The following is a 56,955-nucleotide window of genomic DNA, read 5'->3' as shown; positions in this document are numbered from 1 at the left end:
CGCGGAAGCGGCGCAGCGCGGATACCACTTCGACACCACGCGGATCGCCGAGGCCACCGCGGCCACGCGTCTGGCGGTGACCGCAGGCCAGATGCAGTGCGAATGGCGACATCTGCTGAACAAGCTGGAACAACGCGATCCGCCCCGCCGCGAACGGTTGATCGCCGTCGCGGCTCCGCTCCCGCATCCGCTGTTTGACGTCGTCCCGGGGGATGTGGAACCTTGGGAGAAAGCCTCTCCTCCCGCCACCATCGTTCGCCGCACGGCGAAGAAATCTTCCGGAAATTCGCCATGACGATCGCTCCGTTCAAAGCCTTCCGCATCCACAACGACAACGGCGCGCATCGTGCCGGCGTCGAGGAGATGCGCGCCGACGAACTTTCGCCGGGCGAAGTCCTGATCAAGGTCGCCTACTCGTCGGTCAACTACAAGGACGCGCTGGCCGGCAGCGGCAAGGGCAAGATCCTGCGCCAGTACCCGCTCAACGGCGGCATCGACGTGGCCGGTTACGTCGCCGCGTCGACCGATCCGACATTCAAGGAAGGCGACCAGGTGCTGTGCACCGGCTGCGGCCTGTCGGAAACGCGCGACGGCGGCTACGCGGAGTACGCGCGGCTGGAATCGAAGTGGACGATTCCGCTGCCGACCGGCCTGACCCTGCGCGAGTCGATGGCGCTCGGCACGGCCGGCTTCACCGCCGCGCTGGCGCTGTTCCAGATGGTGCGCAACGGCCAGACGCCGGCGATGGGGCCGATCGTCGTGACCGGCGCCACCGGCGGCGTCGGATCACTGGCGATCGACGTCCTGACCCAGGCCGGCTTCGAGGCGCACGCGATCACCGGCAAGGTCGAGCAGTTCGACTATCTGATCGGCCTCGGCGCCAAGCAGTGCGTCGCGCGCAAGGAACTCTACTGGGGCCAGCGTCCGCTGGAGAGCGCGCATTGGGCCGGCGCGATCGACAACGTCGGCGGCGACCTGCTGGCCGGATTGACCCGCGTGATGAAGCCGTACGGCAACATCGCCATTTGCGGCAACGCCGGCGGCATCGAACTCGCCACGACCGTGATGCCGTTCATCATCCGCGGGCTCAGCGTGCTCGGTGTCGCCTCGGCCGGCACGGCGCGCGCGATCCGCGATCAGGTGTGGGCGCATCTGGCTTCCGACTGGAAGCCGGCGCATCTCGCCGAGATCGCCAACCGCGAAGTCGAACTCACTGATCTGCCGGTCGTTTTCGATACCATGCTGGCCGGCGGCTCGCTCGGCCGCAGCATCGTCCGCGTCGGCTGATCGTCTCTCTGGCGACACCGCCGAGGTCTGTCTAGAATGCCGCCCTTACCCAGGGGAACCTTGCACATGTCCAGAGTGCTGATCGTCGACGATTCGCCTTCTCAGCTGGTCGGTATGAAGCGCACGGTGGAGAAACTCGGCCACCAGGTCATCACCGCCGAAGACGGCGCCGCCGGCGTCGAAGCGGCCAAACGCGAATTGCCGGACCTGATCCTGATGGACGTGGTCATGCCGAACCTCAACGGCTTCCAGGCGACGCGCACGATCGCGAAGGATCCGAAGACCAGCCACATCCCGATCATCCTGGTGACCACCAAGGACCAGGACACCGATCGCGTCTGGGGCCTGCGCCAGGGCGCCAAAGCGTACGTGACCAAGCCGATCGACGACGCCGAGCTGACGCGGGTGATCAAGGATTACCTGCCGGCGGCGTGACCGCCTGCGGCCGCGGCGCGTGGAATGCGCGCACGACCGGTCGTAGGTTCAAATCCCACTCCCGCTACCCGCGTCGGAATCGAGAAGACGTGCTGTCGCGCCCTCGGATGCCTGGCGCGACGGCGCGGATGCGTCCTTCGATCTCCGTCGGCTACGTCCATTCGGGCGCTTGCGCGATCTCTCGCGCAAGACGACCGTAGAGTGGCTCGTCTCCGCGGGCGTGATGCGATGCGGCCACATCGAAACCGCCGAAGACTCGGCGCAACGCGCCCTCCCGCTCACGCGCGCGGGTCGTACTCGAAATACGCCTTCGCCAGAGACTCGTACAACTCGCGCTGCTCGGCGGTTTCCGCCTTCGGCGCGCGCACGCGCAGCGTGACGATCTGGTCGCCCGGTGTCTTGCCCGGCCAGCCGCGCCCGCGCAGGCGCATCTTGCGACCGCCGTCCGAGCCCGCCGGCACGCGCAACTCGACGTTGCCGGCCAGCGTCGGCACGGTCACGGTCGCGCCGAGCGCGGCCTCCCAGGGTGCGATCGGCAAATCGACGAGCACGTCGCGGCCATCGAGCTGGAAACGCGGGTCCGAGCGCAAGCCGACTTCGAGGATCAGGTCGCCTGCCTTGCCGCCGTGCATGCCGGGATAGCCCTGCCCGGCCAGGCGGATCTGCTGGCCCGGCGCGATGCCGGCCGGAATCTTCACTTCCAGCGTGCGCTCGCCGCCGCCGTCGCGCAGCGTGATGCGTTCGCGCCCGCCGTGGTAGGCGGTGCCGAGGTCGACCGCGATCTGCGCATGCAGATCGCGCCCTGAGCGCGGGCCCGCACGCCCGGCTCCGCCGCGACCGCCGAACAGGGACTCGAAGAAGTCGCTGAAGCTCTCCTGGTCGAAATTGCCGTCGCCACCACCGCCGAAATCGGTCTCGCGCTGCCAGTTCGGCGGCGGACCGCGGAACGGATCGCCGCCGCGATAGCCGCCGGCGCGCAACTGGTCGTAGGCCTTGCGTCGCGACGGGTCGCGCAGCGCCTCGTAGGCCTCGTTGACCGCCTTGAACTTGTCCTCGGCGTCGGCTTCCTTGCTGACGTCCGGATGGTATTTGCGCGCGAGCCGCCGATACGCCGATTTGATCTCGGCATCGGTCGCGTCGGATTTCACGCCGAGCGTTTCGTAGTAGTCCTTGAACTCCATCCTCACCCCGATATTTGTGCGATCGTCCGTGATCGCTGCTTCGTCAGTGCTTCGATCCCCAGCGGGTCGACGACTTCGGCAAATCCAGAGCGGCCATCCGTGGCCGCACTTTTCATCGAGAGCAACGACGCTTCAACAACGGCGACGCCCGCGGTATCGCTACCGCGGGCGTGGCGTCCTTCGAAAGGGTACGCCGGCTGAGTGCCAGCGTACCAAAGCTGCCGCGGTTCTTCGCGTCGGGCGCCTCAGGCGTTGATCGCGATGCGACGCGGGGCCGATTCGGGCTTCTTCGGGATCGAGATCTCGAGCACGCCGTTCTTGCCGGCGGCGCTGATGCCTTCCGCGTCCGCGCTCTCGGGCAAGGTGAAGCGGCGCTCGAAGCTGCCGTAGCGACGCTCGACGCGGGTGAACTTCGCACCGCCTTCCTTCGCCTCGGACTTGCGTTCGCCCTTCAGCGTCAGCACGTTCTTGTCCATCTGGATCTCGATCTGGGCCGGGTCGATGCCGGGCAGGTCGGCCAGGATCACGAAGCGCGAAGCTTCCTCGCGCACGTCGACGCGCGGCGCCCAGGCAGCCGTCTCGTCGCCGAAGAAACGCTCCAGCGCCGGCTTCGCCTGCAGGTTGCCGCGAACCAGCCAGGGGGAATAGTGGTTGACCAACATGTGTGTCTCTCCGCATTAGGTGTACGGCGAGCCTCGCCGCGATGCGAGGAAAATGGCGCCCCCTTTTCGGCTTTCAAGAGCCGATTTGCGCAGCTGCGGTGCGCCGTATGATCCGCCCTCCCTTACCGAGGATCCCAGCATGGCCATCCAACCCGGCGAACGCATCCCGAGCGCGACGCTCAACATCCTCAACGACGGCGTGAAGGAGATCTCCACCGACGAGATCTTCGCCGGCAAGAAAGTCGTGCTGTTCTCGGTGCCCGGCGCGTTCACGCCGACCTGCTCGGCCAAGCATCTGCCCGGCTACGTCGAACACTACGAGGAATTCCGCCGCCGCGGCGTCGACGTCGCCTGCATCGCGGTCAACGACGCCTACGTGATGAGCGCCTGGGCGAAATCGCAGAGCGTGCCGGAAGGCCTGTCGATGCTCGCCGACGGCAACGGCGCGTTCACGCGCGCGCTGGGGCTGGAGATGGACGCGACGCGCTTCGGCATGGGCCTGCGCGGCAAGCGCTTCGCGCTGTACGCCGAGGACGGCGTGGTGAAGAAACTCAACGTCGAGGCGCCGGGCGAGTTCAAGGTGTCGAACGCCGAAACGATGCTGACGGAGATCGACTGATCGATCCGCGGTTGGACGACCGAAAATCGCCCGACGGAAACATGCACGGAAAAGCGCCGGGGCCGCTGTTACGCGGCCCCGGCGCGGGTTCTACTCCTGCGTCGGTTCTGGCGGCGCCTCGGCGGCCGGCACGTCGCCGCCGTCCTCTTCGTTGAGCGCGTCCACCTTGACGACGCCGACCAACGCCTCGTCGGCCGGCAGGCGGATCAGCGTGACGCCCTGAGCGATGCGGCCGACGCGCGCGATCTCGCTGGCGCGCGTGCGCACCAAGGTGCCCTGATTGGAGATCAGCATGACTTCGTGCGAATCGTCCAGCTCCACGGCGCCGACGAGTTTTCCGTTGCGCTCGGAGCACTGGATGCCGATCACGCCCTGGATGCCGCGGCTCTTGCGCGGATACTTCGACAGCGGCGTGCGCTTGCCGTAGCCGCGTTCGGTGGCGGTGAGCACGCAGGTCTCCGACGACGCGGACTCGTCGGTCAGCACCTCGCCTTCGGCCGCCTCGTTCGATTCGTCCTCGTCGCCGCTCTGCTCGAACGCGTGCTCGACGACCAGCAGCGAAACCACCTGCGCACCGGCGGCGAGCCGGATGCCGCGTACGCCGCTCGCGCCGCGCCCCATCGGTCGCACGTCGCCCTCGGCGAAGCGTACCGCCCTGCCGTTCGAGGCGAACAGCATCACGTCGCGGCTGCCGTCGGTGAGCTGTACGTCGACCAGCGCATCGTCCTCGTCGAGGCCGATCGCGATCTTGCCGCGCTGCAGCTGGAACTCGAACTCGGTGAGCGGCGTCTTCTTCACCGTGCCGTTGCGCGTCGCGAAGAACACGAAGCGATCCTCGGCGTACTCGCGCACCGGCAGGATCGCCTGCACCTTCTCGCTCGCTTCCAGCGGCAGCAGGTTCACGATCGGCTTGCCGCGCGCGTTCGGGCCGGCGTCCGGCAGCTTGTAGACCTTGAGCCAGAACACGCGGCCGGCGCTGGTGAACACCAGCAAGGTGTCGTGCGTGTTCGCGATCCACAGCCGCTCGACGAAATCCTCTTCCTTCATGTTCGTCGCCGAGCGCCCCTTGCCGCCGCGGCGCTGCGCACGGTAGAGGCTGACCGGCTGGCGCTTGGCGTAGCCGGTGTGCGACAGCGTGACGACGACGTCCTCGGGCTCGATCAGGTCGAGCACGTCGAGGTCTTCCTGGCTGGCCTGGATCACCGTGCGGCGGGGATCGCCGTACTGCTCCTTCAGCGCGACGAACTCGTCGCGGATCACCTTGAGCAGCACGTCGGGGTTCTCGAGGATCTCGATCAGGCCGGCGATCGTGCGCAGCAGCTCCTTGTACTCGTCGGTGAGCTTTTCCTGCTCCAGGCCGGTCAGGCGCGAGAGGCGCATCTCGAGAATCTGCTGCGCCTGCACTTCGGAGAGCTGGTAACCCGCGTCGGCGAGACCGACCTGCAGATCGAGCCCCTCCGGCCGCGACGCATCCGCGCCGGCGGCGGCGAGCAGCGCGCGCACCAGGCCCGGCTCCCAGCGCCGCGCGAGCATGCGCTGCTTCGCCTCGTCCGGCGACGGCGAGGTCTTGATCAGCTCGACCATCTCGTCGATGTTCGCCAGCGCGACGGTCAGGCCTTCCAGGATGTGCGCTCGATCGCGCGCCTTGCGCAGGTCGAAGATCGTGCGCCGCGTGACCACTTCACGGCGATGACGGATGAAGGCGTCGAGGATCTCGCGCAGGCCGAGCGTGCGCGGCTGCCCGTCGAGCAGCGCGACCATGTTGATGCCGAACGTGACCTGCAGCTGCGTCTGCTGGAACAGATTGTTGAGCAGCACGTCGGCGGACGTGTCGCGGCGCACCTCGATGACGATGCGCAGGCCGTCCTTGTCCGATTCGTCGCGCAGCTCGGAGATGCCCTCGATGCGCTTTTCCTTAACCAGCTCGGCGATCTTCTCGATCAGCCGCGCCTTGTTCACCTGGAACGGGATCTCGGTGACGATGATCGTCTCGCGGCCGTTGTCCTCGCTCTCGATCTCGCACTTGGCGCGCACCAGGATGCGGCCGCGCCCGGTCCTATACGCCTCGACGATGCCGGCGGCGCCGTTGATGATGCCGGCCGTCGGAAAGTCCGGCCCAGGCACCAGGCGCATCAGCTCGTCGAAGCCGAGCTCGGGGTCGTCGATCAACCCGATGCACGCCGACAGCACCTCGCCGAGATTGTGCGGCGGCACGTTGGTCGCCATGCCGACCGCGATGCCGGCAGAGCCGTTGACCAACAGGTTCGGGATGCGCGTCGGCAGGACGGTCGGCTCGAGTTCCTTCTCGTCGTAGTTCGGCTGGTAGTCGACGGTTTCCTTGTCGATGTCGGCCAGCAGCTCCGACGACAACCGGTCCAGGCGGCACTCGGTGTAGCGCATCGCCGCGGCTTCGTCGCCGTCGACCGAACCGAAGTTGCCCTGGCCGTCGATGAGCGTGTAGCGCATCGAGAAGTCCTGCGCCATGCGCACCAGCGCGTCGTAGATCGAAGAGTCGCCGTGCGGGTGGTACTTACCCATCACGTCGCCGACCACGCGCGCGCACTTCACGTACGGGCGGTTCCACACCGTGTTCGATTCGTGCATCGCGTACAGCGTGCGTCGGTGCACCGGCTTCAGGCCGTCGCGCACGTCGGGCAGCGCGCGCCCGACGATCACGCTCATCGCGTAGTCGAGATAGCTCTTGCGGACTTCGTCTTCGATGTTGACGCGAATGACTTCTTTGGCCAGTTCAGCCATCAGCAAACCTCTGCAAACCGATGAATTCGCACGCTTCGCACGACACCCGGCGCATACGCACACAGGCGTTCGCGCGGGCTCGGAAGCAACATGAAATCATAGCACAGACAGGCCCCTGAATTGGGCGTTTTTCCCTGGCCGCTGAGGCACTTGGCGAGGGGTCTCAGCTGCGTGCGCGGCGCGGCGTGACGGCGTCTGCGGCGTCGCGGAAGATCCAGTACTTCGAGCTCAGGAAATTCACCACCGCCCCGGCCGCCGAGCCGACCGCGACACCGATCGCCGGCCATTCGTGCACCAGCGGCCACAACGCGAGACACATCGCATAGGCGCCGTAGTTCAAGGCGAAACCGCAGGCCATCGCGATCAGGTAGCGCAGCAGCTGGCGCCGCTTGCTGCCGTTGCTGCGGCCCGAGAAAGTGTAGCGGCGATTGAAGGCCCAGGTGGTCGTCGCCGCGGCGAGAAACGAGATCACGCGCGCGCCGTAAGGATTGAGCGCGAATTCGCGCACCAGCAACTGCACGACGCCGGCGTCGACGACGAAGCCGATCACGCCGCTGATCGCGAACAGCCCGAGCTCCTTGCGCAGCGCCATGCGTGCGGGACCGGCGGCGCTCAGCGCGCGCGGCGGAACAGTTCGGCCATGCGAGCCGCGTCGGGACGTTCGACCACGCCGCGCTCGGTCACGATCGCGTCGATCAAAGCCGCCGGCGTCACGTCGAACACCGGGTTCCAGGCCTGCGCGCCGGCGACGACCGTGCGCTGCCCGGCGTAGCCGAGCAGCTCGTCCGGCGTGCGCAGCTCGATCTCGATGTCCGAACCGCTCGCCGTCGCCATGTCCACCGTCGACGACGGCGCAACGACCATGAACTTGACCCCGTGATGACGCGCGGTGATCGCGAGCTGATAGGTGCCGATCTTGTTCGCGGTGTCGCCGTTGGCGGCGATGCGGTCGGCGCCGACGACGACCCACTGCACGGCGCCGGATCTCATCAGGTGCGCCGCCGCCGAATCGGCGATGAGGGTGGCCGGGATGCCGTCGCGCAGCAGTTCCCAGATCGTCAGGCGCGCGCCCTGCAGCCACGGCCGCGTTTCGCCCGCGTACACGCGCGCGATACAGCCAGCGGCGAAGCCTGCGCGGATCACGCCGAGCGCGGTGCCGTAGCCGGCAGTCGCCAGCGAACCGGTGTTGCAGTGGGTCAGCACGCCGACGCCGTCCCCGAGCAACGCCGCGCCGAGCTCGCCCATGCGCCGGTTGGCGGCGAGATCCTCGTCCTGGATCGCCTGCGCCTCGCGCGCCAGCGCGGCCGCATCGGCACCGACGCGCTTCATGCGATCCAGCGCCCACATCAGATTCACCGCGGTCGGACGCGCCGAACGCAGCTGCGCGAGCGCCGCGTCCAACCGCTCAGGCTCGTTCTGCGCGGCCAGCACGACGCCCCAGGCCGCGGCGATGCCGATCGCCGGCGCGCCGCGCACGGTCAGATCGTGGATCGCCGTGGCCACCTCGGCAGCGCTGCGGCAATCGACGTAGGTTTCCTCGGCCGGCAGCCGCCGTTGATCGAGCAGGCGCAGATGATCGCCCTGCCAGAGAACGGCGCGGATCGAATCGTGACTGGAAGCGGCGGATGCGTTCATGCGAATGCTCGTCGGCGCGAGTGCGCGGCCAGCGGCGCGCGTTCGGGGGCGCGCAGCGTAGCAGCGCGCCGGTGCGCGGGCCAGCGCGCACGATTGATCGCGAGAATGGTGGGCGGTGCAGGGATCGAACCTGCGACCCTTGCCGTGTGAAGGCAATGCTCTACCGCTGAGCTAACCGCCCTGGGGCCGTCCGAACGCTCGGCGCGATCGCCGCTCGGACGATCTTGCTTCGCGAGACGGGGCGGTGACGCTGTCGCGTCACCGCCCCACCCGGACTATGGTGCCGGAGAAGGGAATCGAACCCCCGACCTACGCATTACGAATGCGCCGCTCTACCAGCTGAGCTACTCCGGCGAGGGGCGCGGAGTATAGACAACGCGTGCCCTTGGGTACAAGCCAAACCGTCAGAACCTGTTCAACAGGCAGCCCGAAGGTGCCTACCAGCAATTCCCGTTCGTCGGCGGCTTCGCCCCGGACCAATCCTTGGCTCCAGTATTGGAAAGCAGAAGGTTGGCGCACTGGTCGTTGGCCTGAGCGTTCTGCGGCGTCGCCGTGAGAACGTAGGTCTGGTCGCCGTTCGCCAGAGCCACCTCGACGGTGTAGTACCCCTTCTCGGAGGTGGTGCTGAGTCCCAAGTCCCCCATCGACGCGTAGCGATTCAGATTGGTGTAATACCGCTCTTGGGCCGCAGCGATACGCATCAGAAATTCCTTTCCGTCGGCACGCCGAGTACGCAGAACGTAGTTCGTATAGTTCGGATAGGAGATCGCCGCGAGGATCGCGACGATCGCCACGACGATCATCAACTCGATGAGCGTGAATCCCCTGCTCTTTGGACTGGCCATTTTTCCCTCACGTGCATGAGCGCGGCCGTTGCAGCGCATGTGATTGTCGTCACCAGCCGAGCAGTTCGCGCCAAGCACCGCGGTGCCAAGGCGGAACGGCTTTGTCCATAGCCTTGCGCACGTCTTCGGTCAGTTGCGGCGTGAGCCCGGGAATGATCAATTTGCCGCCCCCCCGCGCGACCATCGCGTCGGACGGCGGTGAAGGCAAGTTCGCCACCGTGCCGATGATGCCCTGCCCGTTGCCATTGCCACCCGACGTCGTGATCGCCGCTCCCGTTCCACCGTCGACGGCCATGATCGAATAGCGCGCGCCTGGATCGCAAGGATCGTCACTCTTCGGGATCAAGCCGTACAGCAGTGCAATGTTGCCGGTAGCAAACGGCAGTGCACGGCGCTGCGCGCGCTCGCCCTTTTCGGTGTCGACGTCCAGACGAATGCGCCATCCATGCGCCATTACGGAAATGATCGTCGGCGCCTGCGTATCGGGGTCGACACCGGCCAGACGCATCGGCGGAACATCGCTCACCACCTCGGTCGGCTTCTCGAAACCTGTGATGCGGCGCGTATTCGTCGCATCCTGCGTCATGTTCTGAGTGACGAGCTGGCTCACCTTGATGGGATAGGCAGGCGATTCCGGTCCGTAGTCTCGGATGCCATAGAACGCCTGCTCCGGAATCGAAGAAGTACGGTCGTCGCTTCCAAGGTACTTACCCGTACCGATGACCAGTATCGGCCGCCGGGTTGCCGGGTCGCGCAGCGCAGTCGGGTTGAACACGAATGGCTGGTCGCCGACAGTTTCGGCGCCTCCATTCCCATAGGAGGTGAACATCAGATCCACCTTCCAATCGTCGAGCTGATCCGAGGAAAGATCGAAGCGCCAGAGGTTTCCGGCGAGGTCACCAGCGTAGACGATGTCGTCCACTTCGTCCGAGCCGAGGTCGTAAACCATCGGCGTGGAAAGGCCGAAGGTCTTGAATCCGGCCGGCCGGCTCTGCGGCGCACCGCTGGTCGGGATCTCGCGTATCAGCTTGCCTGTTTCGAGGTCGATGACGAGCAGCGAAGTGCGCTTGGCGGCGGCTTCGGTGCGGTCGCCGGGCGCCGCAGCCGCGTCCGCATTGGATGGGAAATAGCCGCTCGACACTACTGCGACCCATTTGTTCTGGTAGTGGAGGCGCGCGACGTTGGCCGAATCGTACGTGTAGCCGAGCGAGGCGCACGAGCGCGAACCCACGGCGCAAGGTTGATCGCCATCCGCACTCGGAACCGTGCCACTGGTGAACTCCCACATCGGCACGCCACCGCTTCCGGCCGCGCTCGACTCATCCCCCATGGTCGGATTCGTCACGTCCAGCACGTAAATGCCGCGACCGCCGAGACGCAGAGAGCCGAGCAAGATCGTCCGCCACTTGCCGTTGACGAACACATCCGCTTCGCGCGGACGCGAGTCCACTCCCGGAGTCAGGCCGGCATCGCGGACCGTCGATTTGGCGAGGCGACCGTTCTGGAGCAACAAATTCGGCACGTACGCCCAAGCTTCAGCGCCCGTTTCTGCGTCGAACGCATGCAACATGCCGTCATTCGCACCGACATAGGTCATCGGCCGACGCGAGCGCTGCTGGTTCTGGTAGCTGGCGTAACTGCCTTCCGCTCCGGCCTCGACTTCCGGCGATCCCGTCGGGAACATGTCGTGGTAACCGGAACGCGGAGAGGAGACGTAGGCCGGCTCGCCGTTGACGACGGCTCCCAGCACCGACGCGCGCACGCGCAGCGACGGTGTCGCGGTAGCGCTTTCGTTGGTGCGCTTGCCGCGCAGATAGTCCAATCGGATGGAGCCGTAACCATCGCAATTCGGGCTGGTCCCACCCGTGCAGGCTGCCGCCGCCCCAGGCTTCTGATTCAGTGCATTCTGTTGCCCGGCAGACAGGCTGGTCCAACGGAACGGCACGCCGGTGCCGGTACCATTCGACGTGACGATGATGCGGTCGTTCGGGTCGCGTGTGGTATTGGTTCCAGCAGGATCCGCGCACAGCCCGCCAGTGAGCAGGCAGCCGGCATCCCACTTCACCGTCGCCGGAGTACCTGCCGCGTCGAGTTCGTAACGAAGAAACGTGCCCGACCAGCTGCTGCTGTCGTAGCCGCCCTTGTAACCGCTGTTGCCACCGGTCAGGATCGGCAGCGATACCGACGCCGGCGTCGAACTGGTGCTCTGCGCCACCACGCTGGCAATGATCTTCTGCAGAGCTTGGATCAGCTCGGACGGATTGGAGGCGGCGAAGAACTCGCCACGGCTGTTGATCGCGGCGTGCCACATGTCGTCGATCTTTTCGGCCGTATCCGAATACGGGCTGTTTCCCTGCAACTTCGGCCACTGCAGTCCGCCCTTGCGCAACTTCAGATAATTGTCCGCCGTCTTCCGAATGGTTCCGTCGACGCCGAAACCGATCATGAATTGAACCAAGTGCGGCCACGTCGCCGGATCGTTGGCCGGATTCCAATAGAGTTCTAGGTTGTCGAGCCAGTTGTCACCCGCGGTCAACGGTGTGCTGCCGGTGACGCCGGTCGTGCGGTCGGCGAGATAGGGCCGCACCTTCAGCTTGGTCTGCTCATTGTTCTTGAAACCCGGCCTCAGATCGGTAGCCCAGTAATGGAAAGCGATGTCGGCCATCGTCTTCTGCCCGTTACTGAGCTCGTTCCAGAAGATCTTCGAAGTATCGGCGGAGGTCGAATAAGCGCGCCCATCCGGCAATGTTGCCTCGGCGTTGTCAGTCTGGGTTACCGTCACGACACTGTTGTTCCACAGACCATCGGTCATCTGAATGTGGAAGTTCTTTCGACAGCTCAGCTCCTTGCCCAGGCTGCGCTCCCAATAGGGATTGGTATCGGATGCTCCGGTGTCGCGTTGAAAGAACGTGCCCACGCGATCGGCAGCCGTCTGGTTGGGCGTATTGCCGCCAACGGTAGTCGAAAATAGCCAGGTGTAGAAATTGGTGCGAGTTTGAGCCCCGCTGACGTTTTCGAACGGGAAAATGCCAGTCGCGGCAGCGAGCTGGCGCGTGTTGATATTCTGCCAAGCCACGCGGATATTGCGATCGAACGTGGAAAAGGCACGCGACACCGCAGTGACCGAAGCGGTATACCGAGTGTGATAGTACGAATACCAATTCGCGAAATTTTGCTGCTCAGCCACCGGAAGAGACACCCACTGCCAGTTGCTCGCGGTGTATAGCGTTCCGGTATTGCTGATCTTGCCGTCTGTACCTAGGGTAAGCGTGACAGTGTCTTTCAGCCGGTAATAGCCAGCCGTCAACTTGCCGCAAAATCGCCCGTCCGCAGTCACGCCGAGATTGCGCCTGGTAGAACTGGTCGGTGAATCCGGCCGGTTCGCAAGGATGCCGTTGTCCCAGGCCGAGGTGAATACCGAATTAGGAAAGGCCGTACCATCGGCCTTCAACGGTGGGTCATATTTGACGTTCGGGTTGTAATAGACGCCATTCATCGCCCAGGATTTTGGATTGGTCGCATCCGTCACGCGCGGATCGATGGCGCCAGCGCAAAGATAAGGGCTGGAATCCGATCCCGAGTAGATCGCGCTGCCAGCCGTATTCTGCTGATCCGTACCTCCCCAGCTTGCGCCGGTATAAGGACGCTGATCGGGCATGTAGTTGCGCCCCATCGAGCCGGAATCGTCGAAGGTCAGCACCACATTCGGCGCAACTTTCGAAGTCAATTCCGGCGGCGTGGTCAAGAGGTCAATGGTGCCCTCCGCAGCCGCCTGGGCCGATGCGAATTGCGGCAGACCGGTCAGAACGCAAAGCACGGCCGTGGCCAATGACAGGGTGAAGGACGATCGCATCCTGGTCATGGGATTCGCTCCTCGAAGGATTCGCACGTGATCAAGGCTCAATTCCGGTATTAGTCAGATTGACGGACGAGAACACGCTCTCGGTCGCATTCAGGACGGCCGCGCTGCCACCGTAGCTGCGCGAGGTGATTCGATAGAACCAGGCCGTGCCCGGCCCGCCCCTGCGCTCGTCGTCGATCGCACCAGACTGACTGCCGGCTCCCGGCGGTACGTTCGGCCCGAGATCCTCGACGAGAACCACTGGCTGCGTAGCCAGCGACGCGGTCTCGCGGTCACCGCCCAATCCGGTCAACGTACCGGCATAGCTCGGCGTCCCAGGCAGCGCGGAAGTCCACGACTTGGACGTGCGGAATTTCTGCACCGCAGTCGGCAACGTACCGTCGAGGTTCGGTCGGTACACGCAAGTGCCCGTGCCGCTCTCCACGCACGGCGGCAGTGGCTGGCTACCCATGAACGAGAGGTTCCACAGCCATGCCTCCGTTCCGCGCAACCCGCTCTCGGCTCCCATCATGCCCAACTGCTGATTTCGCATGCCGCCAGTCATCTTTTCCTGCAGGATCGAGGTGCCGATCGCCGTCAGCGCAAGCAACGTGATCAGCAGCAGGAAGATCAATGCGACGAAGAGGACGGCGCCGCGCTGACGCGCCGGCAAGCAGTTCGAGTCGAGTTTCATCGCTCTGGCCTAGAAGTTGCGGTTGCGAACGGTGACGTAGGCGATGAATTCGCGTCGCAACTGATTGCCCGCACTCAATCCCGAGGGGAGTGAGGTGGCATTCAGGAATTCATCGCCGTCGAAGCTATACCGGCGGTCGGCTTGATCGAGGCTGCCGATGTCGTCAACCGTGTTCACCAGCAGATGCGATTCGATGGAGCGCACGGTGCGCCACATGCATCCGGGCTCATCGTTCAGCCCCGGCGGCGGCGGCGAGCACTCCGTGCCGACATTGACGTCCGCGGCACTCATGAACTGCGTTTTGCCAGTTCTATCCTGCACGCCATACCGGAACACCAACTCATCGACGCCACGAACCAGCTCCTGCTCGACGCCCTTTTCCCGGCGGATCAACACCGGAATCAGGCGAGTGTCTCCCCCGCCGTTCGGTCGAGCATCGGGATTGTCGTCCTCGCGAAACGCGAGGTAGTAGCTGACCGTGACGAAATCGGCACTGAAATTGAAAAGCCGCACGTCGCGGGTTCGGTTGCCTTTACATGAAAATCCACTCGCTCCGGCGAGAATCCCGCTGCTCGTCTGAGGAACGGCACCGATCGTCAGCAGATTGCCGGAAACGGCGGAGATCGGCAGCACTACCGGACTGACGCAATCGGAAATCAGCGCCAATCCGGGAGTCATGCCACTGATCGGATCGTCCCCATCCTGAGGACTGACCTGGATCGTGTCACCATCTGCCAAATCCGCCCCCGCCGCTACGCTGCAGGCATTGAGCGGAACGGTCCAGCCAGTGCCGCGCTGATAGCGGATGGTCAACACGTCGGAGGCCGGCACGCGTCGGCCTGCGGCCAGCCCCATGTCGGGAATCGCCTCGCTGCCGGACGGCAATGAAGGGGTGCAGGTCGATGCCGTGCAGGAATAGCCCTGGATGAACCAGCGCGGGCTCAAAATATAAGCCGCCGTCGCGGAGGCGTCGGTGGGATTGCCGTTGGCATCGATGCTGTTGATGGCGCTGTCGGGCAGCTGAAGATCGCTTGCGTAGACCATCGGCGCACGCGCCGGCACCATCGGAACCGCTGTATCCGGCGCGCTTGCTCCGGTCGTATTGCTGCAGTACTGCCCTCCGAACATGCGCAGGTCCTGCTCCATGCGCGTCACGGCGAAGCGGCCGTTCTCCTGCAGGCGTGCCAATCCGTCCTGCAGCTTGTTGGTGCGGCTGGTGCCGCTGAACAAGGTCACGATACCGATGCTGAGCAGCAGCCCTAAAGTCAGCGCGATCATGATCTCGAGCAGCGAGAAGCCCTCGACGAAAACTGCCCGTCCACGTGGACGTCGAACGATGCGGCGCATAGGAATCATGGCTGGAACACCCAGGCGAAAACCTGCGTAGCGGGCTCGCCCTGCGAAGACACGCTGTCACCACGACTCAGGTCGGCCTCGGTCCAGCGAATGATCATCGTGCACAGGCCATTGAAGGGGGCGGCACCGACTTGCGTCCCGGACCCGAGCTGAGTGCCGTCGCAATTGATGGACGCCGTTGAATTGGGCAGGAAATCGGTCAATTGCTTACTCCAGACTTCCTGATCGCGGGTCACGAGCTCGTCGGGCGAACAGGGCGCAACCTTGCATCCTCCCGCTCCCGCGCCTGAGGTGGGGTAGTCACCGTTGTAGTCCTTGGTACGGCCGACGCTGCCGCGTATGCGGTCGGCCATCGACTCCGCCAGAAACGAAGCCTGCGTGCGCAGGTACGCACTGTGATTGGCGCGCACGGACAAGACCATCAGTCCGGCCACTCCGAGCAATCCCAGGCTGAATACCAATACGGCGATCAAGACTTCGAGCAAGGTAAAACCGCGTGACCGGTTCAGAAAGCGCATCGTCCTCGTCCTCAACTGCAACTGCCGGCGGGAGCACCGGTAGTGTCGCGGCGCGATTCGATCAAGCCGCTCGTTCTGACGTGGATACGCCGTGACTGTGTCGAATCGGCAGCGGAGGAAGGCCGACACACGCTGAAATCGAAGCCATTGGCGCCACGCAATGCCCCTGTAGGGGAAAACACCACTTCGTCGTCGGCACTACCACCGTCGCTCGATGCAAGAACTCGGTAACTCTCAGCCAGTGCGTCGTGATGCAGCACACACAGCGATACCGTATTGTCGGCGTTTACGACATTGTCCAGATATGCCTCGCACTCGGCAGCCGTCGTTCCGGGCGAGATCGGCGTGTCCTGAATGGACCCGCCGTCCTCTTCGGCGGCGACGACCACTTGCCAGCCGTTATTCCAGTTTCCGCCGTTTGCGATCACGGCCGCCGCACGACCGCGCTTCACTGCCTCCGAGCGAGCCGCGTTGAGCGCGCCGATCAGGCTATTGGTGTTGTCGGTGACCGTCATGCGGACGGAAAACTCGCGATAGCTTGGAAAGGCCAGCGCAGCCAGGATCGCGACAATCGAAATCGTTACCAACAGTTCGACGAGCGTGAAACCGCTCGCGGGGGGACGAATCCCCAAGCCGCCGTGGAGTCCGGCGAGTGCGTGTGTTCGCATCGAAACAGCCCCTGCTCTTCCGGTCCGACTAAACCTCGGGATTGCAGTCGCTCAAGACGCCCGCAACCTCTGGAGGTCAGCCGGTGGAAGCCTAGTGCCAGCCTCTGCGTGAAGTTAAGCGAGAGCCGACCGCCGACGATGCAAAACCGATGAGCGGCGCCTTCGCGGACGGCCATCGCTGACGAACGATGTCGGGCGCCGGGTAGTAAGGCGCTCAAGGAAAGGCGAAGAACCATTGGGAGACGCGCAAACGATCGACGCTTACGCCACCACCCGTAGCCGCAATTCCTTCGGCAGCGCGAAAGTCACATTCTCCGGCTCCCCGTCGAGCTCGCGCACGTTCGCGCCGCCGGACTCGCGCAGGCGCGCCACGACGTCGCGGACCAGGCTCTCCGGAGCCGAGGCGCCGGCGGTGACGCCGATGCGCTGGCGGCCCTGCAGCCATTCGGCGCGGATGTCCTCGGCGCCGTCGATCAGATAGGCCGGTACGCCCTGTTTCTCGGCCAGCTCGCGCAGGCGATTGGAATTAGAGCTGTTCGGCGAGCCGACCACCAGCACGAGGTCGCATTGCTGGCCGAGCCGGCGCACGGCGTCCTGGCGGTTCTGGGTGGCGTAGCAGATGTCGTCGTGACGCGGGCCGACGATGGCCGGGAAGCGCCGCTGCAGCGCTTCGATGACCGCGCGGGTGTCGTCGATCGACAACGTCGTCTGCGTCGCGAACGCGATTTGTTCGGGATTGCGCGGCTGCAGCTCGGCGACGCACTCCGGGGTCTCGACGAGATGGATCGCGCCGGCGTTGGACGGATCCCACTGCCCCATCGTGCCTTCCACTTCCGGATGGCCGGCGTGGCCGATCAGCACCACGTCGCGCCCGGCCTTGCCGTGGCGCGCGACTTCCATGTGCACCTTGGTGACCAGCGGGCAGGTCGCGTCGAACACGCGCAGGCCGCGCTCGGCCGCCTCGCCGCGCACCGCCTGCGACACGCCGTGCGCACTGAAGATCACGGTGGCGCCGTCCGGCACCTCGGTCAGTTCGTCGACGAAGATCGCGCCCTGTCCGCGCAGCTTGTCGACGACGAAACGGTTGTGCACCACTTCGTGCCGCACGTAGATCGGCGCGCCGAAGGTTTCGAGCGCGCGCTCGACGATCTCGATCGCGCGGTCGACGCCGGCGCAGAAGCCGCGGGGATTGGCCAGGATGATGTTCATGCTGCGATTATCCCCCGTCGCCGACGGCTTTCCCACCGACGAACCCGAACACGATCAACGCCACCGCCCCGACGCTGATCGCCGAATCGGCGATGTTGAACGCCGGGAAGTACCAGTCGCCGTGATAGACCTGGATGAAATCGGTGACGTGGCCGAGGCGCAGGCGGTCGATCAGGTTGCCGAGCGCACCGCCGACGATCAGCGCCAGCGGCAGCGCCGTGCGCCAGTCGCCGCGCGGCGTGCGGCCGAGCCAGACGACCAGCACGGCGCTGACGCCGATCGCCAGCGAGGTGAACAGCCAGCGCTGCCAGCCGCTTTCGTCGGCCAGGAAGCTGAACGCCGCACCGGTATTGAACGCAAGCGTCCAATTCAGGAAGCCCGGAATCACCTCGACGCGCTGCAGGTGATCCAGTGCGCCGAGCACGATGTACTTGGTCCACTGGTCGAGCACGATGACCAGCAGCGACAGCAGCAGCCACGGCAGCGCGTTGCGTCCGGCCATCGTCAGAACCACCGGCGCGTTTCGCCGGCGCCGTCGACGTTCTCGACGCAGCGGCCGCAGATCTCCGCGTGCTCGGCGTTGGAGCCGACGTCGGCTCGGTAGTGCCAGCAACGGATGCACTTCGGCGCGTCGCTCGGGCTGGCCGCGACCCAGACTTCGGCGCCTTCGAGCTCCACACCCTGCGCGTCGCTGCGCTCGGACGGATCCGGTGCGACGGCGAGATCGGCCAGCGAGAGCTCCGAGGTGATGAACAGGAAGCGCAGTTCATCGGCGACTTCCGCATAGCGCGCGCGGGTCGCGGCATCCGCGTGCACGACCAGCTTCGCCTGCAGCGAAGCGCCGATCGCGCCGGTCGCGCGCATGCCTTCGAGCAGGCGCGAAGCGGCACCGCGGATCGTCAGCAGATCCGACCACCACTTGCGCTGCTCCGGCGTACCCTGCATCGCCGCGAGCCCGTCGTACCAGGTTTCGAACAGCACCGACTCGCTGCGCGTGCCCGGCACGAACTTCCAGATCTCTTCGGCCGTGAACGAGAGGATCGGCGCGATCCAGCGCACCAGCGCCTCGAGCACGCGGTACATCGCGCTCTGCGCGCTGCGCCGACCGTGACTGTCGGTCTGCATCGTGTAGAGGCGGTCCTTGGTGATGTCCAGGTACAGCGCGCCCATCTCGTTGGTGCAGAAGTTCTGCACGCGCTGCACGACTTCGGGGAAATCGTGGCGCGCGTACGCCGCGACGACCGCCTGCTGCACGTCGTAGGCCTGCTGCACGATCCACTGGTCGAGCAACAGCGTGTCGGCGACCGGCAGCAGATGCTCGGCCGGGTCGAACCCGTCGAGGTTGCCGAGCAGGAAGCGCGCCGTGTTGCGGATGCGGCGATAGGAATCGGCGACGCGTTTCAGGATCTCGTCCGACAGCGCCATCTCGTTGCGGTAGTCGGCCGACGCGATCCACAGGCGCAGGATGTCCGCGCCGTAGTTCTTCATCACGTCCTGCGGCTCGATGCCGTTGCCGAGCGACTTGGACATCTTGCGCCCCTGCGCATCGACCGTGAAGCCGTGCGTCAGCACCTCGTCGTACGGCGCGCGGCCGTGCATCGCGGTTCCGGTCAGCAGCGATGAGTGGAACCAGCCGCGATGCTGGTCCGAGCCTTCCAGATACATGACGCGGTCGCCGACGCGGCGCGCCAGCTCCTCGCGCTGGTCGAGCACGCAGAAATGCGACACGCCCGACTCGAACCAGACGTCGAGGATGTCGGCGACCTTCTCGTAGCGCGCCGCTTCCTCGCCGAGCAGTTCGGCCGGATCGAGCCCGTACCAGGCGTCGACGCCGTCCTTCTCGACGCGCCGGGCGACCTCCTCCATCAGCTCGGCGCTGCGCGGATGCGGCTGATGGTCGTGCTTGTCGACGAACAGCGCGATCGGCGTGCCCCAGGTGCGCTGGCGCGAGATGCACCAGTCCGGGCGGCCGGCGATCATGCCGGCGATGCGCTCCTCGCCCCACGCCGGAAACCAGTCCACGTCGTCGCGGATCGATTTCAGCGCGGCGGCGCGCAGGCCGGCGCGCTCCATCGCGATGAACCACTGCGGCGTGGTGCGGAACGCGACCGGCGTCTTGTGCCGCCAGCAATGCGGGTAGCTGTGCGTGAGCTTCGCTTCCGCCAGCAACACGCCGCGCTCGCGCAACAGAGCGACGATCGTCTCGTTCGCCTTCCACACGAACTGGCCTTCGAAGATCGGCGTGCCCGGCAGATAGACGCCGTTGCCGCCGACCGGGTTGAGCACGTTCGCCGGATACTTTTCCACCAACCCGTACTGCTGGCCGACGGCGAAGTCCTCGACGCCGTGGCCGGGGGCCGTGTGCACTGCGCCGGTGCCGTCCTCGGCGGAAACGTGGTCGCCGAGGATCAGCGGGATTTCGCGGTCGTAGAACGGATGGCGCAGCACGATCCCCTCGAGCTCGGCGCCCTTGGCGCGACCGAGTGCGTTCACGCCGTCCACGCCGTAGCGAGCAAGCACGCGCGCGGCCAGAGATTCGGCCAATACGAGCAGCACGCGCTTGCCGTCGCGGGACGGCCCTTCGACCAGCGCATAGTCGAGCTGCGGGCCGAGCGTGACCGCCACGCTCGCCGGCAGCGTCCACGGCGTGGTCGTCCAGATCGGCACCGCGACGATGTCGTCGCCCGCGAGCGTGACGCCGAACTTCGCCGCCAGCGCGTTCGCATCGAGCGCGTCGTAGGCGACGTCGATCGCCGGCGACTGCTTGTCCTGATATTCGATCTCCGCTTCGGCCAGCGCCGAACCGCAATCGAAGCACCAGTGCACCGGCTTGAAACCGCGGACGACGTGGCCGTTCGCGTGGATCTTCGCCAACGCGCGGATCGTGTCCGCCTCGTACTTGAAGTCCATCGTGCGGTACGGGTTCGTCCAATCGCCGAGCACGCCGAGGCGCTTGAAGTCGGCGCGCTGCAGATCGATCTGCTGCTCGGCGTACTCGCGGCACTTGGCGCGGAACGTCGTCGCGTCGACCTTCTGCCCGACCTTGCCGATCTTCTTCTCGACGACGACCTCGATCGGCAGACCGTGGCAATCCCAGCCCGGCACGTACGGCGAGCGATAGCCGGCCAGCAGCGCCGACTTCACGACGACGTCCTTGAGGATCTTGTTGACCGCATGGCCGAGATGGATCGCGCCGTTCGCGTACGGCGGTCCGTCGTGCAGGATGAAGGCGTGCTCGCGCGCCGCCGTGCGGCGCTGGATCTCGCCGTAGCGGTCGGCCTTCTCCCACTCGGCCAGCATGCCGGGTTCGCGCTTGCCGAGATCGGCCTTCATCGCGAAGTCGGTCTTCGGCAGGTTGATCGTGTCTTTGTAGTCTCTGGACATGGTTAGGCCGGAATCGGGAATCGGGAATCGGGAATCGGGAATCGGGGAAGACTATCTGCTGTTCGTCATTCCCGCGAACGCGGGAAGCCGAAGACTTCAAATGGGAGCCGGATCGCGACTTTCACCGGGCCGGCGCAGCCCCTCGTCGCCGACGAGAATCCCGCGCGCCTGCTCGGCGTCGCGATCGATCTGCCGCACCATCGCGTCGAGGTCGTCGAATTTCAGCTCGTCGCGCAGCTTGCGCACGAACTCCACTTCGATGCGCCGGCCGTACAGATCGCCGTCGAAGTCGAACAGATGCGCCTCCAGCAACGGCTCGCCGCTGCCGTCGACGGTCGGCCGCACGCCGAGGCTGGCGACACCCGGCCACGACCGCGCGTCGACGCCGTGCACACGCACCGCGAAGATGCCGCCGACCGGCGAGGTGCGCCGGCCGAGGCGCAGATTGGCGGTCGGATAGCCGAGCTTGCGTCCGAGCTGCTGGCCGCGCACCACGTGACCGCCGATGGCGAAGCGCCGGCCGAGCAAATGGGCGGCCGGCTCGAACTCGCCGGCGGAAAGATGCGCGCGGATCGCGCTGCTGCTCACCCGCTCGCCGTCGACGCACAGATCGTCCATCACCCCGACCTCGAAGCCGTGGTGCGTGCCGAGTTCGCGCAGCAGAGCGACGTCGCCGCGCCGCGCATGGCCGAAACGGAAATCCGCGCCGACCCAGAGTTCGCGCACGCCGCAGCGGCGCAGCAGGATGTCCTCGACGAAGGATTCCGCCGACATCGCCGCGAGCGCGGCGTCGAAGCGCAGCGAGAGCAACGCCGACATTTCGGCGGATCGCAGATGCGCGATCTTCTCGCGCGCGCTGGCCAGCCGCGGCACCGGCGTCCCGCGCGCGAAGAATTCGCGGGGAATCGGCTCGAAGCTCACCGCCATCGGCGCCAATCCTCGCGCCGCTGCGCGCTCGCGCACGCGCGCGAGCAGCGCGCGATGACCGAGATGCACGCCGTCGAACGCGCCGACGCACGCCACGCTGCCGCCCGGAGCCAGGCTCGGCCCCGCGGCATCACGGAATAAAAAGCCCATCGCGCAAGTATATCCAGCCAGCCCGGCGATGCGGTCGGTCGGCAAGCGGGGATGGAGAAGGTCGTGTCCGATCCTCGCGCTCGTCGACGCGGCATCAGATCGCGCGCAGGTCGCGCAGACGGAAGCCGCAGGCGAACAGCGCGGCCAGGAACGCCGTGCCGGCACCGGCAATCACCACGCCCAGCCGCCATACGCGCGTCAGCGGCGACCACTCGCCCCACTCCGGCCAGTACCACAACGCGGCGACGATGGCGGCGACCATCGCGGCGCACGCGACGATCAGGCGCAGCAGATGCCTGCCCCAACCCGGCTGGCCGACGTAGATGCCGTCGCGCTTCAAGGCGAGCCAGAGCTGCGCGAGATTGAGATAGCCGGCGAGCGCGCTCGCCAGCGCCAGTCCCATGTGCAATCCGGGCACCTTGCCGAGCGCGGCGAACCAGCCGTCGCCGAGGTCTTCCGGGCGATGCCACAGATGCAGCAGCAGGCCGACGAACAGCACGTTCAACGCCATGTTCGCGATCATCGCGACGATGCCCGCGCGCACCGGCGTCTTGGTGTCCTGCCGCGCGTAGAACGCCGGCGCGACGACCTTGACCAGGGCGAACGCCGGCAAGCCGAACGACAACGCCGACAGCGACAGCGCCGCCATCTCGACGTCGTGCGCGGTGAAGCGGCCGTGCTGCAGCAGTGTCGCGAGAATCGGCTTGGCGAGTAGCACGAGCGCGAGCATGGCCGGCAGCGAGATCAGCAAGGCGGTGCGCAGTCCCCAGTCGAGTGCCTTGGCGAAGCCGTCGCGATCGGTCGCGACGTGGTGGCGCGACAGCGACGGCAGGATCACCGTGCCGAGTGCGACACCGAAGATGCCGAGCGGAAATTCGAGCAGACGATCGGTCTGCGCCAGCCAGGTCTGCGAACCGGTGATCAGGAACGAGGCGATCAGCGTGTCGAGCAGCAGGTTGATCTGCGCGACCGAAGAGCCGAACAGCGTCGGCACCATCAGCTTCAAGATCCGCCGCACGTCCGGATGGCGCCAGCCCCAGCGCGGCAGCGACAGGAGATCGAGCCGCCGCAGCGCCGGCAGTTGCACCAGCAGTTGCAGGATGCCGGCGGCGAAGATCGCCCAGCCCAGCGCCATGATCGGCACGTGGAAATACGGCGCGAACCACAGCGCGGCGGCGATCATGCACAGGTTCATGATGACCGGCGTCACCGCCGGCAGCGCGAACTGGTGGAAGCTGTTCAACACGCCGCCGGCGAGCGCGGTCAGCGAGACGAACAGCAGGAACGGAAAGGTCACGCGCAGCAGATCACTGGTCAGCGCGAACTTGGCCGGATCGTCGATCGAGCCCGGCGCGAAGCCGCCGGCGATCCACGGCGCGAACAGCACCCCCAGCGCGGTCAGCACCAGCAGGATGCCGCCGAGGGTGCCGGCCGTGCGCGCCACGAGTTCCTTCAGGTCAGCGTGCGGACGCGTTTCCTTGACTTCGGTCAGCACCGGCACGAAGGCCACCGAGAACGAGCCCTCGGCGAACAGGCGGCGCAGGAAATTCGGAATGCGGAACGCGACCCAGAACGCATCCGTCGCCGCATTGGCGCCGAACGAATACGCGATCGCCTGTTCGCGCACCAGACCGAGAATGCGCGACACGAAGGTGCCGCCGCTGAAGCTCAACATCGAGCGGAGCAGGCTGGGGCGGCTCATGCGCAAAGCCGGGATTGGGGAAGGCGGCAAAACCGGCGGATTCCCGCCGGCGCGCGGCTTGCGCGGTCCGGCCGTTCGGTCGACGGCCGGGCCGCGCCTAAGTGATTGACGGCATAAGCGGCTGCCGGCATAATTTGCAGTCTTTTTCCGAACAACCCATCTCCCGGAGTCATCCCTTGGCCAACATCAAGTCCGCGAAGAAGCGTGCGCGCCAGTCCGAGCAGCACCGCCAGCGCAACGCCAGCGCGCGTTCGATGGTTCGCACCGCGATCAAGAACGTCGTCAAGGCGATCGAAGCGAAGGACAAGGCCCGCGCCGAAGCCGCGTACAAGATCGCCGAGCCGGTCATGGACCGCTACGCTTCCCGCGGCCTGATCCACAAGAACAAGGCTTCGCGTCACAAGAGCCGCCTGACCGCGCATATCAAGGCCCTGGCCTAATCGAGCGGCGGACACGTTCACGAGAAAGCCGGCGCAAGCCGGCTTTTTTGTTGCCTTCCCGTCGCCTTCGCAGAGGATCAAGCGCCCTGCTCCGCCGCTTCCGCGGCGGCCAGCCTCTGCTCGTCGAAGAAGCGCTGGATGTCCAGGCACAGCGGCCAGGTGCCCTCGCGCGCGATCGCCGAGACCATGTGCCAGGGCTGCTTCCACTTCAGTTTCTTGACGATCGCCTTGGCGGTCTTCTCGCGCTCTTCCGGCGCCAGTAGATCGATCTTGTTGAAGACCAGCCAGCGCGGCTTCTTCAACAGGTCCTTGTCGAATTCCTTCAGTTCCTTCTCGATCGCGCGGATCTCCTCGACCGGATCGGTCACCCCGTCGAGCGGCGCGACGTCGACGACGTGCAGCAGCAGCCGCGTGCGCGCGAGATGCTTGAGGAACTGAATGCCGAGACCGGCACCGTCGGCGGCGCCCTCGATCAGGCCCGGGATGTCGGCGATCACGAAGCTGCGGTCGGTCTCGATGCGCACGACGCCCAGATGCGGCTGCAACGTCGTGAACGGATAGTCGGCGACCTTCGGCGTCGCCGCCGACACCGCGCGGATCAGGGTCGACTTGCCGGCATTCGGGAAACCGAGCAGACCGACGTCGGCGAGCACCTTCAATTCGAGCCGGAGCTCGCGCTCCTCGCCGGGACTGCCCGGCGTCGCCCTGCGCGGCGCGCGATTCACCGAACTCTTGAAATGGATGTTGCCGAGGCCGCCGTGCCCACCCTGCGCGACCAGCAGGCGCTGGCCGTGCGTGGCGAGATCGCCGATTTCCTCGTCGGTCGCGGTATTGACGACGACGGTACCGACCGGCACGCGGACGACCAGATCCTCGCCACCTTTGCCGGCCATCTGCCGGCCCATGCCGTTCTCGCCACGCTGCGCGCGGAAACGGCGCTCGTGGCGGAAGTCGACCAGGGTATTGATGCCCTCGTCCGCGACCAGCCAGACGCTGCCGCCGCTGCCGCCGTCGCCGCCGTCAGGACCGCCGAACGGAATGAATTTCTCGCGCCGGAAACCGACACAGCCGTTGCCGCCGTCACCGGCGCGGACTTCGATGGTGGCTTCGTCGACGAATTTCACTGGAGGGCCGTGATTGGGGGATTCGGGATTGGAGATTAGGAAAAGCTTCGGGGACTCGGAGCGCCGACGCAAGCCATTTGGATCCTCACGGCAACCGCGGGCCGTTCGGAGGCGGAAATCTGCTTTCGCGATTGCGAATCCTGATTCAGATTCCCAATCCCCGGCTCTGCAAACGAAAAGCCCCGCCAGAAGCGGGGCCTTCGCGACCGTCGATGAATCCGGATCAGCCCGGAATCACGTTGACCGTCTTGCGCGCGAGCGGACCCTTGGCGCGGAACTCGACCGTGCCGTCGACCAGAGCGAACAGCGTGTGGTCGCGGCCGAGGCCGACGCCCTTGCCCGGGTGGAAGCGCGTGCCGCGCTGGCGGACGATGATGTTGCCGGCTTCGACGGCCTGGCCGCCGAACACCTTGACGCCGAGGTACTTCGGGTTGGAATCGCGGCCGTTGCGGGTAGAGCCGCCTGCCTTCTTATGTGCCATTGCCGTGCTCCTTACTTGCCCGCGCCGGTGATGCCGACGATCTCGATTTCGGTGTAGTGCTGACGATGTCCCGTCTCCTTGCGATGGTGCTTGCGGCGACGGAACTTGACGATGCGGATCTTCTCCGCGCGGCCGTGCTTGACGACCTTGGCCGTGACCAGCGCTCCGGCGACGGTCGGCGCGCCGACGGTGACGCCGTCGCCTTCTCCGACCAGCAGAACCTGATCCAGCTTGACCTCGGCGCCGACGTCGGCGGCGAGCTTCTCGACGCGCAGGGTCTCACCCTGCGCCACGCGGTACTGACGACCGCCGGTGACGATGATTGCGTACATGGAACGTGCCTTCTGTAGTTATTCTGGAAACGCCCCGCGACCCGTAGGGGTCGCAGGGAACCGCGGATTCTAGGGGGTCGGACACACAAAATCAATGCCGCCCAGGACTTACGGCGTCTCGAAGCTGCCCCGGAAAATGCGATCGTAGACGAAGCGCCGGACGCTCGGATAGCTCGCCCGATAGGCTCCGTCCACCGTCGAGGTGGCGTTCGGGTCGCACCGGTTCACCGGGTCCTGCATGCCGGCGGCGCCCGTCAACTGGCCGACGAACAATGCCCCTCCGTCGCTGGTCGGCAGCAGAGCCGGCCCGCCGCTGCTGCCGCCGGCGGTGGTGCCGGCCCAGTCCGAGCTGGCCGAGGCGAGACCGGAGTACAGGAACGTCGGCTCGTCCCAGTCGGAAGCGTGCGGCAGGCTGGCGTTGTTGTACCGGTACAACCGGTAGCTGAAAGCCAGCGGCGAACCGGCCGGATGGCCCAGGTGGGCGAGCTGGGCGCCTTCCGGCACCTGCGCGGCGGTCCAGCCGAGCAGGCGCGCGCCGCCGGCGGGGAACCCGGACAGGCGCACGAGGGTGAAATCCGCACTGGTCGGGATCGCGCCCGTCGCGAGCAGGGTCGCACCGTTGACCCGCGGCACCCCGTCGCGAGTCACGCAGCCGCCGTCGCAGGCGGTGGTGCGGAACTTGAAGAATGCTTCCAGCGAATTGGCCGAGGCCGACGTCGAGAAGCAGTGGTTCGCCGTCATCAGGTAAGGCTGCTGCGGCGCGTTGCCGCTCTGCGCCAGATAGGCGCCCGAGCAGATGTAGGCGCTGCCGCCGTTGACGAACTGCAGATGCGCGACGGCATCGGCCGCCGCGGCGAGACCGGGATTCGCACCGAGCCAGCACATCGCGTTCTGCGTGCAGTCCGGAACCTGCGCGCCGCAGAAGCTGACGTCGTTCGGCACCGGACCGACCGCATACCGGTCACGGATGCGGTCCTGCAACGCACCGACGCGTGCGCCGAGGTGCATCACGCGCGAGAGCGTGAAGTGGCTCGCCGCCAGCGCCGCGGAATCGTCGGCGCGCAGATGCACGCGCGCCGTATCGCCGAACAGCGACGGACTCCAGAACCCGCCGTTGCCGTCCGGCCCGCTGCCGCCGTACGGTCCCCAGACCTGACCGTCCTCGTTGTAGACGTAGAGCTCGACGCCCGGCGCGAGCGCGAGATCGGCGAATTCCAGACGCAGGGCCTTCGCGTCGGGCGATGCCACCGCCATCTCCCACACCAGGCTGCCGCGATCCGTGCGCCCGGCGATGCCGCCGTGCACGGATTCCCCGCCCGGCCGCAGTCTCGCGCCGTCCAGGCCGGCGAAGTCGACCGCCTGACCGACGTCGATCGCCGTGCCGATCTTCGGAACCGCGGTCTCGGGCGCCGGCTCGGCGTCGAGCTCCGCGCGCTGGCGTGCCGACAGCGCCAGGATCGCCGGATTCGGAACCGTCACGGCGGAGCGTTCGCTCAGGATGCGCGCGAAGGATGCCTGCTCCTCCGTACGCGCCTGCGCCAAGGCATCCGCGGCCTGCTGCGGGCTGGCGGCGCCCTCGACCATCGCGCCGTCCTGCAAGTCCTCGGGCGCCCAAGCCGGCGCGAGCACGGCGAGATTGGACGGCGGTGCGGCGGGACAGGCGGTTGGCGCCTGCGAATCACCATTGAAGGCGGAAGCAAAGGCCGGCGACAGAACGAATGCCCCGGCGAGGAAGGCTCCGACGCGCAGCGGCGTCGGCGCGAACAACCGCCCGGCGAGCGAGTGCGGACGGTCGCGGCGGACGAATTTCGTGATCGAAGCGCCGGTACGAAGTGCCTCGAACGGCAGCCGGGCGATCGAATGGAATACGGACATGCTTGAGTTCTCCTGCAAGATCGGACGAACCGCCGTCGGCGGCTCTTTGAACGGTTCGCAATGGCGCGAGGAAATGGCTCATGCCGGCGCGACGACAGGCGTCATCCGTCGCATCGCTCCGCGAAGGAGCGCATCGGCGCAGCGCGCAGAGTGGCGATTTTTCCGGGCTCACCCACGACCGTGGGCGGGGGTCTTCGCTTCGTCCCCGTCTGTCGTCGAAACGTCCCGCGACACCGGTGGCTCGTGCGCGGCGCCGGCGTTCCGTTCGGTCCCACCGACTCCGTCTAGTCGAATCCGTTCGCGAAGATGCGATCCACGAGGAAGCGCTGCAGGTAGGGAAAGGCGACTCGGAACGAACCGTCGACGGTCGAATCCGTGTTCGCATCGCAGACGTCGCCGGCGCCGGGGCAATGGCCGAACAATTGGCCGACCACCTGCACGTCGGAGTAGTCGTCGAGGAACGCGAGCGCGGCCGAGCCGCTGCTGCCGGAAGCGACCGCACCGGCGGATTCGGGCGGATTGCTCGTCGGCACGGCGAGCCCGGAATACAGGAACGTCGGCTCCGGTGCCACCGTGCAGTGCGGCACGGCCACGTTGTTCAGGCGCGCGCGGCGATGGCTGTAGGCCAGCGGCGCGCCTTCCGGATGGCTGAGATGCATCAGATACCAGCCCTCGCCGACCGTTTCCGAGGTCCAGCCGAGCCGCATCAGCCCGGCGCCGACCGGCGGCACCGGCAGCCGCAGCAGGGTGAAGTCGGGAAGGGCCGGCGCCGCTCCGGTGGTCAGCAAGGTTCCCCCGTCCACTTCGACCAGATCGGCCGCGGTCGGGCACGTCCCGCCGCAGGAGGCGGTGTGATAGTTGAAGTAGGCTTCCAGACTCGCCGCGCTCGTCTGGTTGGAGATGCAATGGTTCGCCGTCAGCAGGTACAGCGGCCGGCCGGCCGCGGTGCCCGCTTCCGAACTCGGGCCTTCGAATATCGTGTTCAGCAAGGTGCCGGTGCAGATGAACCCGTCGGCGCCATCCATGTACTGCAGATGCGCGACGCCCTTGACCGCATTGGCGAGCCCGGCATTCGATGGGAGCGCGCACATGCCGTCCAGCGTGCAGGTCGGCACGGCCGTTCCGCAGAAGTCGCGGTCCGGAGAGGGGCCCACCTCGTAACGCTGTCGCGCGAGATCGGCGAGGCGATAGCGCGAGCCGAAATGCATCGCCTGCGTCAGCGTGAAGCGGCTCGTCTGCAGCGACGCAAGGTCCGGCGCGTGCACGTGCACATGCACGCGGTCGCCGAAGACCGAATTGCTCCAGAATCCGCCGCTGCCGTCCGGCCCGTTGCCGGTGTACGGACCGACGACGCGGCCATTCTCGTCGTAGACGTAGAGCTCGACGCCGGGCGCCAGTGAAACCTCGCCGAACTGCAGGCGCAGTGCGCTCGCCTGCGCCGACGCCACTTCGACCTCCCAGACCGCCGACGCGGCCGTCACCCGCAGCGTCCCGCGCGCGAACTCGAGTTCGCTCCGCGCGGACGCAGCGCGGTCCAGACGCGAAAAGTCGACGCCCTGGCCGATCGCCAGCGCGGTACCGACGCGCAGGCGGCCGCCGCCCGTTCCCTGCTCGATCGATTCGCGCTGCTGCGGCGTGATCGACAACGCGAACGCGGGCGAGGCCGGCAGGACGGGGCGCGAAGCCAGAATGCGCTCGAACGTCCGCCGCTCGGCCTCGCGGCGCGCCGCGGCGGCCTGCGGATCGTACGGACCGGTGCTCTCCGAACGCACGCTGATGCCGTCGCCGAGCCGCGGCGCGCGCGCGGCAGATGCCATAGCAAGCCCTGCCGCGGCGGACTGCGGCGAGGCGACCGGACAGCTCTCGCCGCCGCCCGCCTGGGCGGCCAGCACCGAGGACGAGCACAGCAACACGGCGGTGGCCCATGCGGCCATGCGATTCACACGCGACAGGTTCGGCATCGATCTTCCTCGGCACTCGTTCGTCCCGCGCGCGAGCACAGGATCGCAGTCTGGAATCTTCGCGAAGTTCGCCCGGTTGTTATAGTTAGGGTTTCCCCCAATGTTCCGGCGTCATGGACACGATACGCATCCGCGGCGCACGCACGCACAACCTCAAGAACATCGATCTCGATCTCCCGCGCGACAAGCTGATCGTGATCACCGGCCTGTCCGGCTCCGGCAAATCCTCGCTGGCGTTCGACACCATCTACGCCGAAGGCCAGCGCCGCTACGTCGAGTCGCTGTCGGCCTACGCGCGGCAGTTCCTGTCGATCATGGAGAAGCCCGACGTCGACCACATCGAAGGCTTGTCGCCGGCGATCTCGATCGAGCAGAAGTCGACCTCGCACAACCCGCGCTCCACCGTCGGCACGATCACCGAGATCTACGACTACCTGCGCCTCTTGTTCGCGCGCGTCGGCACGCCGCGCTGCCCCGACCACGGCATTCCGCTGGAGGCGCAGACCGTCAGCCAGATGGTCGACGCCGCGCTCGCGCTCGACGCGGAAAAGCGCTGGGCGCTGCTGGCGCCGGTGGTGCGCGAGCGCAAGGGCGAGCACGTGCAGGTGTTCGAGCAGCTGCGCGCGCAAGGCTTCGTGCGCGCACGCGTCGACGGCGTCGTCTACGAACTCGATGCGGTGCCGCCGCTGACCCTGCGCCAGAAGCACACCATCGAAGTGGTCATCGACCGCTTCCGCCCGCGCGAGGACATCAAGCAGCGCCTGGCCGAGTCGTTCGAGACCGCGCTGCGCCTCGGCGAAGGCATCGCGCTGCTGGTCGACCACGACGACGCGAAGTCGGCCGAGATCACGTTCTCCTCGCGCTTCTCCTGCCCGGTCTGCGACTACTCGCTGCCGGAGCTGGAGCCGCGCCTGTTCTCGTTCAACTCACCGATCGGCGCCTGCCCCGGCTGCGACGGCCTCGGCGTGACGCAGTTCTTCGATCCGGCGCGCGTGGTCGTGCATCCGCAGCTGAGCCTCGCCTCCGGCGCGATCCGCAGCTGGGACCGGCGCAATCCGTACTACTTCCAGCTGATCCAGTCGCTCGCCAAGCACTACAAGTTCGACGTCGACACGCCGTGGACCGAGCTGCCCGAGGCGACGCGCCATCACGTGCTGTTCGGCTCCGGCGACGAGCCGATCGCGTTCCGCTACACGCCCGGCAACGCCAGCGGCACGGTCACGCGCAAGCATCCGTTCGAAGGCATCGTGCACAACCTCGAGCGCCGCTACAAGGAAACCGAGTCCCCGGCGGTGCGCGAGGAACTGGCCAAGTTCATCTCCTCGCGCCCCTGCCCCGACTGCGGCGGCCAGCGCCTGAACCGCAGCGCGCGCAACGTCTTCGTCGGCGACCGCAATCTGCCGGTGCTGACCGCGCTGTCGATCGAGCAGTGCCTGGCCTTCTTCAAGACGCTGAAGCTGTCCGGCTGGCGCGGCGAGATCGCCGCGAAGATCGTCAAGGAGATCCGCGAGCGCCTGCACTTCCTCGTCGACGTCGGCCTCGACTACCTCACGCTGGACCGGCAGGCCGATTCGCTGTCCGGCGGCGAGGCGCAGCGCATCCGCCTCGCCTCGCAGATCGGCGCCGGCCTGGTCGGCGTGATGTACGTGCTCGACGAACCGTCGATCGGCCTGCACCAGCGCGACAACGAACGCCTGCTCGGCACACTGAACCGGCTGCGCGACCTCGGCAACACGGTGATCGTGGTCGAGCACGACGAGGACGCGATCCGCCTGGCCGACTACATCGTCGACATCGGCCCCGGCGCCGGCGTGCACGGCGGCGAGGTGGTCGCGCAGGGCAAGTTCGACGCGATCCTGAAATCCAAGCGCTCGCTCACCGGGCAGTACCTGTCCGGCGCGCGCCGCATCGAGATCCCCAAGCAGCGCCGCGAGCCGGACGCGGAAAAGATGCTGAAGATCCTCGGCGCGAGCGGCAACAACCTGAAGAACGTCGACCTGGAGATCCCGGCCGGCCTGTTCACCTGCGTGACCGGCGTATCGGGCTCGGGCAAGTCGACCCTGATCAACGACACGCTGTTCCGCCACACCGCCGCCGAACTCAACGGCGCGAACGAGAAACCGGCACCGTTCCGCGAGATCGAAGGGCTCGACCTGTTCGACAAGGTGGTCGACATCGACCAGTCGCCGATCGGCCGCACGCCACGCTCGAACCCGGCGACCTACACCGGTCTGTTCACGCCGCTGCGCGAGCTGTTTTCGCAGGTGCCGGAAGCGCGCTCGCGCGGCTACGGGCCGGGCCGCTTCAGCTTCAACGTCAAGGGCGGCCGCTGCGAGGCGTGCGAGGGCGACGGCCTGATCAAGGTCGAGATGCACTTCCTGCCGGACGTGTACGTGCCTTGCGACGTCTGCCACGGCAAGCGCTACAACCGCGAGACGCTGGAAGTCACCTACAAGGGCCACACCATCGCCGACGTGCTCGACATGACCGTCGAGGACGCGTTCAAGCTGTTCGAGCCGGTGCCGGTGCTGGCGCGCAAGCTCGAGACGCTGATGCACGTGGGCCTGACCTACATCAAGCTCGGCCAGAGCGCGACCACGCTGTCCGGCGGCGAGGCGCAGCGCGTCAAGCTGTCGCGCGAACTCAGCAAGCGCGACACCGGCCGCACGCTGTACATCCTCGACGAGCCGACCACCGGCCTGCACTTCCACGACATCGAGCAGCTGCTGAAGGTGCTGCACCGTCTCGCCGAGGACGGCAACACCGTGGTGGTGATCGAGCACAACCTCGACGTGATCAAGACCGCCGACTGGATCGTCGACCTCGGCCCCGACGGCGGCGAGCGCGGCGGCACCATCATTGCCACCGGCACGCCGGAACAGATCGCGAAGGCGCCGGGTTCGCACACCGGCCATTTCCTCGCGCGCACGCTCGGCGTCGAGGCGCCGAAGACGCGCACGCGCAACCGCAAGGAAGCCGCTTGAACAAGCCCGCCAGGAAACGCGCCAAGCCGCGCGACGCGAAACGCGACGAAGTCGCGCCCGCCGCCGCAGCGACGCCGACGGCTGCACCGACCGCCACGCCCGCCACCCAATGGAACCCGTTCGCGCGGATTCCCTCGTCGGTGCGCTGGGGCGATCTCGACGCCTTCAACCACGTCAACAACGCGGCCTATCTGGTCTACGTGCAGGAGGCGCGCCTGGCCTGGCTGGCGCAGATCGAGGGCCCGTGGTTCGACGAGACGATGATGCCGGTGGTGGCCTCGGCGCACATGAACTACCGCCGCCAGCTCGGCTGGCCGGCGGGGATCGTGGTCGAACTGGCGACCACGCGGCTCGGCAATTCGTCGGTGACGATCGCGCACCGCATCGTCGCCGACGGCGATCGCGACTGCGTCTACGCCGACGGCGAGGTGGTGATGGTCTGGATCGATCCGACCAGCGGACGCTCGGTGCCGCTGCCGGCGGCGATCCGCTCGGCTTGCGAGCCTGGGTAGATCGCCGGGCGCTGGCGGGAGAGCGCAAGCTGGACGTGGATCAGGGCGAAGAGGAAGCCGGACGCGGATCAACACAGATCGGCGCGAATAGAGCCGAAGCAATCTCTGGTCTTTGATCCGCCTTGATCGGCTTTGATCCGCGTCAAAAGCCCTTCGCCTCGACAACCGCCCCCGCGCGGTTCAATGCTGATGATGCGCGCCCGAACCTTCGTCGGATTCCGCCGCGGTCACCTCGAAGGACGTCTCCACGCGCGCGCCGTCGCTGAGAAGGAAGCGCACCTCGACCTTGTCGCCGGCATGCACCTCGTTGCGCGGATGCATCAGCATCAGATGCCTGCCGCCCGGCGCCAGCGCCACGCTTGCGCCCGGCGCGAGATCGAGCCGATGCAGTTCGCGCATGCGCGAAACCCCGTCCACGACCACGGTCTCGTGCAGCGAGGCCGAGCGGAACGCGTCGCTCTGCGCGGTCAGCACGCTGATCGGCGCGTCGCCGTCGTTGCTCAGCTTGGCGTAGCCGGCCAGCATCGTCGCGCCCGGCGGCGCTTCGCGGATCCAGGCTTCGCTGACGACCAGCCTGCCCTCGGCCCGCGCAGTGCCCGCGACAGCGAGCATCGCGGCAAGAAATGCTGACAATCGACGCATCGTATCCTCCGGAGTCGTGGCTATGATAGTCGCATCCCCCGCCCGCAACCGGAATGCGACCATGCGTCACTCCCCGCCCGCTCTCGCCTTGACCGTCCTCGCCATGACCGCCATCGCCAGCACTGCCGCCACCGCCGCCGATCCCGCCCTGACGATCTACCGCAGCGACGGCGACGCGCTGTTCGACGCCGGCAACGCGCCGGTCGCGGATGGTCACGCCGTCGTGCACGAGCAACGCAACGTTCAACTCACGGGCGGCCGCCAGACCGTCGTCGTCGGCGGCCTGCCGGCGATGCTCGACACCGAAGCGGTCGCCATCGACCTCGGCGGAGCCGGCCGCGTCCTCGCCCAGCGTGTGCTCTCCGCCGGCGACGGCGGCGCGCTGGCGGCGCATCGCGGCGAGCGCGTGCGCGTCTCCGGCGACACCGGCGCGACGATCGCCGAAGGCGTGCTGGTCGCGCTCGACGGCGGCAACCTCGGCGTGCGCGGCGACGACGGCCAGGTGCGCTACGTGCGCGAATACGCCTCGGTGCAGTTCCCGGACAGTTCGGGCCTGCCCGGCAGCACGCTGCAGGTCGCCGTCGACGGCAAGGCCGGCAGCGTGCCGGCGACGCTGACCTATCCGACCAGCGGCCTCGGCTGGCGCGCGGCCTACTCCGCGTTGCTGCTCGACGGCGACTGCAAGCTGCGGCTCGACGCGCTCGCCAGCATCGCCAACCGCAGCGGCCGCGACTTCCCTAACGCCAAGCTCAAGCTGGTCGCCGGTGCGCCGAACTTCGCCCGCTACGGCGGCGCGCCACGCAGCGCGATGATGATGAAATCGATGGCCGCGGACGCCGCGCCGGAAGCCATGCCGGAACAGTCCTCGCTCGGCGACTACCGCAGCTACGCGATCGACGGCAATCTCGACCTGCCCGACGCCAGCGTGACCCAGGTACCGTTGTACGGCAGCCGCGAACTCGCCTGCGAACGCCGCTGGCTGTTCGAAAACGGCGGCGCCTGGTTCCCACCCAAGCCCCTGCTGCAGCCGGAAGCCGGCGCCGAAGGCGGCGGACCGGTGCAGAGCCAGCTGCGCTTCACCGCCGCCGAGAACCTGCCGAGCGGCAATTTGCGCGTGCTGACGCGCGACAAGGACGGCCGCGCCGAACTGCTCGGCGAAAACCGCATCGGCGACGTCGCCAAGGGCCGCGACGTCAACCTCGGCCTCGGCGTCGCCTTCGACCTGTCGGCGGCGCGCGAACGCACGGCGTTCAGCGTCGACAAGGCGGCACGTGACATGAACGAGAGTTTCCGCGTGACGCTGACCAACTCCGGCGAGAACGCGCGCACGATCACCGTACGCGAGCATCCGAACCGCTGGCGCGCCTGGAGTCTCATCTCCTCCAGCCAGAAGCCGGACAAGCAGACGCCGGACACGCTGGAATTCCGCGTCGCCGTGCCCGCCAGTGGCAAGGCCACGCTCGACTACGCGGTGCGCTACACCTGGACGGCGACGGACGACTGATGCCTTCCGCGGCGATCTCGCGCGCGACGCGGATCGTGCTCGGCGCGGCCGCGAGCCTGCTCTGGCTCGCCGTCGCGCTGCCGGGCGCATCCGCCGCGGAAGCGTTCTCGCCGATCTGGCTTCCCGTCGATCCGGGCAAGGCGCACTGCCGCGCCGACGAGAACGGCGGCGCGCTCGACAACGCAGCGCTGCGCTATGCGGTCGCGCGCGACGACGGAGCCCTCGAGCCGCAGGCCTTCGACAATCGCCTCGACGCGACGAAGCATGCGCTCGACGGCGGACTGTTCGCGCTGGTTCTGCGCGACAAGTCCGCCGTCCCCTCCAGCCGCTTCAAGCTGCGCGGCAAGCTCGCCTGCGTCGCGCTCGCGGCCGAGCCGAAATCCTCGCGCGCCGCGGAACGCTTCGCCGGAGCGGCGCTGAAAGCCGACCTCCTCGACGACGCAACCGGCTTGAGCGTGCATTGGCGCGCCGTGCTGCGCGACGGCGGCAACTACGTGCGCCAGGAATTCGCGTTCGACGCGAGCCGCGACCTCGATCTCGCGCGAGTCGTGCTGATCGATCAACGACTCGGCGACGCGTGGACGGCCGGCACCGTGCAAGGCTCGCCGGTGATCGCCGACACGCGCTTCTTCGGCGTCGAGCATCCGATGTCGGAAGCGCGCATCGAAGCCGGTCGCGCGCAGGTCTTCGTCAAGCGCGTACTGCCGCTGCGCGCCAAGGTGAGCGCGACCTACTCGACCGTCTACGGCACCAGCGTGCCGGGCCAGCTCCGGCGCACCTTCCTCGCCTATCTCGAACGCGAGCGCGCGCACCCGTACCGGACCTTCCTGCACTACAACTCCTGGTACGACATCGGCTACTTCACGCCGTACACGCGGGAAGACGCCATCCGCCGGATCGGCGCCTATGCCGAGAAACTGACGCGGCAGCGCGGCGTCGAACTCGATTCCTTCCTGTTCGACGACGGCTGGGACGACCACAAGAAGCTGTGGCAATTCAACGCCGGCTTCCCGGACGGATTCGCCTCGGTCGCCAAGGCCGCCGAAGCCGCCGGCGCCGAACCCGGCGTCTGGCTGTCACCGTGGGGCGGCTACGGACCGCCGCGCGCGGAACGCCTCGCGACCGCGCGCGAGCAAGGCTACGAAGTCGACGACCAGGGCCTCGCGCTGTCGGGGCCGAAGTACTACGCGTTGTTCCACCAGGCCGCGCTCGATCTGCTGACCAGGTACCACATCAACCAGTTCAAGCTCGACGGCACCGGCAGTCCCGACAAGGTGACGAAGGGCAGCGCGTTCGACAGCGACTTCGCCGCGGCGATCGCGCTGATCGGCGACCTGCGCGCGGTGAAGCCCGATCTGTTCGTCAATCTCACCACGGGGACCTGGCCCTCGCCGTTCTGGCTGCGCACGGCCGATTCGATCTGGCGCGGCGGCGAGGATCACGAGTTCGCCGGCCGCGGCGACGATCGCCAACGCTGGATTACCTATCGCGACGCCGATACCTACGGCGGCATCGTGCGTCAGGGATCGCTGTTCCCGCTCAACGCGCTGATGCTGCACGGCATCGTCTATGCCCGGCACGCGCGCGGACTCGACGCGAATCCGAAGCCCGCGGACTTCGCCGACGAAGTGCGTTCGTATTTCGCCAGCGGCACCGGCTTGCAGGAACTGTACGTTTCGCCCGACCTGCTCGGCGAGGCCGACTGGGACGTGCTCGCCGACGCGGCGAAATGGGCGCGCGAACGCGCCGACGTATTGCGCGACAGCCATTGGATCGGCGGCGATCCAGCGCGCGGCGAGGTCTACGGCTGGGCTTCCTGGTCGCCCGCGCGCGCGGTCGTGAGTCTGCGCAATCCGCGCGAGACGACGCAGGAATTCAGCCTCGACCTGCGCGCGGCGCTGGAGCTGCCGGCGCACTCGGCTACGACATTCCGCGCGCAGTCGCCGTATGAAAAGGACCAGGCGCGCGACGTCGACGCGACAGCGCCGCTGCGTATTTCCCTCGAACCGTTCCAGGTCCTGGTCTGGGACCTGACGCCGAATCCACCCCCGAACTGAAACGGAACCCGACACCATGCTCGACCTGATCCGCCACGACGACATCCTCGAACTGCGCCTGGCGCGACCGCCGGTCAACGCCTTCGACCATCAGCTCAGCCGCGCGCTGCGCGAGGCGATCGAGAACGCGCCGGCGCAGGGCGCACGCGGCATCGTCCTGTCCGGGCGGCCCGGCATGTTCAGCGCCGGACTTGACGTCGCGGTCGTGCTCGAACTCGACCGCGACGGACGTCTGGCCGAACTCTGGCGCGAATACTCGGGCTTGTGCCGCGCGATCGCCGCGTCGACCGTTCCGGTCGTCGCCGCGATCGGCGGCCACGCCCCGGCCGGCGGTGCCGTGCTGGCTACTTTCTGCGACTACCGCGTGATGGCGCGCAGCGCCGATCCGGCCAAGCCGTTTCGCATCGGCCTCAACGAAACCCAGGTCGGCCTGTCCATCCCGCCCGAAGTCCAGACCGGTCTGCGCCGCCTGGTCGGCCCGTATCGCGCCGAGCGCCTGATGGTCGCCGGCGCGATGATCGATCCGGAGGAAGCATTGCGCATCGGCTTCGTCGACGAGCTGACCGCCGCGGACGAGGTCGTCGCGCGATCGCTGGCGTGGTTGCGCGCCCTGCTCGCGCTGCCGCCGAAGGCGATGGCGACGACGCGGGCGCTGGCGCGTGCCGATCTCGTCACGGCATTCGACGCTGCCTATCGCGAGGACGTCGAAGCATTCGTGAGCGGGTGGTTCAACGAAGAGTCGCGCACGACCCTGGCTGGCGTGCTGGCAAAGTTGAAGGGCAAATAGCCGTTGCACGGAAGGCGAAAGCTTGACGCGGATCAAAGCCGATCAACGCGGATTGAGGAACAAGAACTTCTTACGCCTTATCCGCGTCGATCGGCTTTGATCCGCGTCAAACGCTCTTCGTCGATCAATCTACCCTTGGGCGACTGCGCGCTCCGGGTCCGCGATCCAGCCGCTCCACGACGGCGCGAACACCCGGGAGCCCGCAAGCCCGGCCTGCTCCATCGCGAGCAGGTTGTGGCAGGCGGTCACGCCGGAGCCGCACATGTGCACGACCTCGCGCGCAGTGCGGCCGCCGAGCAGGGTTTCGAATTCGCGGCGCAACTCGGCCGCCGGTTTGAAGCGGCCGGATGTATCGAGATTCTCGGAAAAAGCGCGGTTGACGGCGTCGGGCACGTGACCGGCGACCGGGTCGATCGGCTCCACTTCGCCACGAAAACGCGGCGCTGCCCGCGCGTCGAGCAGCAGCACGCCGTGTGCCGCGCGGCGCGCTTCGAGCTCGTCGAACCAGACCACCTCGTCGCGATCGAGCACCACGCGCGTGTCGGTCGCCGTGCGCACGACGATGCCAGATTCCAGCGGATAGCCGCCGGCCTTCCATGCCGCGAAACCGCCGTCGAGGACCGCGACGCGCTCGTGACCGGCCAGGCGCAACAACCACCACAACCGCGCAGCGGCGAGTGCGCCGTTCGCGTCATCGTAGACCACGACGTCGAGATCGCGGCGCCAGCCCCAGCGCGACAACGCGGCCGAGAACGCCGCATCGTCCGGCAGCGGATGGCGACCGAGCCCGCGCTTGCCGAGATCGGAAAGATCGCGATCGAGATGCGCGTAGACCGCGCCCGGGACGTGCGCCGCGGCGTAGTCGCGCTCGCCCTTGCCGGGATCGGCCAGATCGAAGCGCGCGTCGACGATCAGCACGTCGCCGCGCGTACGCATCGTTTCGAGGTCGGCGGCGGAAACCAGCGTATGCGAGGTCGTCATGCGACGCGCTCCAGTCGATCGAGCAGATTCTTCAGGATCGCCGCGGTCGCGCCCCAGATGCGGTGCCCCTGCCACTCGATCGCGAAGATGTCGCGCTCGCGGCCGTTCCACAGCAGGGATTCGCGACGCAGGCGCCCCGGTTCGAGGACGTGCGACAGCGGTACTTCGAAAGCTTCGTCGACCTCCTGCGCGTCCAGCCGCAGCGAATAGTCGCCGTCGACGAAGCCGGCCACCGGCGTGACCTGGTAGCCGGACACGGTCGCGAGCAGATCGAGATAGCCGAACGGCTCGACCAGCGCCGGCGCGATGCCGGTTTCCTCTTCGGTCTCGCGCAGCGCGGCAGCGACGACGTCGCGGTCGCCGGCTTCGACGCCGCCGCCCGGAAAACTGATCTGGCCGGCGTGGTGGCGCAGATGCTCGGTGCGCCGCGTGAACAGCAGCGACAATCCTTCCTTGCGACGCACGAATGGCACCAGCACGGCCGCGGCGCGCACCGGCGGCGGTATCGGCAGATCGGCGAGTTCGGCCGCGTTCCACGCCGCCGCGCGCGGCGGATTTTCGAGTCCGCGCACGGCGCGACGCAGCCGCGCGAACGGATCGGGCGAGGTTTCGCTCACGTGCGCTGCGCTTCGCGCTGCGGCAGCACTTCCTCGACGATGCGTCGCCGCTCGGTGTCGCCCATCGCGATCCAGCGCGCGATCTCCTCGCCGCTGCGCAGGCAGCCTTCGCAATAGCCGTCGCTGCCGAGATGGCAGATGCCGACGCAGGGACTCAGTATGGGATAGGCGGAACTCAGGTTCATCGCAACGGCAATGCTATCCAGCGCTCGACTCGTCAATCCGTGGAGCGACACCCACGTGGGCATCCGAATCGTACGCACGCCGGCAATGATGGGGGAAATTCGAAACGACGACCGCGATCACTCGAAGCCATCGCGGAACACGGTCTCCACATCCGCGTCGCTGAGCAGAGCGAAACATCCGCACGAACCGAGTGCGGACGGCGGACTCGCGGTGACGACGACGCAATAGTCTCCGGCAGGCAACTCCGGACCGCAGCTCGGGCCTTCGCAGCCGTCGCCGGATATGTACATTGCGGCGTCGAACGGGCCGACACCGGCCAGTGCAAAATCCACGCGCGCCGGTCGGTCCAGCGAGAAGCGTGACGTCGTCGCCGGATTGGGTAAATCCACGGGGCCGCACGGAAGCTGGTGGCTGCGCGGGCACGTGCTCGCGATCACCGTGCCGTTGAGCGGCAAAGCGGTCGGCAACGGGGTGTCGCAATCACCGCTGTCCGCCATTGCCGCCGGCGCGCACAGGCCAATCAAAGCGCTGCACCCGATGGAGAGAATGGCCTTGCGCAAGTCCACCGCAAACCTCGACCTGCCTCAACACGATAGGAACCCGGCCCGCTTAGACCCCGGGCCGAACCCGATTATCCGCCTGTTTGGATTGGAGAAACAAGGTTCGGGGGCCGGAGGCGATCCAACCGTCGGCAGCGGCCGCCCGATCCAGGCGCTGCGCATTCCGGTCCGAATCGCTGCAGGACTGGAGGCTCGCAGTGCGGCTCAGAGGGCAACGTGGCCCTGCCGCCGTCCCCACAAATGCAAACGCCGCGCTGGAAGCGCAGCGTTTGCCGATTTCTTCGACGAAGGGGCGGAAATCCCGGCCTTCCCATCGCCGGCCGTCAAAAAGACCGTGCGGGAAGCCGTTCCGGCCTTACTTGACGTCGATGATCTTGACTTCCCAGATGAAGACCTGGTTGCCCGAGCCCGGATCCGGCGGCAGGAAGATCTGCCAGTGGTCGCCGACCTTCATCTTCTGGATCATTTCCGGCAACAGCTTGGTGCCGAAGATGTTCTGCATCTCCGAGACCTTCGCCTTGACCGGTTCGCCGACGAAGGAGCTGCGGATCTCGCGGCCGTTGGTCAGCGAAACACGCACGTGGAAGGTGACTTCGTTGTTCGGACCGATCGTCTTGCCGTTACCGTCCTCGATCGCGCGGTACTGCACGCCGTTCGGCTGCGAGACCACGCCCTTCTTCGACTTGTTCTCGGCCATGAACTGGTCGGCCTGACGCTTGTTGTCGCCGAGCGCCTTGTCGGCTTCGGCCTTCATCTTCGCGTCGAGCTTGGACAGGGCGTCCTTCATCGCCGCTTCCGGCACGGCCGGCGGCTTCTTGCCGAACGCGTCCTGAATCGCGCGCGTGACGGTGTTGATGTCCACTTCCATGCCGCGGTCGGCCAGACCGGAGCCGATCTGATAGCCGATCGCGTACGAGACCTTGCCCTTCTCGGACGTGGTGTCCTGCGCGAGCGCCGACCCTGTAGTAAGCAGCGCCGCAAGGGCGATTGACCAACCGAACTTCATGCCTGATGCCTCCGGGGTGAATACTGATCCAAGCCGGCCGGGCGGATGCCGAGCCGCAAAAACGCGCTAGTGTAACCGAGCCGAACCGCAAGCCAAAACAACCGTTTTCGGAGCCCGGCGGGGACGGAAAGTTCATGCCGACGGCCCGCCATGATGCAGCGGCGGGCTGAACCGCAGCCGAGCCGCGCTAGGACGGGAACCGGACCGCCTCGACCGACCAGGACTTCGCCGTCGCGCGCAGGAGCAGGCCGCTCGGGCCGCCGAACGTCCGCGCGCGGCCGGCGGCGCCCGGGTTCAGCACCCACGGGCGTTCGCCGTCGTCGACGCAGAGGCGATGGCTGTGCCCGTACACGATCGCCCGCGCCTGCGGAAACGCCGCGCGCAGTTGCGCGTGCCGCCGCGAAGGCGCGAAGCGGTCGCCGTGCGTCGCGACGAGCACGCCGCCCGGCAACTCGATCTGCGCATGCTCGGGCAACGCCTGCAACGCCGCCATCCCCTGTAGCGGCCATTTCGACGGGACGTCGTTATTGCCGCGTACCGCGATCAGGCGCGGACAAGCCGCGCGCAACCGATCCAGCACCTCGGCCGCGCCGACGTCACCGGCATGCGCGACCAGGTCGGCCGCGCGCGCGAGCGACTCGATGCGTGCGTCGAGCGCGGCGTGCGTGTCGGAGATCAACAGGACACGCACGTTCCGCTGCCGCGTCAGTGATGGCTGCCGCGATATTTCTTCTCGCCGGCCGTGATGGTCAGGTCGAGACGGTTTTCCGGCGGCGCCAGCGGACAGGTCGCGTGCGGCGTGAACGCGCACGGCGGGTTGTAGGCCTTGTTGAAGTCGATCACGACCTTGCCGTCCTTCGGCATGTCCGCGTACAGGAAGCGGCCGGCGCCGTAGGTGTCCTTGCCGCTGGTGCGGTCGGCGAAGATGAAGAACAGCTCCTTGGCGTCCTTTTCCTCCAGCACCGGCAGCAGCTCGTACTTCTTGCCGTCGCGCTCGAACACGGCCTTGCCGGGCACCGGCATCTTGTCGACGGTGCCGAGCACGGTCGGTATCTCGAGCGTGTGCGGCGGCTGGTAGGCCTCCCATTTCGCCTCGATGCGCCAACTCGGGTCGATCGCATAGTTGTCGATGCCGAGGAATTGCTTGCGCGTCTGCGCCTCGCTGTCCTTCACGCGCAGGCCCTTTTTGCCGTTGCGGTCGATCAGGTAGAAGCTGGCGGTGCCGAACGCGATCGTGGTCGGCTTCTCGTGGCTGTCGTCGAGCAGCACGGCCGACTTCTCCGGCTTGCCGTCGATCGAGGCCGCCGCCTTGGCGTCGAGTTCGATCGTCGCCTTGCCGTCCTTCAACGTGATCGTGCCGAGGCGCGACGGCCCCTTCGCCAGCACCACGTCGTTGTCCTTCGCGCTGCCGACCGTGTTCTTGCCGTCCTTCAGCCAGTGCAGGCCGATCAGGCTGAGCCAGCCATTCGGCGACTTGAGTCGTTCGACTCGCTGCGCGCGCCAGGTTTCGATCTGCTTGGTGTAGTCGGCGGGCGCCTTGCCGCCTTCGATCTTGGCTGACATCAGTTGCACTCCGGCGAAGCTGGCGGCCAACAGGAGACCAGTCTTGAGCATCGTGGATCCTTGAGGTGAGATTTGAGAAGTGCGGCCATGCGTGGCCGCGGGCAGAACGAAGCCGAATCATTAACAGACACAGCGATCCCGGACGGATCGCAAACGTTTTCCAATCACCGTCCGCGCAGAAAAAGACGATCCAGTTCGGCGATGCCGAGCTGCACCCATGTCGGCCGCCCGTGATTGCATTGGGCGGAACGCTCGGTCGCTTCCATCTCGCGCAGCAACGCGTTCATTTCGGGCACGCTGAGGCGACGATTCGCGCGCACCGAGCCGTGGCAGGCCATCGTGCCGAGCAGTTCGTTGCCGCTCTCCTCGATACGGCGCGATTGCCCGTGTGTGGCGAGATCGGCGATGACGTCGCGCACGAGCTGGGCGACGTCGGCGCCGTCGAGCAGCACTGGAATGCGCCGCACCGCGACGCTCTGCGGGCCGCTGCGTTCGACGTCGAAACCGAGCTCCGCGAAACGCGCCACGTGCTCTTCGACGACGCCCGCCTCGCGTTCGCTGACGGCCAGGCTCAGCGGCACCAGCAACAGCTGCGAACGGATGCCGGCGCCTTCCTGCGCCGCCTTGAGCTTCTCGTAGGTGATGCGCTCGTGCGCGGCATGCATGTCGACCAGGATCAAGCCGTGCGCGTTTTCCGCCAGCACGTAGATGCCGTGCAATTGCGCCAGCGCGAAGCCGAGCGGCGGCACGTCTTCCGCGTCGCGATTCGCGGCCGGCGCGGCGGTTTCGCCGACGACGGCGTCGGCTGAAATCCGCGGCAAGGCGCGCGCCTCGCCGAACAGCGCGGCATAGTCGGCCAGCGGTTCGCGCACGCCGAGACCGAGGCCGGCCTGGCGCTGCGGCGCATAACCGTACGAAGACATCGGCGCGGCGGAAGGCAGCGGCGTGGACGCGGGACCCGCCGCAGCGGAAACCGCACCGCCTGCGCGCGTTCCGCCGAGCGCATCGTCGAGAGTGCGATACAGGAAATCATGCACGAGGCGCCCCTCGCGGAAGCGCACTTCGTGCTTGGCCGGATGCACGTTGACGTCGACCAGGACCGGATCGAGCTCGAGGAACAGCACGAAGCTCGCATGCCGGCCGTGATAGAGCACGTCGGCATAGGCTTGGCGCACGGCGTGCGCGACCAGACGATCGCGCACCAGGCGACCGTTCACGTGGAAATACTGCTGGTCCGCCTGCGAACGCGAAGCGGTTGGCAAGCCGACCCAGCCGTGCAGACGCAGACCGGCCGCCTCGTGCTCGATGCGCAGGCTGTTGACCGGAAATTCCTCGCCGAGCACGTCGGTGACGCGACGCGCCTGATCGCCTTCGTCGCGCGCCGCATGCAGCAGGCGCACCGGCTTGCCGTTGTGGCTGAGGCGGAATTCGACCGCCGTGCGCGCCAGCGCGATCGACTTCACCAGCTCGTCGATGTGACCGAATTCGGTGCGCTCGGCGCGCAGGAACTTGCGTCGCGCCGGCAGGTTGTAGAACAGGTCGCGCACTTCGACGTTGGTGCCCTGCGGATGCTGCGCCGGCGCCGGCGCACGCGGCTTGCCGCCGTCGACCTCGATGCGCCACGCCGCGTCGGCGCCGCGCGCGCGCGAGGTCAGCGCGAAACGCGAGACCGAGGCGATCGACGGCAGGGCTTCGCCGCGAAAGCCGAGCGTACCGACGCGTTCGAGATCGTCGAAGCTGGCGATCTTGCTGGTCGCGTGGGCGGCGACCGCGAGCGGCAGGTCGTCGGCATCGATGCCGCCACCGTCGTCGCGAATGCGGATCAGGCGCGCTCCGCCCTGCTCGATGTCGATCTCGATGCGCCGGGCGCCGGCGTCGAGGCTGTTCTCGACCAGTTCCTTGACCACCGAAGCCGGTCGCTCGATGACCTCGCCGGCGGCGATCTGGTTGACGAGTTCGGGCGGGAGCGAGCGGATGCGCGACATGGGAGTCGCGCATCATAGCCGAACGCGGCGATCAGCCGGACGGCGGAATCTGCAGTACTTCGCCCGGGCGCACGCGCTCGTCGGCGAGGTCGTTGGCGGCGCGCAGCTGCGACGCGGTGGTGCCGTGGCGTTCGGCGATCGCGCGCAGGGTATCGCCCCGATTGACGACGTAGCGCTGCGCCTTTGCCCGCGCGTTCTCGCGCGCGCGATCCGCGTTCTGGGCGTACAGCGTGCCCGGCGGCGGCGTCGCGCGGAAATACTCGTCGACGCCGTCGAGAATCGCCGCGGCGAGCTTCTCGCGGTGCTCGGGATTCTTCAGCCGCGCTTCCTCGGTCGGATTGCTGATGAACGCGGTCTCGACCAGGATCGACGGCACGTCCGGCGAGCGCAGCACGACGAAGTTCGCCTTCTCGACGTAGTTGCGATGGGTCGGACCGAGCTTGCGCAGCGCACCGTGCACCTGCTCGGCGACCGCGACGCTGGCGCCCATCGTCGCGCCCTGCGAGAGGTCGAGCAGCACCTTGGCCAGCATGTCGTCCTTGTCGTCGAGCGAGATGCCGCCGACGAGGTCGGCGCGGTTCTCGCGATCGGCCAGCCAGCGCGCCGCTTCGCTGGTCGCGCCGCGCGGCGACAACACCCACACCGACGAGCCGCGCGCGTCGCTGCTGGTGAACGCGTCGGCGTGAATCGAGATGAACAGGTCCGCCTTCGCCTCGCGCGCCTTGCGGTAGCGCCGCTCGAGCGGAATGAAGTAGTCGGCGTCGCGGATCAGCACGCCGCTCATGCCCGGCATGCGATCGACCAGCTTTTTCAGCTGGCGCGCGACGGCGAGCGTGATTTCCTTCTCGTGGGTGCCGCTGGCGCCGGTTGCGCCGGGATCGTCGCCGCCGTGGCCGGCGTCGATCGCGACGACGACGTTGCGCGCCTTGCCCGGCGCCGCTTCGACCACGGTCTTGACCGGCACCTGCTTGGCGGCGGCCGGATACAGATCGAGCACGAGGCGATAGCCGAACTTGTCGGCCGGCGGCAGCAGAAAACTCTTCGGCCGCACACCGTCGGCGAGATCGAACACGATGCGCGAATCGGTCTTGCCCTGCTTGCCGGCGCGCAGGCTCTTCAGCAGGCCCTTCACCGCCGGCGCGCTGAATCCGGGACCGAGGTCGCTGCCGCGGATGTCGAGCACGATGCGGTCCGGCTTGTTCAGCTCGAACAGCTTGTAGTCGACCGGTCCGGAAACGTCGAACACCGCGCGCGTGTATTCGGGGCCCGCCCAGATACGCAAGCTCTTGATTTCAGACGCATAAGCCGAGCCGATTCCGAGCAGCAGCGCAAGGCCGGAGAGCAGCGAAGCTTGGATGCGAAGTCCCCACATGGCGCGTATTCAAATCGAAAGCGCCTGGAAAAAGCAAGCTTTTTCCTTGAAAATCCGAAACGTGCGAAGCTTTCGTGAATTCCCATTCAGGAATTGAACCCAAGCGACCGATTCACAATGCGACCGGGACTGCCCACTCGGCCAGCCACTGCTCCCCCCGTGCACTGAGCGGCTCGGCCTCCAGCGACCGCCGCTGGCCCGAATGCGCCAATCGCAGCAACAGATCGGGCGGCGGCATCGCCCCCGCGCCCCGCTCGGGCCATTCGATCAGCACCAGGGTCGAGCCACCCCAGAGCTCGGCGAGACCGAGCCATTCGAGCTCGCCCGGATCGGCGAGCCGGTACAAGTCCAGATGGTGGACGTCGCGGTCGCCGACGCGATAGGACTCGATCAGGCTGTAGGTCGGACTTTTCACGCGCTCGCCGACGCCGAGCGCCTGCAGCAGCGCCCGCGCGAACGTCGTCTTGCCCGCGCCGAGGTCGCCGCGCAGATGCACGATGCCGCCCTCGCGCAGGACCGGCGCGAGGCGCCGTGCGGCCGCGACCAATTGCGCTTCGTCGATGTCGGGTAGCAGAAGGCTCATGCGTCGAACCGGTTGGCCAACCGCCGCAGCGGTTCGAACAAATCGCTCGCCAGCAAGCCGCGCGGTGCCTGCGCAGCGGCGAGGTCGCCGGCACGCGCGTGCAGCGCGACGCCCAGACGCGCAGCGTCCCAGGCGGACAATCGCTGCGCGAGCAAGGCCGCGATCACGCCGCTCAGCACGTCGCCCATACCGCCCGAGGCCATGCCGGAATTGCCCCACGGACAGACCGCGACGCGTCCTCGCGGATCGGCGATCAGACTGCCGGCGCCTTTGAGCACGACGACCGCCGCGTAGCGTTGCGCCAGTGCGCGCGCGGCGGCGTAGCGATCGCGCTGGATGGTCGCGGTATCGCAGCCGAGCAACCGTGCGGCCTCGCCCGGATGAGGCGTCAGCACGACTTCGACCGGCAGCGCGCGTGGCGTCTCCGCGAGCAGGTTCAGCGCATCGGCGTCGAGCAGCAGCGGCTTGCCACAGGCGAGCGCGGCGCCGAACAATGCCCTGCCCCAGGCGGCCTGCCCCAGCCCCGGCCCGACCGCAACGATGCTCGCGCGCTCGAGCAGTAGCCGCAGACCCGCTTCATCGTCGATTCCGTGCGCCATCAGCTCCGGCCGTGCCGCATTCATCGCGAGCACCTGCGCCGGCCGCGTCGCGACGCTGACCAGGCCGGCGCCGGTGCGCAGCGCCGCTTCGCCGGCAAGCCGAATCGCGCCGCCCATGCCTTCGTCGCCGCCGATCGCGAGCACGTGCCCGTAGTGGGACTTGTTGACGTTGCCGGCACGCGGCGCGAGCACGCGCGCGATCGAGGAATCGAGCAACTCGGCATCCGCGTCGATGCCGTCGAACGCGGCAGCGGGAACGTCGAGCGAGGCCAGCTCGCGCTCGCCGCAGACGTCGGCGGCATCCGCCGTGAACGCGCCGCGTTTCCAGGCGACGAAGCTGATCGTCGCGTCGGCGCGCACGCATGGTCCAAGCCGTATGCCGCGATCGGCGTCGAGGCCGGACGGCAAGTCGAGAGCGAGCACGGGCCGGCGCGAGGCGTCGAGCCTGGCGACCAGCGCGGCCGCCGCGCCGTCGATCGGCCGGCCGAGTCCGACGCCGAACAGGCCGTCGACGCAGACCTCGGCCGCGCCGAAGTCAGTGTCGTCGCCGGCGAGACGAACGCGCCCGCCGGCCTCAACGAAGGCGGCACGCGCCTGCTCGGCGGTGCCGACGGAACGGTCGGACAAAGCGATCGTATCGACCGTCCATCCGTCGCGCAGCGCCAGCCGGCCGAGAAGGAATGCGTCGCCGCCGTTGTTACCGTTGCCGGCGAGCAAGACGACACGCCGCGCCTGCGGCCAGCGCCGCCGCAACGACGCGTAGGCAGCCGCGGCCGCGCGCTGCATCAGTTCGACGGCGGGGATACTGAGACGCTCGATCGCCGCGCGATCGAGCGCGCGCACCTGTGCGGCGGTGTAGAGCGAAGTGGCGCGGACGGCGTGGCTCATCGCCGGATTCTAAAGTCTCCGGAGCGGCCTCGCGCGTCGCCGCGCTATGCTCGCGGACGAGCGCTCACCCGACTTTGCATGAACACGATCGACTACACCCGCCTGCGCGCCGACATCGGCCGCTGGGGCGCCGAACTGGGTTTTCAGCGCATCGGCGTCTCGGGTATCGACCTCGACGCCGACGAGGCGCATCTGCTGAGCTGGCTCGACGCCGGTTTCCACGGCGAGATGGACTACATGGCGCGCCACGGCGAGAAGCGCAGCCGACCCGCCGCGCTGCAGCCGGGCACGCTGCGTGTGCTGTCCGCGCGCATGGACTACGCACCGCCGGACATCGGCGAAGCCTGGAATGTACTCGCCGACGGCGAGCGCGCCTACGTCTCACGCTATGCGCTCGGCCGCGACTACCACAAGATCCTGCGCGCGCGTCTGCAGAAGCTCGCCGATCGCATCGCCGAGAGGACCGGGCCGTTCGGCCATCGCGTCTTCACCGATTCGGCTCCGGTGCTGGAAAAGGCGCTCGCGCGCGACGCCGGCCTCGGCTGGATCGGCAAGCACACCTTGCTGCTCAGCCGTGATGCCGGCTCCTGGTTCTTCCTCGGCGAAATCTACACCGACCTGCCGCTGCCCATCGACGCGCCGCCGTCGGCGCATTGCGGCACCTGCACGCGCTGCATCGACGTCTGCCCGACGCAGGCGATCGTCGCCCCGTACCGGCTGGATGCGCGCCGCTGCATTTCGTATCTGACGATCGAGCTGCGCGGCGCGATACCGGAAGAACTGCGTCCGCTGATCGGCAATCGCATCTTCGGCTGCGACGACTGCCAACTGGTCTGCCCGTGGAACAAGTTCGCGCAACCGACGCCGGAGGCCGACTTCGCGCCACGGCACGGCCTCGACGGAGCTGGGCTTGCCGAGCTGTTCGCGTGGAGCGAATCGGATTTCCTGGAGCGCACGTCCGGCATGGCGATCCGCCGCACCGGCTACGAGGGCTGGTTGCGCAACATCGCGGTCGCGCTCGGCAATGCCCCTGGCACGCCGGGTGTGCTGGCCGCCCTGCGCAGCCGCGCCGACGACGCGTCGATGCTCGTGCGCGAGCACGTCGCCTGGGCGCTGCAACGACAGTCGCAGCGCCCTACAGAAAGACTCAACGATTCAGACACGGATCGACGCGGATGAGCGCCGATCGAGAAAAGCTCGAGTGAGCTGAGGCATTTGGACTATGGCCGATCCGCGTTCATTCGCGTCGATCCGTGTCCAAAGATTTTCTATGCGGCCTGCTTCGGAATCGAGCGATTCGTATGCGTCAACTTGTTGCTGCGGTCGACGTAGACCAGCTGCGGCTTGTGCTGCGCCACCTCGGCCTCGCTGTAACCGCCGTAGGCCGCGATGATGATGATATCGCCCGGCTGCGCACGATGCGCGGCGGCGCCGTTGATCGAGATGATGCCCGAGCCCTCGTCCGCGCGGATCGCGTAGGTCGAGAAGCGCTCGCCATTGTTGACGTTGTAAATGTGGATCTGCTCGTACTCGAGGATGCCGGAAACGTCGAGCAGATCGCCGTCGATCGCGCAGGAACCCTCGTAGTGCAGCTCGGCGTGCGTCACGGTCGCGCGGTGGATCTTCGCCTTGAGCATGTTGAGGTGCATGGAGTCTCCGACTTGTTGCGTCCGCGCAACAGATGCGGACCCGGTCAGTATATCAAAGCATGTGCTTATGCAGCACGACTCGTATCGCCAAAAATACAATTAAAATTAAATCAATAACTTACTGAAAGTAAGCGGTAAAAAAAACCCTCGCGCGTCGCCGCAGCGAGGGTCCTAATTTGGAGTGACGACTACCTAAATGCGCCCTGCTGCCTTCGGAGCACAACGACTAGCGTTGCAAAAACCCCTCGGGCAGTTGGGAGAATACCACAACGCGAAGGAAAAACGCTACAGGTCGATCAAAAGATTGTCGATCAGCCGGGTCTGTCCCATTCGCGCGGCAATCAGGGCCACCAGTTGGCGATCATCGGGACTTGGCTCGGCGAGGTCCGCCGCCCGCCGGATGACGGCATAGTCCGGCTGCAGCCCGGCCTCGGTCAGGCGCCGACTCGCTTCCGCTTCGACCTCCTGTCGCGGCCGGGCCCCACGCATGTGCTCGTCCATGGCCCGCAGCGCGACGTTGATGGCGCTGGCGCGCGCGCGCTGATCGGCATCGAGATATTGGTTGCGCGAACTCATCGCCAGCCCGTTCTCTTCGCGCACGATCGGCGCGGCCACTATTTCGATCGGATAACCGAGATCGCGCGCGAGGCGTCGGATCACCAGCAGTTGCTGATAGTCCTTCTGGCCGAACACCGCCACGTGCGGCCGCGCGAGATTGAATAGCTTCGCGACCACCGTCGCGACGCCATCGAAATGCCCCGGTCGAATCGCCCCTTCGAGCACGCCGGTCAGTTCCGGCACGCTCACGCGCACACTGCGATCGGCGCCGTATGGATACAGGTCCTCGACGCCCGGCAGGAACAACAGGTCGCAGCCGCTCGCGGCGAGACCGGCCGCGTCGGCGTCCGGCGTGCGCGGATAGCGCGCGAAATCCTCGTGCGGACCGAACTGGGTCGGGTTGACGAACACGCTGGCGATCACAACGTCCGCGCGTTCACGCGCCAGCGTGATCAGCGAATGATGCCCCGCATGCAGATTGCCCATCGTCGGCACCAGGGCGATGCGCTTGCCGGCGCGTTGCCAGACGTCGACGACGGCGTACAGCTCGTTGTTGCGGCGGACGATTTCCATGCGCGGCTCAGTAGCTGTGTTCGGACGTCGGGAATGCGCCGCGGCGCACGTCGTCGGCGTAGGCCGAGATCGCCTCGAGCACCGAGCCGCGTCCTTGCAGGAAATCCTTGACGAAGCGTGGACGCTTGCCGGACGTGATGCCGAGCATGTCGTGCAGCACCAGCACCTGTCCGTCGCAGTCGACACCGGCGCCGATGCCGATGGTCGGAATGCGCAGTTCGCGAGTGATCTCGGCGGCGAGAGCCGCCGGCACGCATTCCAGCACGAGCAGATCGGCGCCGGCCTCCTGCACCGCCCTCGCCTCCGCCTTCAGCCGCGCCGCTTCGGCATCGCCGCGGCCCTGCACGCGGTATCCGCCGAACGAGTGCACCGATTGCGGCGTCAGGCCGAGGTGCGCGCACACCGGCACCTCGTGCCGCTTCAAAGCGTCGATGACCTCGCACACCCAGCCGGCGCCTTCCAGCTTGACCATCGCCGCGCCGCCTTCGCCGAGCAGGCGCGCCGAATTCGTCAGCGCGACGTCGACGTTGCGATAGCTCATGAACGGCAGGTCGGCGACGAGCAATGCGCGTCGCAGGCCGCGCGCGACCAGGCGCGTGTGATAGACCATGTCGTCGACGCTGACCGGCAAGGTGCTCGAATGACCCTGCACGACCATGCCGAGCGAGTCGCCGACCAGCACGACGTCGACGCCGGCTTCGTCGACGCGCTGCGCGAAGCTGGCGTCATAACAGGTGATCGTGACGATCTTCTCGCCGCGCCGCTTGCGCTCGCGCAGGTCGGGCACGGTGACCGGCGTACCGGTCGCGGCGTTGGCTTGCATCGGAGGTCGGCGCTCGAAGATGGGAGCGCGCATTATTCCGTGCGCGCTCGTGCCTGCTCAAGCAGGGCGCAGCCGCGCGCATCCACGCCGGCCGACAGCTCGCGCACACGGCCGACGCCGGGAATGACCAGTTCGGGAGCGATCTCGGCCAGCGGCAGCAGGACGAAGGCGCGTTCGGCGATGTGCGGATGCGGCAGCGCCAATCCCGGTTCGGCGATCCGCGCCTCCCCGTGCACGAGCAGGTCGAGATCCAGCGTGCGCGGTCCCCAGCGCGAGCCGTCGCGATGCCGGCCCTGCTCGATCTCCAGCGCGAGCAAGGCATCGAGCAGCTCGCGCGGCGACAGCGCGGTCGACAATTGCGCGGCCGCGTTGATGAAATCGGGCTGCCCGCCGCGGCCCCACGGCGCCGTGCGATACAGACGCGAATGACGCACGAGGCGGGTCCGCTCGATCGTGCCGAGCGCATTCAGCGCGTGCCGGACGCGTTGCTCCGGTCCGTCGAGATTGCTGCCGAGCCCGACGTAGGCGGTCGTCTCCGGCTCACTCACTACTGCTCGCCTGAGACGACGACGCCTTGCGCCGGCGGCGACGCTTGCGCTTCTTCGGCGGCGCGGCCTCGTCGTTCGCCGGCGCGGGCACCGCGTTCAGACGCGTGGCCAGTTCGGCCTGGTCGATCTCCTGCGCCTCGGTCCACCACTGCGCCAGCTCGGCCAATTCCGCGGACTCGTGCGCGCGCAGCAGCAGGAAGTCGTACGCCGCGCGGAAGCGCGGGTGCTCGAGCAGGCGGAACACGCGCTTCTTCGTACGCGAGGCGAAACGAGGCTGCAGCGACCAGATTTCCTCGACCGCGAGCGTGAAGCGGCGCGGAATCGCGACGCGCTGCGCCTGTTCGCGCAGCACGCGCGCGGTGGCGCTGGGCCAGGCGATCGACGCGTCGCTGCCGCTGTCGATCAGCGCCTGCGCCGTCGCGCGCGCCGGCTCCCACAACATCGCGGCGAACAGGAACGCCGGCGTCACCGGCTTGTCTTCACGTACGCGCGCATCGGTATTGGCCAGCGTCTGCTCGAGCAGATGGCGGAAGGCGCCCGAACCGCCGCCGGAAAGCGCGCGCGCGGTCGCCGGGAACACGTGCTGCAGCAGGCCGTAGCGTTCCAACGCGCGGAAGCTGGCGAGGCCGTAGCCGCTGAGGAACAGCTTCAGTGCCTCGTCGAAAAGGCGTGCCGGCGGCGCTTCCGCCAGCAGCGGGCCCAGCGTCGCGAACGGCGCGGCGGTGTCCGCCGCGATCTCGAAATCGAGCTTGGCCGCGAGCCGCGCCGCGCGCAGCATGCGCACCGGGTCCTCGCGGTAGCGCTGCTCCGGATCGCCGATCAGACGCAACGTGCGGCGCTCCAGATCGTCCATGCCGCCGACCGCGTCGCGCACGCTGAAATCGGCGATGTCGTAGTACAGCGCATTGATGGTGAAGTCGCGCCGGACCGCATCCTCCTCGATGCTGCCGTAGACGTTGTCGCGCACGAGGCGACCGTCGACGAGATGACGGTCGCCGCTGCCGTCGTCGCTGCTGCCGCGGAAGGTCGCGACCTCGACGATCTCGCGGCCGAACACGACGTGGGCGAGCCGGAAACGCCGGCCGATCAGACGGCAGTTGCGGAACTGCGCGCGGACCTGCTCCGGCGTGGCGTCGGTGGCGACGTCGAAGTCCTTCGGGTGGCCGCCGAGCAGGAGGTCGCGCACCGCGCCCCCGACCAGACAGGCACGAAAACCGGCCTCGCGCAGGCGATACAGCACGCGCAATGCACCGGGCGAAATGTCCCTGCGGGAAATGGAATGCTCCGCGCGCGGGATGATGCGGAACGCCCCGTCGACCGGCGCGTTCCGTACGATAGACTCCGAATTCATTCCCTGCAGGTGCTCCGGTGTTTGCCGCGTGTTACCGATTCGTTATACTACGCGGCCTCGCAAATCCCAACCCGCTCCCTTCGTCTAGTGGTCTAGGACACCGCCCTCTCAAGGCGGGAACACGAGTTCGAACCTCGTAGGGAGCGCCATTTGCTCGTGCGTTCATCCGTGAACGCCGCTTCGGGGACGGAAGCGCGGCGTCGCGCTTCTCGTCTCACTGAAGTCCGGAGCGGCCCTTCCCTGGCCGCTTTTCAATTAACATCCGCTTCGAAGCCGATCCGCGCAGTTTCCTTGGAAAAGCGCGTTCGAGCCCAGCTCCGCAACGACTTCTAGCCCCGATCCTATGCCCTTCGTCGTCACCGAGAACTGCGTCAAGTGCAAGTACACCGACTGCGTCGAGGTCTGCCCGGTCGACTGTTTCCATGAAGGGCCGAACTTCCTCGTGATCGATCCCGAGGAATGCATCGACTGCACGCTGTGCGAGCCGGAATGCCCGGCCAACGCGATCTTCCCGGAAGACGACGTACCGGCGGGCCAGGAGGACTTCATCGCGCTGAACGCGGAGCTGTCCAAGCTCTGGCCGGTGCTGACCGAGCGCAAGGACGCACCGGCGGATGCGAAGGATTGGGACGGCAAGCCCGGCAAGCGCGACTTGATCGAACGCTGAGGCGCCGGTTTCCGCGCGGACTGGGAAAGCCAGTCCGGACTCAACCCAGGCCGCACTCACCTATGCTGCAACCACCGTGATGGTTGCAGCGATATCAAGCGAATCGCGAGAATCAGCTGAGACGTTCGCGCAGCGTCGCGAGCAGCGCGCGCGCCGCGTCGCGCGAGGCTTCGTCGTTGGCGCCCTCGACGCCGACCTTGCTGCCGTCGCCGTCGGCGCTGACACGCACGGTCAGCTGCACCTGCGCGGTCTTCTTCGTACCGGCCATACCGAGCGTGACTGCGCGCTTGAACCAGCCCGGCTTGACCGTCGTCTGCCCGGTGGTCTGCACAGTGTAGGTGCGGCCGGACTCGTCGCGATTCACGATCGTTGCCGCGCCGGAGCGCTCCAACGCGAGGCCGACGCGCGACCAGGTGCTTTCGACGTTGTCGGTGACGCGCAGGCCGTCGCCGCCGAGCGCCACGCCGGCGCCACTGGCGCCGATCACGGCGCTCGAACCGTCCGCCGGCGGCGTTTCGGTCGATGAAGAGGCCACGGCGCCTGAGGACGAGCCCGCCGCGCCGGGAATCGTCAGCGCGCCGGTCGTATTGGGCATGTCCAGACCGGGCGGGATTTCCAACGGACGTTCCTCGACCGCCATCTTGTATTCGTTGTTCTTGCGCTCGGACCGCTTGCGCAGGAAGCCGCAGCCGCTGATCAGCGAAGCCGCGATGATGGCCGTCAGCAGCGCGAGGACGATTCTTTTCACAGTGGAATCTCGTGGCAGGTAAGCGGGGGAATGACGACTAGTCTAGCCTAGCCGGCCGCGCGGACGGCCTCGACCAGGCCGAGGCGGTTCAGCGTATCGAGCGTCGCGGCATGGTACGCGGGTGACAAGGGCAGCAGCGGCAGGCGCAGATGGGCTTCGCCGAGGCCGAGCTGGGCCAGGCACCATTTCAATGGAATCGGGTTCGGTTCCGCACCGAGCGCCGCGTACAGCGGCTGCAGCGCGCGATCGAGCGCCTCGGCGTCCGCCGCGCCGGCGGCGCAGGACTGGCACATGGCCGAAAACAGCCGCGGCGCGACGTTGGCGGCGACCGAAATCACGCCGTCGGCGCCGGCGCGCATCGCGCGCGCGCCGGTCGAGTCGTCGCCGGAGAAGATGCGGAAGCGGTCGGTCCGCAGCGCGAGCAGCGCCTGCATGCGCTGCGCGTCCGGCAAGGCTTCCTTGATACCGACGATGTTGCCGTGGCGCGCCAGCTGGGCGACGGTTTCCGGCAGCAGATCGCTCGAGGTACGCGCCGGTACGTTGTAGAGCACGACCGGCAAGCCACCGCGTTCGGCGACCTCGTTGAAATGGCGCAGCATGCCGGCCTGCGTCGGCCGCACGTAGGCCGGCGCGACCACCAGCGCCGCGTCGGCTCCGGCTGCGCGAGCGCGCTGCGTCTGCGCGATCGTCTTTGCGGTCGCCGGCAGGCCGGTTCCCGCCAGCACCGGCACGCGACCGGCGACGCGCGCGCTGACGAATTCGATCAGCGCGGAGTACTCCGCATCGTCGAGCGCAGCCGCTTCGCCGGTCGAACCGGCGACGACGAGCGCGCGCGTGCCGCCCTCCAACTGGTAGTCGACCAGGCGACCGCAAGCCTCGAGATCGAGGCCGTCGTCGCGGGAACGCAGCGGCGTCGCCAATGCGCAGATGCTGCCGGAAAGAATCAAGACAGAGATTCAAATGCTTGCGGGATTTCGATGGTAGCGGGGACCGTCCTCGCAAGTCCATTCAGCCGTGCGCCGGCCCGGCAGCTTCCCTTGCTCCCCCTCTGCCCCGCCAGTATTCTGGGTCGTCGGCGCCGACCAGTGGCGCAGCGATCGACAGGGCGGCGGAATCGTGAAGCAAGCAG

At 67.3% G+C, this 56,955-nt stretch carries 53 protein-coding genes and 3 tRNA genes (2 of these 56 only partly in view); 14 read left to right on the top strand and 42 right to left on the bottom strand.

Going from position 1 to position 56,955, the window contains the following annotated elements:
• From J7520_RS05825 to pilH, 3 genes are all read left to right on the top strand, one after another.
• Positions 1-295 carry the 3' portion of a pyrimidine dimer DNA glycosylase/endonuclease V gene (locus J7520_RS05825; RefSeq protein WP_291185250.1) on the top strand. It extends 191 nt beyond the left edge of the window, so only the last 295 of its 486 coding nucleotides appear in the window; its start codon lies off the left edge, out of view; its stop codon occupies positions 293-295.
• Positions 296-297: 2 nt separating this feature from the next.
• Positions 298-1,287, top strand: a complete 990-nt coding sequence (locus J7520_RS05820; RefSeq protein ID WP_291186518.1) for an acryloyl-CoA reductase — start codon at positions 298-300, stop codon at positions 1,285-1,287.
• A gap of 66 nt (positions 1,288-1,353) precedes the next feature.
• Entirely contained in the window at positions 1,354-1,722 is a 369-nt protein-coding gene (gene pilH, locus J7520_RS05815) for a twitching motility response regulator PilH (RefSeq protein ID WP_291185248.1), read from the top strand.
• A 278-nt stretch (positions 1,723-2,000) separates the two neighbouring features.
• Here the strand turns inward: pilH and J7520_RS05810 are convergent, their stop codons facing one another.
• Both J7520_RS05810 and J7520_RS05805 read right to left on the bottom strand, forming a co-directional pair.
• Positions 2,001-2,903, bottom strand: a complete 903-nt coding sequence (locus J7520_RS05810; RefSeq protein WP_291186515.1) for a DnaJ C-terminal domain-containing protein — start codon at positions 2,901-2,903, stop codon at positions 2,001-2,003.
• A gap of 245 nt (positions 2,904-3,148) precedes the next feature.
• Positions 3,149-3,565 (bottom strand): Hsp20/alpha crystallin family protein, encoded by a 417-nt coding sequence (locus J7520_RS05805; RefSeq protein ID WP_345776900.1) that lies wholly within the window; start codon positions 3,563-3,565, stop codon positions 3,149-3,151.
• Between the two features lie 139 nt (positions 3,566-3,704).
• Between J7520_RS05805 and J7520_RS05800 the strand changes: the two genes are divergently transcribed.
• On the top strand, positions 3,705-4,184 hold the full coding sequence (locus J7520_RS05800) for a peroxiredoxin (protein ID WP_291185246.1): 480 nt from the start codon (positions 3,705-3,707) through the stop codon (positions 4,182-4,184).
• 90 nt (positions 4,185-4,274) lie between these two features.
• Here J7520_RS05800 and gyrA read toward each other — a convergent pair whose 3' ends face one another.
• The 16 genes from gyrA to murJ form a co-directional block, all read right to left on the bottom strand.
• Positions 4,275-6,941, bottom strand: coding sequence for a DNA gyrase subunit A (gyrA, locus tag J7520_RS05795; RefSeq protein WP_291185244.1), 2,667 nt, complete (start codon positions 6,939-6,941; stop codon positions 4,275-4,277).
• Positions 6,942-7,104: 163 nt separating this feature from the next.
• Entirely contained in the window at positions 7,105-7,533 is a 429-nt protein-coding gene (locus tag J7520_RS05790) for a GtrA family protein (RefSeq protein ID WP_291185242.1), read from the bottom strand.
• A gap of 20 nt (positions 7,534-7,553) precedes the next feature.
• Complete coding sequence (gene mtnA / locus J7520_RS05785; protein WP_291185241.1) at positions 7,554-8,576, bottom strand: S-methyl-5-thioribose-1-phosphate isomerase; 1,023 nt, start codon at positions 8,574-8,576, stop codon at positions 7,554-7,556.
• A gap of 106 nt (positions 8,577-8,682) precedes the next feature.
• Positions 8,683-8,757: transfer RNA gene (locus J7520_RS05780), tRNA-Val, on the bottom strand.
• A 97-nt stretch (positions 8,758-8,854) separates the two neighbouring features.
• Positions 8,855-8,930: transfer RNA gene (locus tag J7520_RS05775), tRNA-Thr, on the bottom strand.
• Between the two features lie 83 nt (positions 8,931-9,013).
• A complete protein-coding gene (locus tag J7520_RS05770; protein WP_291185240.1) occupies positions 9,014-9,460 on the bottom strand; it encodes a type IV pilin protein in 447 nt (148 codons plus the stop codon).
• A gap of 10 nt (positions 9,461-9,470) precedes the next feature.
• On the bottom strand, positions 9,471-13,283 hold the full coding sequence (locus J7520_RS05765) for a PilC/PilY family type IV pilus protein (RefSeq protein ID WP_291185239.1): 3,813 nt from the start codon (positions 13,281-13,283) through the stop codon (positions 9,471-9,473).
• Between the two features lie 31 nt (positions 13,284-13,314).
• On the bottom strand, positions 13,315-13,956 hold the full coding sequence (locus tag J7520_RS05760) for a PilX N-terminal domain-containing pilus assembly protein (protein WP_291185238.1): 642 nt from the start codon (positions 13,954-13,956) through the stop codon (positions 13,315-13,317).
• Between the two features lie 9 nt (positions 13,957-13,965).
• On the bottom strand, positions 13,966-15,303 hold the full coding sequence (locus J7520_RS05755) for a PilW family protein (RefSeq protein ID WP_291185237.1): 1,338 nt from the start codon (positions 15,301-15,303) through the stop codon (positions 13,966-13,968).
• A gap of 5 nt (positions 15,304-15,308) precedes the next feature.
• Complete coding sequence (pilV, locus tag J7520_RS05750) at positions 15,309-15,830, bottom strand: type IV pilus modification protein PilV (RefSeq protein WP_291185235.1); 522 nt, start codon at positions 15,828-15,830, stop codon at positions 15,309-15,311.
• A gap of 11 nt (positions 15,831-15,841) precedes the next feature.
• Complete coding sequence (locus tag J7520_RS05745) at positions 15,842-16,462, bottom strand: GspH/FimT family pseudopilin (RefSeq protein ID WP_291185233.1); 621 nt, start codon at positions 16,460-16,462, stop codon at positions 15,842-15,844.
• Positions 16,463-16,759: 297 nt separating this feature from the next.
• A complete protein-coding gene (gene ispH, locus J7520_RS05740) occupies positions 16,760-17,707 on the bottom strand; it encodes a 4-hydroxy-3-methylbut-2-enyl diphosphate reductase (RefSeq protein ID WP_291185231.1) in 948 nt (315 codons plus the stop codon).
• A 7-nt stretch (positions 17,708-17,714) separates the two neighbouring features.
• A complete protein-coding gene (gene lspA, locus J7520_RS05735; protein ID WP_291185229.1) occupies positions 17,715-18,209 on the bottom strand; it encodes a signal peptidase II in 495 nt (164 codons plus the stop codon).
• A gap of 2 nt (positions 18,210-18,211) precedes the next feature.
• Positions 18,212-21,091: an isoleucine--tRNA ligase gene (gene ileS, locus J7520_RS05730; protein ID WP_291185227.1), complete on the bottom strand. Its 2,880-nt coding sequence runs from the start codon at positions 21,089-21,091 to the stop codon at positions 18,212-18,214.
• A 96-nt stretch (positions 21,092-21,187) separates the two neighbouring features.
• On the bottom strand, positions 21,188-22,168 hold the full coding sequence (locus tag J7520_RS05725; RefSeq protein ID WP_291185226.1) for a bifunctional riboflavin kinase/FAD synthetase: 981 nt from the start codon (positions 22,166-22,168) through the stop codon (positions 21,188-21,190).
• Positions 22,169-22,262: 94 nt separating this feature from the next.
• Complete coding sequence (gene murJ / locus J7520_RS05720; RefSeq protein ID WP_291185224.1) at positions 22,263-23,870, bottom strand: murein biosynthesis integral membrane protein MurJ; 1,608 nt, start codon at positions 23,868-23,870, stop codon at positions 22,263-22,265.
• Between the two features lie 176 nt (positions 23,871-24,046).
• Here murJ and rpsT point away from each other — a divergent pair, with 176 nt between their 5' ends.
• A complete protein-coding gene (rpsT, locus tag J7520_RS05715; protein ID WP_291185221.1) occupies positions 24,047-24,310 on the top strand; it encodes a 30S ribosomal protein S20 in 264 nt (87 codons plus the stop codon).
• 77 nt (positions 24,311-24,387) lie between these two features.
• On the opposite strand, the gene cgtA is transcribed toward rpsT, so the two are convergent.
• The 5 genes from cgtA to J7520_RS05690 all read right to left on the bottom strand — a co-directional run bounded on the left by cgtA (position 24,388) and on the right by J7520_RS05690 (position 30,083).
• Positions 24,388-25,434, bottom strand: a complete 1,047-nt coding sequence (gene cgtA, locus J7520_RS05710; protein ID WP_291185218.1) for an Obg family GTPase CgtA — start codon at positions 25,432-25,434, stop codon at positions 24,388-24,390.
• A 223-nt stretch (positions 25,435-25,657) separates the two neighbouring features.
• Positions 25,658-25,915, bottom strand: coding sequence for a 50S ribosomal protein L27 (gene rpmA, locus J7520_RS05705; protein WP_291185216.1), 258 nt, complete (start codon positions 25,913-25,915; stop codon positions 25,658-25,660).
• Positions 25,916-25,926: 11 nt separating this feature from the next.
• Entirely contained in the window at positions 25,927-26,247 is a 321-nt protein-coding gene (gene rplU / locus J7520_RS05700) for a 50S ribosomal protein L21 (RefSeq protein WP_291185214.1), read from the bottom strand.
• A 108-nt stretch (positions 26,248-26,355) separates the two neighbouring features.
• Positions 26,356-28,122, bottom strand: a complete 1,767-nt coding sequence (locus J7520_RS05695; protein ID WP_291185212.1) for a trypsin-like peptidase domain-containing protein — start codon at positions 28,120-28,122, stop codon at positions 26,356-26,358.
• 284 nt (positions 28,123-28,406) lie between these two features.
• A complete protein-coding gene (locus J7520_RS05690) occupies positions 28,407-30,083 on the bottom strand; it encodes a hypothetical protein (protein WP_291185210.1) in 1,677 nt (558 codons plus the stop codon).
• Positions 30,084-30,196: 113 nt separating this feature from the next.
• On the opposite strand from J7520_RS05690, the gene uvrA reads away from it, so the two are divergent.
• Together uvrA and J7520_RS05680 are read left to right on the top strand one after the other, a co-directional pair.
• On the top strand, positions 30,197-33,067 hold the full coding sequence (gene uvrA / locus J7520_RS05685; RefSeq protein ID WP_291185208.1) for an excinuclease ABC subunit UvrA: 2,871 nt from the start codon (positions 30,197-30,199) through the stop codon (positions 33,065-33,067).
• The gene (locus J7520_RS05680; protein ID WP_291185206.1) at positions 33,064-33,579 is read left to right on the top strand and encodes a thioesterase family protein; all 516 of its coding nucleotides are present in this window, start codon (positions 33,064-33,066) and stop codon (positions 33,577-33,579) included. Before uvrA ends, J7520_RS05680 begins: the two co-directional genes overlap by 4 nt.
• Before the next feature lie 180 nt (positions 33,580-33,759).
• Here J7520_RS05680 and J7520_RS05675 read toward each other — a convergent pair whose 3' ends face one another.
• The gene (locus J7520_RS05675; protein ID WP_291185203.1) at positions 33,760-34,191 is read right to left on the bottom strand and encodes a copper chaperone PCu(A)C; all 432 of its coding nucleotides are present in this window, start codon (positions 34,189-34,191) and stop codon (positions 33,760-33,762) included.
• A gap of 91 nt (positions 34,192-34,282) precedes the next feature.
• On the opposite strand from J7520_RS05675, the gene J7520_RS05670 reads away from it, so the two are divergent.
• The 3 genes from J7520_RS05670 to J7520_RS05660 are packed head-to-tail and all read left to right on the top strand — an operon-like array spanning position 34,283 to position 38,569.
• Complete coding sequence (locus J7520_RS05670; RefSeq protein ID WP_291185200.1) at positions 34,283-35,725, top strand: DUF4139 domain-containing protein; 1,443 nt, start codon at positions 34,283-34,285, stop codon at positions 35,723-35,725.
• Complete coding sequence (locus J7520_RS05665) at positions 35,725-37,782, top strand: enterotoxin (RefSeq protein WP_291185197.1); 2,058 nt, start codon at positions 35,725-35,727, stop codon at positions 37,780-37,782. Before J7520_RS05670 ends, J7520_RS05665 begins: the two co-directional genes overlap by 1 nt.
• Positions 37,783-37,798: 16 nt before the next feature.
• Positions 37,799-38,569: an enoyl-CoA hydratase/isomerase family protein gene (locus J7520_RS05660; protein ID WP_291185195.1), complete on the top strand. Its 771-nt coding sequence runs from the start codon at positions 37,799-37,801 to the stop codon at positions 38,567-38,569.
• A gap of 129 nt (positions 38,570-38,698) precedes the next feature.
• Here the strand turns inward: J7520_RS05660 and J7520_RS05655 are convergent, their stop codons facing one another.
• From J7520_RS05655 to J7520_RS05605, 11 genes are all read right to left on the bottom strand, one after another.
• Entirely contained in the window at positions 38,699-39,550 is an 852-nt protein-coding gene (locus tag J7520_RS05655) for a sulfurtransferase (protein ID WP_291185193.1), read from the bottom strand.
• A complete protein-coding gene (locus J7520_RS05650; RefSeq protein WP_291185191.1) occupies positions 39,547-40,167 on the bottom strand; it encodes a CoA pyrophosphatase in 621 nt (206 codons plus the stop codon). The genes J7520_RS05655 and J7520_RS05650 overlap by 4 nt, the downstream gene beginning before the upstream one ends.
• Positions 40,164-40,352: a DUF1289 domain-containing protein gene (locus J7520_RS05645; RefSeq protein WP_291185189.1), complete on the bottom strand. Its 189-nt coding sequence runs from the start codon at positions 40,350-40,352 to the stop codon at positions 40,164-40,166. The genes J7520_RS05650 and J7520_RS05645 overlap by 4 nt, the downstream gene beginning before the upstream one ends.
• A 117-nt stretch (positions 40,353-40,469) precedes the next feature.
• Positions 40,470-40,919, bottom strand: coding sequence for a hypothetical protein (locus J7520_RS05640; RefSeq protein WP_291185186.1), 450 nt, complete (start codon positions 40,917-40,919; stop codon positions 40,470-40,472).
• 349 nt (positions 40,920-41,268) lie between these two features.
• A complete protein-coding gene (locus J7520_RS05635) occupies positions 41,269-41,919 on the bottom strand; it encodes an FKBP-type peptidyl-prolyl cis-trans isomerase N-terminal domain-containing protein (RefSeq protein ID WP_291185184.1) in 651 nt (216 codons plus the stop codon).
• 187 nt (positions 41,920-42,106) lie between these two features.
• The gene (locus J7520_RS05630; protein WP_291185183.1) at positions 42,107-42,610 is read right to left on the bottom strand and encodes a metallophosphoesterase family protein; all 504 of its coding nucleotides are present in this window, start codon (positions 42,608-42,610) and stop codon (positions 42,107-42,109) included.
• A gap of 14 nt (positions 42,611-42,624) precedes the next feature.
• Entirely contained in the window at positions 42,625-43,482 is an 858-nt protein-coding gene (locus tag J7520_RS05625) for a DUF1684 domain-containing protein (RefSeq protein ID WP_291185181.1), read from the bottom strand.
• Between the two features lie 164 nt (positions 43,483-43,646).
• Positions 43,647-45,467 (bottom strand): DNA mismatch repair endonuclease MutL, encoded by a 1,821-nt coding sequence (gene mutL, locus J7520_RS05620; RefSeq protein WP_291185178.1) that lies wholly within the window; start codon positions 45,465-45,467, stop codon positions 43,647-43,649.
• A gap of 31 nt (positions 45,468-45,498) precedes the next feature.
• Positions 45,499-46,749, bottom strand: a complete 1,251-nt coding sequence (locus tag J7520_RS05615) for an N-acetylmuramoyl-L-alanine amidase (protein ID WP_291185175.1) — start codon at positions 46,747-46,749, stop codon at positions 45,499-45,501.
• 202 nt (positions 46,750-46,951) lie between these two features.
• A complete protein-coding gene (gene tsaE / locus J7520_RS05610) occupies positions 46,952-47,422 on the bottom strand; it encodes a tRNA (adenosine(37)-N6)-threonylcarbamoyltransferase complex ATPase subunit type 1 TsaE (protein WP_291185172.1) in 471 nt (156 codons plus the stop codon).
• A complete protein-coding gene (locus J7520_RS05605) occupies positions 47,419-48,909 on the bottom strand; it encodes an NAD(P)H-hydrate dehydratase (RefSeq protein WP_291185169.1) in 1,491 nt (496 codons plus the stop codon). The genes tsaE and J7520_RS05605 overlap by 4 nt, the downstream gene beginning before the upstream one ends.
• 78 nt (positions 48,910-48,987) lie before the next feature.
• On the opposite strand from J7520_RS05605, the gene queG reads away from it, so the two are divergent.
• The gene (gene queG / locus J7520_RS05600) at positions 48,988-50,088 is read left to right on the top strand and encodes a tRNA epoxyqueuosine(34) reductase QueG (protein ID WP_291185167.1); all 1,101 of its coding nucleotides are present in this window, start codon (positions 48,988-48,990) and stop codon (positions 50,086-50,088) included.
• 89 nt (positions 50,089-50,177) lie between these two features.
• Here queG and panD read toward each other — a convergent pair whose 3' ends face one another.
• The 5 genes from panD to pcnB all read right to left on the bottom strand — a co-directional run bounded on the left by panD (position 50,178) and on the right by pcnB (position 54,411).
• Positions 50,178-50,558, bottom strand: coding sequence for an aspartate 1-decarboxylase (gene panD / locus J7520_RS05595; RefSeq protein ID WP_291185164.1), 381 nt, complete (start codon positions 50,556-50,558; stop codon positions 50,178-50,180).
• A 285-nt stretch (positions 50,559-50,843) separates the two neighbouring features.
• A complete protein-coding gene (gene panC, locus J7520_RS05590; RefSeq protein WP_291185162.1) occupies positions 50,844-51,689 on the bottom strand; it encodes a pantoate--beta-alanine ligase in 846 nt (281 codons plus the stop codon).
• A gap of 7 nt (positions 51,690-51,696) precedes the next feature.
• Complete coding sequence (gene panB / locus J7520_RS05585; protein WP_291185160.1) at positions 51,697-52,512, bottom strand: 3-methyl-2-oxobutanoate hydroxymethyltransferase; 816 nt, start codon at positions 52,510-52,512, stop codon at positions 51,697-51,699.
• 32 nt (positions 52,513-52,544) lie between these two features.
• Positions 52,545-53,060 carry a 2-amino-4-hydroxy-6-hydroxymethyldihydropteridine diphosphokinase gene (gene folK / locus J7520_RS05580; RefSeq protein WP_291185157.1) on the bottom strand — a complete coding sequence of 172 codons (516 nt, stop codon included), beginning with the start codon at positions 53,058-53,060 and terminating at the stop codon, positions 52,545-52,547.
• Positions 53,053-54,411, bottom strand: coding sequence for a polynucleotide adenylyltransferase PcnB (gene pcnB / locus J7520_RS05575; protein WP_291185154.1), 1,359 nt, complete (start codon positions 54,409-54,411; stop codon positions 53,053-53,055). The genes folK and pcnB overlap by 8 nt, the downstream gene beginning before the upstream one ends.
• A 73-nt stretch (positions 54,412-54,484) precedes the next feature.
• Here pcnB and J7520_RS05570 point away from each other — a divergent pair.
• Both J7520_RS05570 and fdxA read left to right on the top strand, forming a co-directional pair.
• Positions 54,485-54,560, top strand: a tRNA-Glu gene (locus tag J7520_RS05570).
• Positions 54,561-54,754: 194 nt separating this feature from the next.
• The gene (fdxA, locus tag J7520_RS05565; RefSeq protein WP_291185151.1) at positions 54,755-55,078 is read left to right on the top strand and encodes a ferredoxin FdxA; all 324 of its coding nucleotides are present in this window, start codon (positions 54,755-54,757) and stop codon (positions 55,076-55,078) included.
• A gap of 112 nt (positions 55,079-55,190) precedes the next feature.
• On the opposite strand, the gene J7520_RS05560 is transcribed toward fdxA, so the two are convergent.
• Positions 55,191-55,826, bottom strand: a complete 636-nt coding sequence (locus tag J7520_RS05560; protein ID WP_291185148.1) for a hypothetical protein — start codon at positions 55,824-55,826, stop codon at positions 55,191-55,193.
• Positions 55,827-55,873: 47 nt separating this feature from the next.
• Positions 55,874-56,773: a 4-hydroxy-tetrahydrodipicolinate synthase gene (gene dapA / locus J7520_RS05555; RefSeq protein WP_291185144.1), complete on the bottom strand. Its 900-nt coding sequence runs from the start codon at positions 56,771-56,773 to the stop codon at positions 55,874-55,876.
• A gap of 169 nt (positions 56,774-56,942) precedes the next feature.
• On the opposite strand from dapA, the gene J7520_RS05550 reads away from it, so the two are divergent.
• Positions 56,943-56,955, top strand: the beginning of a protein-coding gene (locus J7520_RS05550) for a glycine cleavage system protein R (protein WP_291185142.1). Its footprint extends 572 nt past the window's final position; only the first 13 of its 585 coding nucleotides appear in the window; it begins with the start codon at positions 56,943-56,945; its stop codon lies beyond the right edge, outside the window.

It is taken from the genome of Dokdonella sp. (genome assembly GCF_017744955.1).
In the GTDB taxonomy this organism is placed as follows: domain Bacteria; phylum Pseudomonadota; class Gammaproteobacteria; order Xanthomonadales; family Rhodanobacteraceae; genus Dokdonella_A.
Note: the sequence above shows the minus strand (reverse complement) of the source record. Positions and strands in the feature narration are given on the sequence as shown.

Excerpts from the sequence above, each read along its gene's own strand:
- J7520_RS05670 (WP_291185200.1), top strand. The coding sequence starts at position 34,283 with ATGCGTCACTCCCCGCCCGCTCTCGCCTTGACCGTCCTCGCCATGACC.
- J7520_RS05790 (WP_291185242.1), bottom strand. The coding sequence starts at position 7,533 with ATGGCGCTGCGCAAGGAGCTCGGGCTGTTCGCGATCAGCGGCGTGATC.
- gyrA (WP_291185244.1), bottom strand. The coding sequence starts at position 6,941 with ATGGCTGAACTGGCCAAAGAAGTCATTCGCGTCAACATCGAAGACGAA.
- J7520_RS05665 (WP_291185197.1), top strand. The coding sequence starts at position 35,725 with ATGCCTTCCGCGGCGATCTCGCGCGCGACGCGGATCGTGCTCGGCGCG.
- pilV (WP_291185235.1), bottom strand. The coding sequence starts at position 15,830 with ATGCGCTTTCTGAACCGGTCACGCGGTTTTACCTTGCTCGAAGTCTTG.
- rpmA (WP_291185216.1), bottom strand. The coding sequence starts at position 25,915 with ATGGCACATAAGAAGGCAGGCGGCTCTACCCGCAACGGCCGCGATTCC.
- J7520_RS05605 (WP_291185169.1), bottom strand. The coding sequence starts at position 48,909 with ATGAGCCACGCCGTCCGCGCCACTTCGCTCTACACCGCCGCACAGGTG.
- J7520_RS05675 (WP_291185203.1), bottom strand. The coding sequence starts at position 34,191 with ATGCTCGCTGTCGCGGGCACTGCGCGGGCCGAGGGCAGGCTGGTCGTC.
- ispH (WP_291185231.1), bottom strand. The coding sequence starts at position 17,707 with ATGAACATCATCCTGGCCAATCCCCGCGGCTTCTGCGCCGGCGTCGAC.
- J7520_RS05760 (WP_291185238.1), bottom strand. The coding sequence starts at position 13,956 with ATGAAACTCGACTCGAACTGCTTGCCGGCGCGTCAGCGCGGCGCCGTC.
- J7520_RS05625 (WP_291185181.1), bottom strand. The coding sequence starts at position 43,482 with ATGTCAGCCAAGATCGAAGGCGGCAAGGCGCCCGCCGACTACACCAAG.
- J7520_RS05755 (WP_291185237.1), bottom strand. The coding sequence starts at position 15,303 with ATGCGCCGCATCGTTCGACGTCCACGTGGACGGGCAGTTTTCGTCGAG.
- uvrA (WP_291185208.1), top strand. The coding sequence starts at position 30,197 with ATGGACACGATACGCATCCGCGGCGCACGCACGCACAACCTCAAGAAC.
- J7520_RS05645 (WP_291185189.1), bottom strand. The coding sequence starts at position 40,352 with ATGAACCTGAGTTCCGCCTATCCCATACTGAGTCCCTGCGTCGGCATC.
- J7520_RS05810 (WP_291186515.1), bottom strand. The coding sequence starts at position 2,903 with ATGGAGTTCAAGGACTACTACGAAACGCTCGGCGTGAAATCCGACGCG.
- J7520_RS05770 (WP_291185240.1), bottom strand. The coding sequence starts at position 9,460 with ATGCGCTGCAACGGCCGCGCTCATGCACGTGAGGGAAAAATGGCCAGT.
- J7520_RS05690 (WP_291185210.1), bottom strand. The coding sequence starts at position 30,083 with ATGCCGAACCTGTCGCGTGTGAATCGCATGGCCGCATGGGCCACCGCC.
- panB (WP_291185160.1), bottom strand. The coding sequence starts at position 52,512 with ATGCAAGCCAACGCCGCGACCGGTACGCCGGTCACCGTGCCCGACCTG.
- J7520_RS05805 (WP_345776900.1), bottom strand. The coding sequence starts at position 3,565 with ATGTTGGTCAACCACTATTCCCCCTGGCTGGTTCGCGGCAACCTGCAG.
- rplU (WP_291185214.1), bottom strand. The coding sequence starts at position 26,247 with ATGTACGCAATCATCGTCACCGGCGGTCGTCAGTACCGCGTGGCGCAG.
- mtnA (WP_291185241.1), bottom strand. The coding sequence starts at position 8,576 with ATGAACGCATCCGCCGCTTCCAGTCACGATTCGATCCGCGCCGTTCTC.
- panD (WP_291185164.1), bottom strand. The coding sequence starts at position 50,558 with ATGCACCTCAACATGCTCAAGGCGAAGATCCACCGCGCGACCGTGACG.
- lspA (WP_291185229.1), bottom strand. The coding sequence starts at position 18,209 with ATGGCCGGACGCAACGCGCTGCCGTGGCTGCTGCTGTCGCTGCTGGTC.
- J7520_RS05695 (WP_291185212.1), bottom strand. The coding sequence starts at position 28,122 with ATGTCCGTATTCCATTCGATCGCCCGGCTGCCGTTCGAGGCACTTCGT.
- panC (WP_291185162.1), bottom strand. The coding sequence starts at position 51,689 with ATGGAAATCGTCCGCCGCAACAACGAGCTGTACGCCGTCGTCGACGTC.
- J7520_RS05660 (WP_291185195.1), top strand. The coding sequence starts at position 37,799 with ATGCTCGACCTGATCCGCCACGACGACATCCTCGAACTGCGCCTGGCG.
- pcnB (WP_291185154.1), bottom strand. The coding sequence starts at position 54,411 with ATGAATTCGGAGTCTATCGTACGGAACGCGCCGGTCGACGGGGCGTTC.
- mutL (WP_291185178.1), bottom strand. The coding sequence starts at position 45,467 with ATGTCGCGCATCCGCTCGCTCCCGCCCGAACTCGTCAACCAGATCGCC.
- pilH (WP_291185248.1), top strand. The coding sequence starts at position 1,354 with ATGTCCAGAGTGCTGATCGTCGACGATTCGCCTTCTCAGCTGGTCGGT.
- J7520_RS05800 (WP_291185246.1), top strand. The coding sequence starts at position 3,705 with ATGGCCATCCAACCCGGCGAACGCATCCCGAGCGCGACGCTCAACATC.
- J7520_RS05765 (WP_291185239.1), bottom strand. The coding sequence starts at position 13,283 with ATGACCAGGATGCGATCGTCCTTCACCCTGTCATTGGCCACGGCCGTG.
- ileS (WP_291185227.1), bottom strand. The coding sequence starts at position 21,091 with ATGTCCAGAGACTACAAAGACACGATCAACCTGCCGAAGACCGACTTC.
- J7520_RS05655 (WP_291185193.1), bottom strand. The coding sequence starts at position 39,550 with ATGACGACCTCGCATACGCTGGTTTCCGCCGCCGACCTCGAAACGATG.
- tsaE (WP_291185172.1), bottom strand. The coding sequence starts at position 47,422 with ATGAGCCTTCTGCTACCCGACATCGACGAAGCGCAATTGGTCGCGGCC.
- fdxA (WP_291185151.1), top strand. The coding sequence starts at position 54,755 with ATGCCCTTCGTCGTCACCGAGAACTGCGTCAAGTGCAAGTACACCGAC.
- murJ (WP_291185224.1), bottom strand. The coding sequence starts at position 23,870 with ATGAGCCGCCCCAGCCTGCTCCGCTCGATGTTGAGCTTCAGCGGCGGC.
- queG (WP_291185167.1), top strand. The coding sequence starts at position 48,988 with ATGAACACGATCGACTACACCCGCCTGCGCGCCGACATCGGCCGCTGG.
- J7520_RS05635 (WP_291185184.1), bottom strand. The coding sequence starts at position 41,919 with ATGAAGTTCGGTTGGTCAATCGCCCTTGCGGCGCTGCTTACTACAGGG.
- J7520_RS05725 (WP_291185226.1), bottom strand. The coding sequence starts at position 22,168 with ATGGGCTTTTTATTCCGTGATGCCGCGGGGCCGAGCCTGGCTCCGGGC.